The organism is Bradyrhizobium sp. MI1.10 (assembly GCF_055811035.1).
Map to the genome: position 1 here is coordinate 1 of NZ_JBVVPN010000042.1, position 56990 is coordinate 56990.

At 61.9% G+C, this 56990-nt stretch carries 51 protein-coding genes and 1 tRNA gene (1 of these 52 running past the window's edge); 34 read left to right on the forward strand and 18 right to left on the reverse strand.

The genetic code is table 11. The features are described 5' to 3' along the window. Positions 1-598 precede the first annotated feature (598 nt). The 3 genes from AC0L3K_RS32030 to AC0L3K_RS32040 all read left to right on the forward strand — a co-directional run bounded on the left by AC0L3K_RS32030 (position 599) and on the right by AC0L3K_RS32040 (position 2300). Positions 599-775, forward strand: a complete 177-nt coding sequence (locus AC0L3K_RS32030) for a hypothetical protein (RefSeq protein ID WP_219683147.1) — start codon at positions 599-601, stop codon at positions 773-775. Positions 776-956: 181 nt separating this feature from the next. Further along, complete coding sequence (locus AC0L3K_RS32035) at positions 957-1184, forward strand: hypothetical protein (RefSeq protein WP_007601192.1); 228 nt, start codon at positions 957-959, stop codon at positions 1182-1184. Between the two features lie 582 nt (positions 1185-1766). Then, entirely contained in the window at positions 1767-2300 is a 534-nt protein-coding gene (locus AC0L3K_RS32040; protein WP_473367541.1) for an HdeA/HdeB family chaperone, read from the forward strand. A gap of 211 nt (positions 2301-2511) precedes the next feature. Here the strand turns inward: AC0L3K_RS32040 and AC0L3K_RS32045 are convergent, their stop codons facing one another. The 5 genes from AC0L3K_RS32045 to AC0L3K_RS32065 form a co-directional block, all read right to left on the reverse strand. Continuing rightward, entirely contained in the window at positions 2512-3561 is a 1050-nt protein-coding gene (locus AC0L3K_RS32045; protein WP_473367542.1) for a SphA family protein, read from the reverse strand. Positions 3562-3840: 279 nt separating this feature from the next. After that, complete coding sequence (locus AC0L3K_RS32050) at positions 3841-4605, reverse strand: outer membrane protein (protein WP_007601234.1); 765 nt, start codon at positions 4603-4605, stop codon at positions 3841-3843. A 950-nt stretch (positions 4606-5555) separates the two neighbouring features. Then, entirely contained in the window at positions 5556-6608 is a 1053-nt protein-coding gene (locus tag AC0L3K_RS32055; RefSeq protein WP_007601235.1) for an HlyD family secretion protein, read from the reverse strand. Continuing rightward, positions 6605-7870: a glycosyltransferase family 2 protein gene (locus tag AC0L3K_RS32060; protein WP_007601236.1), complete on the reverse strand. Its 1266-nt coding sequence runs from the start codon at positions 7868-7870 to the stop codon at positions 6605-6607. Before AC0L3K_RS32060 ends, AC0L3K_RS32055 begins: the two co-directional genes overlap by 4 nt. 1536 nt (positions 7871-9406) lie before the next feature. Beyond that, positions 9407-9940: a GNAT family N-acetyltransferase gene (locus AC0L3K_RS32065; protein ID WP_473367543.1), complete on the reverse strand. Its 534-nt coding sequence runs from the start codon at positions 9938-9940 to the stop codon at positions 9407-9409. Positions 9941-10206: 266 nt separating this feature from the next. On the opposite strand from AC0L3K_RS32065, the gene AC0L3K_RS32070 reads away from it, so the two are divergent. From AC0L3K_RS32070 to fabI, 4 genes are read left to right on the forward strand one after another with little or no spacing between them, the layout of a single operon-like run. Then, complete coding sequence (locus tag AC0L3K_RS32070; protein WP_007601239.1) at positions 10207-12432, forward strand: DUF3141 domain-containing protein; 2226 nt, start codon at positions 10207-10209, stop codon at positions 12430-12432. A gap of 23 nt (positions 12433-12455) precedes the next feature. After that, positions 12456-13418 carry a phosphate acetyltransferase gene (locus tag AC0L3K_RS32075; RefSeq protein WP_007601240.1) on the forward strand — a complete coding sequence of 321 codons (963 nt, stop codon included), beginning with the start codon at positions 12456-12458 and terminating at the stop codon, positions 13416-13418. 5 nt (positions 13419-13423) lie between these two features. Beyond that, positions 13424-14638 carry an acetate/propionate family kinase gene (locus tag AC0L3K_RS32080; RefSeq protein ID WP_219683120.1) on the forward strand — a complete coding sequence of 405 codons (1215 nt, stop codon included), beginning with the start codon at positions 13424-13426 and terminating at the stop codon, positions 14636-14638. Continuing rightward, complete coding sequence (gene fabI, locus AC0L3K_RS32085) at positions 14635-15423, forward strand: enoyl-ACP reductase FabI (RefSeq protein WP_473367544.1); 789 nt, start codon at positions 14635-14637, stop codon at positions 15421-15423. The genes AC0L3K_RS32080 and fabI overlap by 4 nt, the downstream gene beginning before the upstream one ends. Positions 15424-15440: 17 nt before the next feature. Here the strand turns inward: fabI and AC0L3K_RS32090 are convergent, their stop codons facing one another. The 5 genes from AC0L3K_RS32090 to AC0L3K_RS32110 all read right to left on the reverse strand — a co-directional run bounded on the left by AC0L3K_RS32090 (position 15441) and on the right by AC0L3K_RS32110 (position 18819). Beyond that, complete coding sequence (locus AC0L3K_RS32090; RefSeq protein ID WP_473367545.1) at positions 15441-15899, reverse strand: MaoC family dehydratase; 459 nt, start codon at positions 15897-15899, stop codon at positions 15441-15443. Positions 15900-15910: 11 nt separating this feature from the next. Continuing rightward, positions 15911-16561: a 3-oxoacid CoA-transferase subunit B gene (locus tag AC0L3K_RS32095; protein ID WP_473367546.1), complete on the reverse strand. Its 651-nt coding sequence runs from the start codon at positions 16559-16561 to the stop codon at positions 15911-15913. Between the two features lie 4 nt (positions 16562-16565). Continuing rightward, entirely contained in the window at positions 16566-17213 is a 648-nt protein-coding gene (locus tag AC0L3K_RS32100) for a CoA transferase subunit A (RefSeq protein ID WP_007601245.1), read from the reverse strand. 89 nt (positions 17214-17302) lie between these two features. Next, positions 17303-17896, reverse strand: a complete 594-nt coding sequence (locus tag AC0L3K_RS32105; RefSeq protein WP_007601246.1) for a hypothetical protein — start codon at positions 17894-17896, stop codon at positions 17303-17305. Continuing rightward, entirely contained in the window at positions 17893-18819 is a 927-nt protein-coding gene (locus AC0L3K_RS32110) for an alpha/beta fold hydrolase (RefSeq protein WP_473367567.1), read from the reverse strand. The genes AC0L3K_RS32105 and AC0L3K_RS32110 overlap by 4 nt, the downstream gene beginning before the upstream one ends. Before the next feature lie 133 nt (positions 18820-18952). On the opposite strand from AC0L3K_RS32110, the gene AC0L3K_RS32115 reads away from it, so the two are divergent. From AC0L3K_RS32115 to AC0L3K_RS32130, 4 genes are all read left to right on the forward strand, one after another. Beyond that, positions 18953-21460 carry an alpha/beta hydrolase gene (locus AC0L3K_RS32115; RefSeq protein WP_354201231.1) on the forward strand — a complete coding sequence of 836 codons (2508 nt, stop codon included), beginning with the start codon at positions 18953-18955 and terminating at the stop codon, positions 21458-21460. 9 nt (positions 21461-21469) lie between these two features. Next, entirely contained in the window at positions 21470-22333 is an 864-nt protein-coding gene (locus AC0L3K_RS32120; protein WP_007601249.1) for an alpha/beta fold hydrolase, read from the forward strand. Positions 22334-22350: 17 nt separating this feature from the next. After that, the gene (locus tag AC0L3K_RS32125) at positions 22351-22701 is read left to right on the forward strand and encodes a phasin (protein WP_007601250.1); all 351 of its coding nucleotides are present in this window, start codon (positions 22351-22353) and stop codon (positions 22699-22701) included. Between the two features lie 429 nt (positions 22702-23130). Continuing rightward, positions 23131-23231, forward strand: a tRNA-Lys gene (locus AC0L3K_RS32130). A gap of 215 nt (positions 23232-23446) precedes the next feature. On the opposite strand, the gene AC0L3K_RS32135 is transcribed toward AC0L3K_RS32130, so the two are convergent. Then, positions 23447-24430 (reverse strand): LysR family transcriptional regulator, encoded by a 984-nt coding sequence (locus AC0L3K_RS32135; protein WP_473367547.1) that lies wholly within the window; start codon positions 24428-24430, stop codon positions 23447-23449. Between the two features lie 102 nt (positions 24431-24532). Between AC0L3K_RS32135 and AC0L3K_RS32140 the strand changes: the two genes are divergently transcribed. The 12 genes from AC0L3K_RS32140 (at position 24533) to AC0L3K_RS32195 (ending at position 33854) form a co-directional block, all read left to right on the forward strand. After that, on the forward strand, positions 24533-25477 hold the full coding sequence (locus AC0L3K_RS32140; RefSeq protein WP_354170477.1) for a ketopantoate reductase family protein: 945 nt from the start codon (positions 24533-24535) through the stop codon (positions 25475-25477). A gap of 1 nt (position 25478) precedes the next feature. Then, complete coding sequence (locus AC0L3K_RS32145) at positions 25479-25865, forward strand: VOC family protein (RefSeq protein WP_354170479.1); 387 nt, start codon at positions 25479-25481, stop codon at positions 25863-25865. Positions 25866-25878: 13 nt separating this feature from the next. Continuing rightward, entirely contained in the window at positions 25879-26349 is a 471-nt protein-coding gene (locus AC0L3K_RS32150) for a MaoC family dehydratase (RefSeq protein ID WP_007601256.1), read from the forward strand. Further along, positions 26346-27572 (forward strand): CaiB/BaiF CoA transferase family protein, encoded by a 1227-nt coding sequence (locus AC0L3K_RS32155; RefSeq protein WP_007601258.1) that lies wholly within the window; start codon positions 26346-26348, stop codon positions 27570-27572. The genes AC0L3K_RS32150 and AC0L3K_RS32155 overlap by 4 nt, the downstream gene beginning before the upstream one ends. Positions 27573-27575: 3 nt before the next feature. Continuing rightward, the gene (aroE, locus tag AC0L3K_RS32160) at positions 27576-28403 is read left to right on the forward strand and encodes a shikimate dehydrogenase (protein ID WP_007601259.1); all 828 of its coding nucleotides are present in this window, start codon (positions 27576-27578) and stop codon (positions 28401-28403) included. A 15-nt stretch (positions 28404-28418) separates the two neighbouring features. Next, positions 28419-29273 carry a shikimate dehydrogenase gene (locus AC0L3K_RS32165; RefSeq protein WP_473367548.1) on the forward strand — a complete coding sequence of 285 codons (855 nt, stop codon included), beginning with the start codon at positions 28419-28421 and terminating at the stop codon, positions 29271-29273. A gap of 51 nt (positions 29274-29324) precedes the next feature. After that, entirely contained in the window at positions 29325-29993 is a 669-nt protein-coding gene (locus AC0L3K_RS32170; RefSeq protein WP_007601261.1) for an amino acid ABC transporter permease, read from the forward strand. Between the two features lie 12 nt (positions 29994-30005). Continuing rightward, positions 30006-30662, forward strand: a complete 657-nt coding sequence (locus tag AC0L3K_RS32175; RefSeq protein WP_219683111.1) for an amino acid ABC transporter permease — start codon at positions 30006-30008, stop codon at positions 30660-30662. Positions 30663-30713: 51 nt separating this feature from the next. Then, positions 30714-31541, forward strand: a complete 828-nt coding sequence (locus tag AC0L3K_RS32180) for a transporter substrate-binding domain-containing protein (RefSeq protein WP_219683110.1) — start codon at positions 30714-30716, stop codon at positions 31539-31541. 62 nt (positions 31542-31603) lie between these two features. After that, positions 31604-32350, forward strand: a complete 747-nt coding sequence (locus AC0L3K_RS32185) for an amino acid ABC transporter ATP-binding protein (protein WP_354128980.1) — start codon at positions 31604-31606, stop codon at positions 32348-32350. A 13-nt stretch (positions 32351-32363) separates the two neighbouring features. Continuing rightward, positions 32364-32813 (forward strand): type II 3-dehydroquinate dehydratase, encoded by a 450-nt coding sequence (gene aroQ, locus AC0L3K_RS32190; RefSeq protein WP_007601266.1) that lies wholly within the window; start codon positions 32364-32366, stop codon positions 32811-32813. 6 nt (positions 32814-32819) lie between these two features. Then, the gene (locus AC0L3K_RS32195; protein ID WP_473367549.1) at positions 32820-33854 is read left to right on the forward strand and encodes a Gfo/Idh/MocA family protein; all 1035 of its coding nucleotides are present in this window, start codon (positions 32820-32822) and stop codon (positions 33852-33854) included. A gap of 60 nt (positions 33855-33914) precedes the next feature. On the opposite strand, the gene AC0L3K_RS32200 is transcribed toward AC0L3K_RS32195, so the two are convergent. Both AC0L3K_RS32200 and AC0L3K_RS32205 read right to left on the reverse strand, forming a co-directional pair. Then, the gene (locus AC0L3K_RS32200) at positions 33915-34901 is read right to left on the reverse strand and encodes an alpha/beta hydrolase (RefSeq protein ID WP_473367550.1); all 987 of its coding nucleotides are present in this window, start codon (positions 34899-34901) and stop codon (positions 33915-33917) included. A 15-nt stretch (positions 34902-34916) separates the two neighbouring features. Continuing rightward, a complete protein-coding gene (locus AC0L3K_RS32205; RefSeq protein ID WP_473367551.1) occupies positions 34917-35852 on the reverse strand; it encodes an MBL fold metallo-hydrolase in 936 nt (311 codons plus the stop codon). Positions 35853-36084: 232 nt separating this feature from the next. Here AC0L3K_RS32205 and AC0L3K_RS32210 point away from each other — a divergent pair, with 232 nt between their 5' ends. Further along, a complete protein-coding gene (locus AC0L3K_RS32210) occupies positions 36085-37029 on the forward strand; it encodes a LysR family transcriptional regulator (RefSeq protein ID WP_473367552.1) in 945 nt (314 codons plus the stop codon). A gap of 83 nt (positions 37030-37112) precedes the next feature. On the opposite strand, the gene AC0L3K_RS32215 is transcribed toward AC0L3K_RS32210, so the two are convergent. After that, positions 37113-37463, reverse strand: coding sequence for a RidA family protein (locus tag AC0L3K_RS32215; RefSeq protein ID WP_473367553.1), 351 nt, complete (start codon positions 37461-37463; stop codon positions 37113-37115). A 326-nt stretch (positions 37464-37789) separates the two neighbouring features. Between AC0L3K_RS32215 and AC0L3K_RS32220 the strand changes: the two genes are divergently transcribed. Beyond that, the gene (locus AC0L3K_RS32220) at positions 37790-40111 is read left to right on the forward strand and encodes a molybdopterin guanine dinucleotide-containing S/N-oxide reductase (RefSeq protein ID WP_473367554.1); all 2322 of its coding nucleotides are present in this window, start codon (positions 37790-37792) and stop codon (positions 40109-40111) included. Positions 40112-40194: 83 nt separating this feature from the next. Here AC0L3K_RS32220 and AC0L3K_RS32225 read toward each other — a convergent pair whose 3' ends face one another. After that, positions 40195-41178: a helix-turn-helix domain-containing protein gene (locus AC0L3K_RS32225; RefSeq protein ID WP_219683103.1), complete on the reverse strand. Its 984-nt coding sequence runs from the start codon at positions 41176-41178 to the stop codon at positions 40195-40197. A 353-nt stretch (positions 41179-41531) separates the two neighbouring features. Between AC0L3K_RS32225 and AC0L3K_RS32230 the strand changes: the two genes are divergently transcribed. Beyond that, positions 41532-44414 (forward strand): ATP-binding protein, encoded by a 2883-nt coding sequence (locus AC0L3K_RS32230; RefSeq protein ID WP_473367555.1) that lies wholly within the window; start codon positions 41532-41534, stop codon positions 44412-44414. Positions 44415-44442: 28 nt separating this feature from the next. On the opposite strand, the gene AC0L3K_RS32235 is transcribed toward AC0L3K_RS32230, so the two are convergent. Both AC0L3K_RS32235 and AC0L3K_RS32240 read right to left on the reverse strand, forming a co-directional pair. Continuing rightward, positions 44443-45150, reverse strand: a complete 708-nt coding sequence (locus AC0L3K_RS32235) for a hypothetical protein (RefSeq protein ID WP_219683101.1) — start codon at positions 45148-45150, stop codon at positions 44443-44445. Positions 45151-45268: 118 nt separating this feature from the next. Beyond that, positions 45269-48112, reverse strand: coding sequence for an ATP-binding protein (locus AC0L3K_RS32240; RefSeq protein ID WP_473367556.1), 2844 nt, complete (start codon positions 48110-48112; stop codon positions 45269-45271). 331 nt (positions 48113-48443) lie between these two features. Between AC0L3K_RS32240 and AC0L3K_RS32245 the strand changes: the two genes are divergently transcribed. The 6 genes from AC0L3K_RS32245 to msrA all read left to right on the forward strand — a co-directional run bounded on the left by AC0L3K_RS32245 (position 48444) and on the right by msrA (position 53646). Next, positions 48444-49115, forward strand: coding sequence for a sensor histidine kinase (locus AC0L3K_RS32245; RefSeq protein WP_473367557.1), 672 nt, complete (start codon positions 48444-48446; stop codon positions 49113-49115). Positions 49116-49148: 33 nt separating this feature from the next. Next, the gene (locus AC0L3K_RS32250; RefSeq protein WP_354170506.1) at positions 49149-49874 is read left to right on the forward strand and encodes a VOC family protein; all 726 of its coding nucleotides are present in this window, start codon (positions 49149-49151) and stop codon (positions 49872-49874) included. A 261-nt stretch (positions 49875-50135) separates the two neighbouring features. Continuing rightward, entirely contained in the window at positions 50136-51449 is a 1314-nt protein-coding gene (locus tag AC0L3K_RS32255) for an epoxide hydrolase family protein (protein ID WP_473367558.1), read from the forward strand. A gap of 61 nt (positions 51450-51510) precedes the next feature. Then, entirely contained in the window at positions 51511-52359 is an 849-nt protein-coding gene (locus tag AC0L3K_RS32260) for an enoyl-CoA hydratase/isomerase family protein (protein WP_473367559.1), read from the forward strand. Positions 52360-52555: 196 nt separating this feature from the next. Then, the gene (locus AC0L3K_RS32265; RefSeq protein WP_007601290.1) at positions 52556-52978 is read left to right on the forward strand and encodes an OsmC family protein; all 423 of its coding nucleotides are present in this window, start codon (positions 52556-52558) and stop codon (positions 52976-52978) included. Between the two features lie 152 nt (positions 52979-53130). Further along, complete coding sequence (gene msrA, locus AC0L3K_RS32270) at positions 53131-53646, forward strand: peptide-methionine (S)-S-oxide reductase MsrA (protein WP_473367560.1); 516 nt, start codon at positions 53131-53133, stop codon at positions 53644-53646. 49 nt (positions 53647-53695) lie between these two features. On the opposite strand, the gene AC0L3K_RS32275 is transcribed toward msrA, so the two are convergent. Further along, the gene (locus AC0L3K_RS32275) at positions 53696-54256 is read right to left on the reverse strand and encodes a TetR/AcrR family transcriptional regulator (protein ID WP_473367561.1); all 561 of its coding nucleotides are present in this window, start codon (positions 54254-54256) and stop codon (positions 53696-53698) included. 216 nt (positions 54257-54472) lie between these two features. On the opposite strand from AC0L3K_RS32275, the gene AC0L3K_RS32280 reads away from it, so the two are divergent. Further along, positions 54473-55618 (forward strand): HlyD family secretion protein, encoded by a 1146-nt coding sequence (locus AC0L3K_RS32280; RefSeq protein ID WP_473367562.1) that lies wholly within the window; start codon positions 54473-54475, stop codon positions 55616-55618. Next, positions 55615-56990 carry the 5' portion of an MDR family MFS transporter gene (locus AC0L3K_RS32285; RefSeq protein WP_473367563.1) on the forward strand. It continues 121 nt past the right edge of the window, so the window shows 1376 of its 1497 coding nt (coding positions 1-1376); the start codon lies at positions 55615-55617; the stop codon falls past the right edge of the window. The genes AC0L3K_RS32280 and AC0L3K_RS32285 overlap by 4 nt, the downstream gene beginning before the upstream one ends.

Here is a 56990-nt window from a genome sequence, read left to right on the forward strand (position 1 = left end):
TTGTTTGAGGCTCTACCCGGTCCATCCGGGCAACCCTCGTCGCAACATCGAGGGTGAGTCGCCTCATTTTGTGGGGGACATACAGTCTAGCGGACTTCCCTCCGTTCACCGACTCGACCGGCGGCAACAAAGTGACGGCCGACTCGCGAGAGAACAACGAAAGTTGCTTGGACTGGAAATTCCGCGATCCGAAGCACATATCATCGGCATGGTGACAATTGTGCAATGCACTTGCGGTGCTGAGTACAGACGCACCGAAGAGAAGTTCCTGGTACCGCATACAGGTGACGCGGTCTGCGCAATCTGCGGAGCTGCTCTGGAATCGTGGCAGGAAAGCACCCACGTTCCCAGTTACCAACTTATTGAACGTCCGAAGACGAAGACGGAGTGACAGAATGAAGCGGACTCCAGATGAAACCGATCTCAAGCAGCGATCGGCGTGAGGTCCCTTATTGGCCCGAATCTGAGAAACTCGACACTTACCTGTGGCTTGGCTGACAGGGATAACCGGACCTCGTCCGCGCCGGCCGCCAACTCCGTGTCTGCCCCGCCAAAAAAGGGGTAAAGTGCTCCAGGGTCACATCTGAGGAGTAACAACATGACCCTACTCCCCAAGTTAATTCGTGCGATCGACCGGCGTGCCTTCGCGATCATGGGCAACACGATGCCGCCCCAAGATCCTGATGATGACGAAGAGGAAGACGACGAAGAGGAAGAGGAAGAAGAAGACAAAACCGACGAACCGCCGGTCGTGCGCGAGCCGGATGAAGACTAAGCAGGGTCCTTATACGTAGCCTGAGCTTCGGAGAGCGTGATCCCCAGCCTGCGTGCCGGCGCGCTCGTGCGTCCGGCGGCTTTCAAGGTCGGTCTAATTCCGAGAGAGCAGCGGACAGGCGCTGAATGGACCACGGGTTCTCGGCGCACACTCTCGGCGTTCGCGGGTAGAGGAGGCGAGCATGACCCTCATATGGCTTGGTGTGCTCCTTGTTTTCGGCGGCGTGCTCCAAATGGCGTTTCAGCCCATTTGGCGAGGCCGACTCAGCGGTGGAAGGCGGCTTCGCTCCGGGCGTGATACGCTGGAGCCTGAAAGACCGGGTAGCGGCTTCGGCATCAAATCGAACTGGCCTGGACTTGTGATGGTCGCGCTTGGCGGCGCTTTTTTGCTGGCCGGTGCTGCCATCTGAGTTGAAACGAATGTCTCAGGCGTTGCCCGTTATCTGGCCAGGCCAATGTGCCAGAGCCATGTCTCCTCCTGGCCCGTGGCTGCCTTGATCCCACGCTGCCAAATGTCGGCTGATAGGGACAGACCGGAAATTTGCGGATGAGAATTGGCACTTTTGACGAAGCGGATATTGAAGGCGCCTAGTTCGCGCATCATCCCTCCGGCACGTCGGCTAGGCAGCTCTGCATTTGTTTAGCAAAGCCCCTTGCAAAACCGATCGCCAAGTCAATGTCCGATCGGCAAATATCAATGAGCGACCTGCACATGCCGCGGGGACCCGCTGGCAGGGAGCACACCGAAGCACAGCATTGCAACGTGTTTGGCAAGACGGGATTCCACGTGACATCAGTCACAACGGTGACACGATTTGCAGTTTATCGCGTCCCGCGCAGCGGGCTGACTCTCCTCCTTACCTGGTGGGTTGATCTAGATCAAATCGGGCACTTGCCACTATGGGTGATTACTCTTTGGATCCGCGGGATGCAGGTCCTGTGACAGCAAATCGCGATTAGTCTGTCGGTCACTCGTTACGGGAGTCATCACAATGAGGTGCAGGTTCAGTATCGTTACGTTCGTCCTAATCGCCCCAACGTTCGCCAGTGAGGCGCTTGGCACAACGACGGACATTCGCAGCATCACCTGTAGCGAATATCTCGCCATGCCGGCTACACCGTCGGGCAAATTTTCGGCTTGGATGACCGGCTGGTTTAGTTATGAAAGTCGGAGGACGTTTGTTGATTTTGACCTGCATCGGGCAAATGTCACAAACGTAAGAGGGTGGTGCCAGTCCAACCCGAATGCCAGTGTGATGGTAGGGCTGGAAAAATCGATAGGCGTAACTGCGGTGTCTAACGCTACGCTGGATTTTAACAAGATCACCTGCGGAACTTGGTTGGCATACGGTCCAGCGGATCAAGATTTTGTAAGATACTTCATGAGCGGCTACTACAACGCAGCAGCAAGCAACAGTGTATTGGACTACGAGCGCCTGCAGAGGAACTCCAGTGCGGTCGTCGCATACTGCAAGAAGAACAAATCCCGCACTTTACCAACGGCCATTCAGAATAGAGCTAGTTAGCTGGACCAGTCTCCCGCCGCTTGCGAGCAACAGAGCGCGCCCTGTATTAGTTTGACTCCTGTTGATGGCCGTCAGCCAAGTAGCGGCGCATTTCATCGAGGTTCGCTCAGTGACGCATGTCGGACAAGATTTGCGAAGCTTGGAGTTCTTCGCAGTTTGACTCATTTGAGACCTCGGCCGACCGCAGCCGACCTTCCAGTTCGGAACCGATTTATTTCACAACCAAATGCTTCCTGGCGGCTACGGCGGCGGGAACGGACGGGGAAATAGTGAACGTTAGCCAGGTGTTCCATCCCGACGGACGGTTCGCTGCACCAAATTCGCCGTATCCCCTCAGACCAAGGAAGCCCTGCATGTCTGCGACCGGGAAGCTGTACCCGATTTGCGGACCGACACCGAAAACGCGGGACCTGAAACTACCGAGGATCGGGTTCTGGCCGGAATCGTCGGTGACTTGCTGGTAGGCGTATCCGACAATGCCGACGAAAAGCTGCTTAGTGAGGGAGTGCGATGCGCCCCAGTCGAAGTGGAAATCGATGCCGCTCCGGTACTGGGTGTCGGGATTCCTGAAATTGTAGGTCAGGCCGGCGACGCCCGAGATTTCGTTTCCTGCCGCCGGGTCGAAATAGGTGTAGCCGCCCCCAATGTCGATCGCGCCGTGCCCGAGCCCGATATTGGGAATCCGCGTCGGATCATAGTCGCCGACGGGAACATTGCCCGTGACGTAAGCCATGTAATTGTCGACGCCAAGGTTCCATAGTAGTTGCGCGAAGGGCGCGAGGTCGCCGTAGGAGGTAAGCGAGCCTTCGAGCATTCCGGTACGCGTCACCACAATCGGTCCGGCTATCGCTGTCAGTGTTCCGGCGATACTAGTGGCGGCTCTGCCGTACTGGCCCGATATACCTACGACCAACTGACCGCCAAGCTCCGCCGTAGCGAAAGTATACGATGGCGTAAGGGCGACCAGATCGGCCCGCCCGTTCAGACGCAGATTCAAATTAACGTTGACGTTCGCGGGGATTTTGCCGGCCAGGATCTCTTTGGCCGCAGCAGCACTCCCCGCGGCGGCGACGCTGGAATGGTAATCGATGACACTGAGCGCCCAGCCCGGTGTCTGCTGCACCGCGGAGAGACTTGCAAACTGACCCGGAAACCAGAATGAGCTACCGCCCTGGTCGGCATGCGAAACATCAGCGCAAAGCACGAGAGCGGCCACCGCCAGATAGTCGATGACGCAGCTTCCCTGTTTGTTTGATCCCATTTGCAAATCTCTGGGCAGTACTTGCAGCAAGCGCTGTTACAGCAAAGCGCTCCGCGAACTGCAGGACCCAGGTTACGACGGCCTTCACTACTAGGCACAAGCAACGTCAAAATGCGTCACAGAATGGTAACAGCTCGAGACAATTGTCTTGGGCGATGACGCAGTTGCAGCCCTCAAGGTGCTTGCGCTGGAGATGCTCGGCTTCTCGAGCGCCAAGAATTCATAAGCACAAAAAAAGCCCCGGCATGCCGGGGCTTTGGTTTGTAAAGGTTGGTGCGATCAATATCTTGCCGCGACCGGTGCGCCGTATCCACCGAAGCGGTAGTTCAACCGAAGCGTGACCATATCCACATCTTGGCTGACGCCGCTGCCGGTGAGGACGAACCCTCCGGGAGTGACTACGCCTGCGAAGCCGGCATTATCACGGCCCATCCAGAGATGGTCGTATTCGATACCGAACGACCAATTGGGCGTGAAGCCGTACTCCCAGCCGACGCCAAGGGCGCCGCCCCAGCGCGTGTGGCCCGCCGATGCCAGGCCGACCCCGGTGACGTTGTTGAATATATCGAATCGGTTGCGCGTCACGGCGGCGCCGCCCTTCACGTAAAACAGCGAGGCATTCCACGCCCAGCCGAGCTGCGCCGTGAAGAGCCCGATGGCGTCAATCTTACCGGTTGTCGAAATCAGCGGGTCGATCAGACTGACGCGCGTATTCTTGATTTCTGCCCAATCTCCCTGCGCTTCCAGGCCGAGCACAAACTGATTGGTTTGCCAGCGGTACCCGATCTGTCCGCCAGCGAGGCCGCCGGAGCGATCGGCGCAACCACCTGCGACCGTCCCTGCTGGCGTCACGAAATCCACACAGCCGTGGCTTTGTCCCCAACCGCCGTTGGCGCCGATGTAGAACCCGGTCCAATCATAGATCGGCGCGATCACCGGGGGCGGGGCCTTGACATAAGGTTTAGCAGCCAGATCAGCCGCTGACGCGGGTGCCGCCATGCTCACGGCCAGCAAGGCCATGCCACTCAACCAAATCTTCTTCATTCTTTTTGCTCCATCCACGTTTCACCCTAACGATGCCGGCTCTTTTCTTGGCAGTCCCGCATTCCAGCTCGAAGCTAGCTGAGCCGCCTGGAATTCGGTGTGCTTACGTGGCAACAGTTGGGAAAATTGAGCAACTTGCGCGTTTGAGTTGTGTCAGGAATGTTGACCAGTCAACTGGCCGCCTGGAATTTTCCGCGATGGGGGGCAAGGGCGCTTGGTCTCATCTCCGCACCCTTATGCTGAGATCCTAGGCCCCGCGCAGACGTGCAACACGCCTTCGCGGAAGCCGCCGACGAACTCATCAGATGCGTCCGCTGGCAGAATTTCGCTGAGATCATCAAACGACCCGCTCACCATGGTGGCAAGCTCGTGCGCCGAAGCATGCTCTGCCCAGCGGCGACCCAACTCCAAACCTCGTTGCCGATCTGTCTCTGTGTCCATAGTCCTGGACCATCCCCGCGTCCGTGGCCCCGGCGAAGCTGATGCCGCGCCGGGGCCTGTACGATCTTGCCAATCCTGGAAGCTTGGGGGCTGGAAAGAATCGGCAAGGCGCACTCTAGACAAGCAGATGCGCAGTGGTTGGCCAGTGCACTTTGTGCCAATGGATGAACGCCCCGGCCGGAAATAGCTTTTCGGGCTGCCGGCATACAAGACGGACCGCTGACCCTTACGCGCTAGCCGGCACACTCTGGCGCCATGACCATCTCACCCCGACATCGGGTGCAGCGCGCGCTAGTCCCCACGATCTCGCAAGCTGGATCAGCTGGCACAATGCCCCGGCAGCACTTCGGGCACGTATATCCCGCGATGTTTGGCGTGAAGTCATACTCCGGACCAACATAGGCGCACATCATGTGGTGGAATACTGGAAACAATTCTAGCGTGGAGGAGCCGCAAGCCGGGCAACCCGTTTGGTTCGCTTCGACCTGCATGCTGCACCTCGCTCACTCTCACAGCTCGTCGAGCCCGAATAATCTCACCAGCACTGAAGCGATCCGCGCGCTCAGTTGTGTGTAGTGCATGTGAACGTCGACGGCCGAGTTCAGCGCCGGGCGATGAGCGCCTGGGTTGAACCGAATTCGCGCGATTTGCGAGGCGGTACGCTCGCGCGCCGCCGACGAACCCGCCCCGGGGTACACATCTGACACCGGGAGGATTTCCGCGATCTTGCCCAGAATTCGTCGGTTGCCGAACAGCACAAAGACTTCGTTGCCGACTTTTGGATCGGACAGGCGTTCGTTAGGAACGTACCAGTCGACAAAGACATCCGTGGGGTCGAGAATTTCTGCAATCGGAGTGCCCGCCACCAGGGATTGGCCGGCGCGCGCAGGATTGTTCGCGACTATGCCAGCTATGGGCGCGAAGACTCTCCCGTCTGCAAAGCTGCTTTCAACCTTTTCGAGGCGATCACCGAGTTGCCGGCTGAATTCGTCGAGAGCGGCCAATTGAGTGCTGGCTTCGGCGGCTTCCGCCTCCTGCGAGACCACGGCTTTGTTCGCCAAGGCGCGCTCCCGGGACATGTCTATGCGGTAATTCAGGCTCGCGGCCGATGAGTTTGCGATAAGTTCGACAGCTTCCTCAGCAAGCCGCAGATGTGAGCGCGCCGCGTCGAGAGATTCGCGCGCAACCCGGGCCTTAACACGCAGTTCCGCTTTGCGACCGGCGATGTCCGCGAGCGAGCGCATATAGGTGGCGACAATCTCATCGTGCTGCGGAGACCGAACCCTTCCGATTTCGTCGCCGGCCTTGACCGATGCACCTCTCAGCACGGTGATGCTGTTGATCTGCACGATGTAAGGCAGTGAAACCAAATATCTCGGTGAGGACACGCTGCCCGGGCCGCCGAGATAAAGAATTGGCCTCCCGAAATAGACGACAAAGAATGCGAGTATGCCGAATACGATTGTCGCATAGGCGGCGCGGACGGCCCGTCCGGCCGCACGCCGACGGCTCTCGATGGGATCGGGGATATGGGGATCGAGTCGTGTTAGGGTGACGGTCATTTGGCCACTTCCTTCGTCCGATCGCCGAATAGTGCACGGCGAACGCGCGGCGGCACGAAATCATCGTTCCGCGAAGAGGCAAAGATGATTTCCGAAGAGTAGGAAAAGAACCGCGCGCACTTCAGATAGACACCCTGGTAAAAGGGAAAGATCAGAGCCATCTTCCAGCCAAACGTTCCGACCGACCGATGGAACAGGGCGAACACAAGTGCCATATTGAAGACCGAGATCCAGAGCAACAACAGGTAGACCGCCGACAGAAACAGCACGGCATCCGAGCCGAACAACAGCACAATGTAGGCCAAGTAGAACGGTAGGCTGAGCGTCGGGACGAGATCAAAGACGATGAAGTCAAGCCGTTGGATCGTGTCCGGTAAACGCTCCAGCGGATGGCGAAAACTCAGCTCGCCATACATCATGAAGCGGATGCGCAGAGCATCGCGATCCCAGCGCGCGCGCTGTCGCAATAGACTTACGCCGCTTGCGGGGCCGGCTGTTTCCGCCCAGGCGTCGGACACGAACCGAATGACATAGCCGAGTCTGCGGAGCCGCAAGGTGTACTCCATATCCTCTCCCGGGCCGACGTCGAGCCCGCCCTGCTGCGCGAAAATATCCCGGCGATACATGGAACAGGCTCCGGACAGACACGCGATCGCATCCACCACGTCGAGGATCGACCGCCCCGCGGTGATCGACATCAGGTATTCGACGCTTTGAAGTCCTGTCCATATCGAGTCGCGCTCGTTACTGATCGCGATGTTGCAACTTGCGCCGGCGACGAGCGGATCGTCGAAGGCAGCCGCGAGGCGCTCAACCGCGTTCGGTTCGAAGACAGTGTCGGCATCTACGGTCAAAAGAAGATCGCCGCGGGCAAACCGTGCTGCAGCGTTGATGGCAGCGCTGCGGCCGCAGCGGGTCCCATGGCAGATGACCATGTCAACCAGGCCCTGCGCTTTCGCCCGCTCCGCGACCGCGCGTGTTGCGTCGGTGGAGCCGTCGTCGACGACGATGATTTCGACAGGTCGGAGGGTTTGCCGGCGCAGCGAGCTGATCGAAGGAGCAAGCCCGGAGCCGCCGTTGAATGTCGGGATAATCACGCTTACCGTCGCCTGGCAAACCGTCCCGCCGACGCTTCGCCGCTTCGAGCTGAACAGAGCAAGAGACACCAGCGACAAGGTGTAGCGGGGGATGTCGAATATCAGCAGCGAGAAAGCGAGTAGAAATAAACTCGTTCCGGCGAGCACTTCCATCATTTCGGACATGCCGGCCACCTCCGCCACGACAGGACCATTCCCACCATCCGACCAAACAAGGCGCGCAAGGCAATTATCAGACGGGAAAATGAAGACCATCGCGTTGATGGTCGCGGGGTAAATTGCGTAAACATTTGCTTTTTGTGTCTGCGCTATTCATCTGCATCGTCGGCTTCGTCGGTTGACGATGACCGGCTCTCGAAGGCTGATTGTTGGCGTGCCGGCATCAGCTTTGCGGTTGGAGTTGTTCCCGGTTCGATGAAACCCACAAGGTGACCGGTCCGTCCAACCTTTCAGGCGCAAGACGGCCCCAGTCTGGAAAGACTGAGGCCGGTGGGGGGCGTCGATGTACCGTTGGGGTCGGTACTCCCCAAATCTAATCACGATGAACCACTTTGCGTATTGTCCTTGAGGACAAGCAATCAGCACGTTGTCCCTCTCACACATCTGCGGACCGCCCGACGGGTTTGACGGACGGTCGTCCGTGCGACGCACACGCCATTGATACGTGTCCTACCGACGCCGCAGGCAGCAGCGACTTCCGTAATCAGGCTTTCGGGCTGTGCAATCGGGGCAGGCGTCATCGCCTGAGCCGATACTGCGAAGAAGAAGGCGAATGCGGCGATTCCGAGCGATTTGATCATATCGAGCTCCCTGGAAGCGCCCAACCGTCCGGCCGGCGCGGCGGAACGATGGACGCGACTCCCTCAAACTGAGGCCCGCTGCTGTCAGAGAATTGAGATAGATCAAAGCGCCTTTTTCGACTTCCCATGCGGCAATCGCTGTACATTGCAGGCCAGACGCCGGCGAAGGACTATGACCGCAGGAAGACTGCAGAGTCCAAATAGCAGCGCGCAAATATCGTCTGTAACTGCGCACCGCGAAGGAAGATTGTGTGGGGCGACAGACCACCCCGGCCTGAGATCCAACTCCGAACTGGAGCCGGGTACATCGAATAGATCATCCGTGTAGCTCCTCGATTTGTAACATGGCGTCCACCAGGGCCGAGATCCCAAGCTGCGTGGAAAGCAAGGTTTGCCCTTTCCGTCACGCAAACTCTATCTGTTGGGAGTTTTGCTAGTACGATCGTGCAGGCGGACGCGCAGAGGCCATCGATTACCACGGTTTGGCCAGTCTCATTCAACTCCTCATATCGATCAAGGTAACGTTGAATCAAGCCACCGCGGTCATTGGCAATTCTCACGACTGCGTGGCTATCGTCAGCGCATGCGAACATAGATGCTGAAGCGAGCAGCAGAGTAAAGGGTTTCATAATGTGCCTCTTCGACTGCGACATCAGCAAGGTTCATGACGGCTCGTGCGCGAGAGAACTCGCGGCTTGGCGATGCGCGAGAGCGTGTTCTCTGGTGGTAAGTCCGGCATTCTCGGATCGGCCTTACAGCAACACGTTGCTCGTACGTGCGGCCCACGCTTTCCGTAACGCCGACGGATGCACCTCGCGGCATAATCCTGCTGGAGTTCTTGTGGTCAATGAACCAGCGTTGAGTTTGAGCGCGCGGGCCCGAACCATTTACCGCTCATTGATCACCGCCCCTCATTGTCCAGGCGTAGCGCCAAATGCATCGTGTGGGGGTCGCGGTTCCCGTCCCGCCTGAAGCCAAACTTGCCGAGCACCGCCAGCATTGACTTGTTTTCGGGCAGGACCTCCGCAGTCAGCTCACGCAATCCGTTATTGGAGGCGATCTCGCCAAGGTGGCGCATCAAGATGGAGCCGATGCCTCGGCCCTGCCAAGCGTCGATGACGACGAACGCCAACTCGGCTCGTCCGGGCTCAAACACGACATATCGAGCGCCTCCGACAATCATTGTACGCTCGGATTGCCCGACCTCGCACACCAGCGCGACGTGATTCATGAAGTCGACATCCATGAAGAACGCGCGCTCCTTGTCCGAGAAATGACGCTTGATCCCAAAAAAACGGCGCTGCAACGACTGCTTGCTGGTCTGATCCAGCGCGTCGAGGACGGCCGTCTCGTCGGCCGGCCGCAGCGCTCGGATTTCGGACGTGCTGCCGTCCCGCAAGGGTTCCGTCGCGCTGTATTTAGCGATGTCCGGCATGCGAGGTCTCGGCTCAGGCGGCCGGAAAACACGTCGGCCTGAGGCTCGTCTATGAATGGGGCGGTCGGCTGCCCGTTTGATTTGTATCAAGGGACCTCGCAAAAAAGCGGGCGGCCTGAATCTCGGCAGTCAGCTCGACACATTCCGGCGGGAGGACCGACGTGACACGACTGGGTCGGCGTACTCGCCGTCCAGCATTGACCTATATCAAAGGCCTGCAGTTGCGGCGGGCTTTGGATGCATTCATACGACATTGAGGTCGGAGCATGCAGATGGAAGTGCCTGGAACGCCCGGCGGTTCGATGTCCGGTCTCGTCGCCTCGGCCGTTGAATACATGGTCGATGCGGGGCAACGGAGCATACTCTTTCTCGATGTGATGCGCCGGCGCGGCGACCAATATCGGGAGCACGTCGCCCAAACCGCGCCACACGTTCTGCAATATGCGGCCGAACTGATCATTGATGGCCGCAAGTTGGACGAACCCGTCAATTACGCGCTTGTCCGCATTATCCCGCCAGCCGGCGTCGAGATCGATTCCACACGGCGGCCGTTCATCGTGATTGATCCACGCGCCGGGCACGGTCCAGGGATCGGCGGGTTCAAGGCCGACAGCGAGATCGGCGTCGCGATGAAGGCGGGACATCCCTGCTACTTCATCGGCTTCCTGCCGGAGCCGGTGCCGGGCCAGACGATCGAGCGTATCGCGCGTGCCGAGGCACTGTTCATCGAAAAGGTGATCAGTCTCCATCCGGACGCTGACGGGAAACCCTGCGTCATAGGCAATTGCCAAGCCGGATGGGCGGTCATGATCCTGGCTTCGGTTCGGCCGGATCTGTTCGGTCCACTGATCATCGCCGGAGCCCCGCTCGCGTACTGGGCCGGCGTGCATGGTAAAAATCCGATGCGATATTCGGGCGGCCTGCTGGGCGGAAGCTGGCTAACTGCGCTCGTTAGCGATCTCGGCGGTGGGAAGTTCGATGGTGCCTGGCTGGTCCAGAACTTCGAAGGCCAAAACCCGTCGAACACGCTCTGGACCAAGCAGTACAATGTTTATTCGAAGGTGGATACCGAAGCCGATCGCTACCTCGAGTTCGAGCGCTGGTGGGGTGGGCACGTCAATCTCAACGCCGAGGAGATTCAGTTCATTGTCGACGAACTCTTCGTTGGCAACAACTTGGCCGCTGGCAATATCACCCTATCCGACGGGCAGAAGGTAGACCTGCGCAACATCAGTTCGCCGATCGTGGTGTTCTGCTCCAAGGGCGACAACATCACTCCGCCGCAGCAGGCGCTGGGTTGGATCCTCGAATGCTACGCCGACGTGGATGACATCAGGGCCTATGGGCAAACGATCGTCTATACCGTTCACGAGAGCGTCGGCCATCTCGGCATCTTCGTCTCGGGCGGCGTCGCCAAGAAGGAGCACGCTGAATTTTCCAGCAACATCGATCTGATCGATGTACTACCGCCCGGCCTTTACGAAGCGACGTTCGAAGCCAAGGACGAGGAAACCACCAGTTCCGATCTCGTTGTTGGCCAATGGGTGATGCGCTGCGAGGCCCGAACACTCGAGGATATTCGTGCCATGGGCGGCAATTCGCCTGAGGACGAGCGGCGCTTTGCCGCGGCCAAACGCGTCTCGGAGCTTAATCTTGCCGCCTATCGCAAGTTCGTGCAGCCCTGGATCAAGGGCATGGTGGCGCCGCAGACGGCAGATTTGATGCGTAACCTGCACCCGCTGCGGACGCAGTATGAGGCCTTCAGCAGTCAGAATCCATGGATGACGGCGGTGAAATCGGCAGCGGAAGGGCTAGAAGAGAACCGCAAGCCGGTTTCGAACGACAATCCGTTCCTGGCATTTCAGGAGCAGGTCTCTAAGCAGATCGTTCATGCGCTGGACAGCTGGCGCGATTCGCAGGAAGCGATGAGCGAGGCGATCTTCCTCAACGTCTACGGCTCCCCGGCGCTACAGGCGGCGGTCGGCATAGATCCGAAAGCTGAACCGTCGCGCGGGCGCGAGATGCCGGCCGAACACCGTGCCATGCTCGACAAACGGATCGCCGAGCTCCGATCCAGGATTGGCGAAGGCGGGCTTCGCGAGGCGGCCATCCGTGCCCTGCTTTATATCGGCTCGGCGAGAGGAATGGTGGATGAACGCAGCATCGAGGCGTTGCGTCAGGCTCGTCACGACAACAGCGGAGCGCGATTAGCGCTTGCCGAATTTAAGATGCTGGTTCGCGAGCAGTTCTTCATGCTGCTGCTCGATCGCGAGGCGGCGCTGGCCGTTATCCCGAAGTTGCTTCCCGACGATGTCAATCAGCGCCGCGCGGCTTTCACGACGATGAGCGAGGTGCTGTCGGCCAGCGAGGACATCACAGGCGAGCGCGCCAGCCGCCTGCAGCGTGTCGCGCAGCTGTTCGGTCTCGACGCCGAAACGTCGGGGAGGGCGTCGAACGTTGCCCCTTTCGACCCCAAGGCGAAGGCATCGTAACGCTGTCTGGAAGGAACCGGCTCATGTCAGCCGACACGTCGCAGGCACAGTCCCCGAGCAAGTACGACCGTCTGATAGCGGCCGCGCAGGCCGTGCCGCCGGCCCCAACCATCGTCGTGCATCCCTGCGATGAAAGCTCATTGCGCGGCGCTGTCGATAGTGCACAGGCCGGCATCATCCGGCCGCTCCTGGTCGGACCTGAAAGGAAGATCCGGGATACGGCCGCCAGGCATGGTCTCGACATCGCGGCCTTCGAGCTCGTTGACGCAGCGCATAGCGATGAAGCCGCTGCAAAGGCGGTAGAGCTGATCCACGCCGGCCGAGGTGAGCTGTTGATGAAAGGCAGCTTGCACACCGACGAATTGATGCGCGCGGTCACCGCGAAGGCCGGAGGCCTGCGCACCGACCGCCGTATCAGCCACGTCTTCGTGATGGACGTGCCGGCCTATGCCGAGACCATCTTCGTGACGGACGCGGCCATCAACATCTTCCCTGATCTGGACGCCAAACGCGACATCATCCAGAACGCGATCGATCTTTACGTGGAAGCTGGATTCGGCAAGTCACCGCGCGTGGCAATCCTGTCAGCGGTTGAAACCGTGACCTCGAAAATTCCGTCTACGATCGAGGCGGCAGCACTCTGCAAGATGGCGGATCGCGGGCAGATCACCGGAGGGATCCTCGACGGACCGCTGGCTTTCGACAACGCCATCGACCTGGAGGCGGCGCGCATCAAGGGGATCAAGTCCGAGGTCGCCGGTCGCGCGCAGATCCTCGTCGTTCCCGACCTGGAGGCCGGCAACATGCTGGCAAAGAACCTCGCCTATTTCGCCAAGGCGGACGGCGCGGGCATCGTGCTCGGAGCCCGGGTCCCGGTCGTCCTGACCTCACGCGCGGATTCGGCGCGTGCGCGGATGGCCTCGTGCGCGGTCGCAGCGCTGTATGCCCATGCCCGGCGCCGGCGTGCTCCAACGATTGCCGCGTGAACGCCATGGACACCATCCTTGTGGTCAATGCCGGCTCCTCCAGCGTCAAGTTCCAGGTCTACTCGATCGAGGGGGACGGAATATTGCGGCGACAGCTGAAAGGGCAGATGGATGGGATCGGCAGCCGCCCGCGTTTGCGCGCGAGTGGCTCCACCGGCGATCCGGTTGCGGATCGCGCCTATCCGATCGAGGCGGTGCCGGATGTTCCGGCCGCGATGGACATTGCCGGCGCCTGGTTGCGGGACGAGCAACGCATTCACCCGATCGCGGTCGGTCATCGCGTCGTTCACGGTGGCCCGGACTACGATCGGCCGATCCAGCTCGATCATGGTGTCGTGACCCGGCTGGAGCGGTACATCGCGCTCGCGCCGCTGCATCAACCCCATAATCTGGCGCCGATCCGCTCGATTCTCGGCAATTTCCCGGAGCTTCCGCAGGTCGCCTGTTTCGATACCGCATTTCATCGCACACATAGCGCGGTGGCCGATCATTATGCGATTCCACATCATCTTTATGCCGAGGGCGTGCGCCGCTACGGCTTTCACGGTCTCTCTTACGAGTACATTGCGAAGACCTTGCCAAAGGTCGCGCCGAAAGTTGCGAATGGGCGGATTATCGTCGCTCACCTCGGAAGCGGCGCCTCGATGTGCGCTCTCAGCGTGGGACGAAGCGTCGAAAGCACTATGGGCTTCACCGCTCTCGACGGGCTTCCGATGGGAACCCGCCCTGGTCAGATCGACCCTGGGGTGGTGCTCTATCTCATTTCCGAGAAGGGGATGTCTGCCTCCAACATCCAGAACTTCCTTTACCGCGATTGCGGCTTGAAGGGGTTATCCGGCGTCAGCAACGATATGCGCGTGCTGGAGAGCAGTGACGATCCGAGAGCCAGACTGGCCGTCGAATATTTCTGCTATCGCATAGGCCTCAGTGCCGGCATGCTTGCCGCAGCGCTGCAGGGGCTGGACGCCTTTGTGTTTACGGCTGGTATCGGCGAAAACTCCGCAACAATTCGCGCGCATGTCGCTGGCCAGCTTGCGTGGCTGGGCGTCACCCTCAATCAAGCCGAGAATACGCGCCACTCACAGCTGATCTCGGGTCCCGACAGTCGCATTCCAGTCTATGTGGTGCCGACCGACGAGGAGCTGATGATCGCGCAGCACACTCTCTCAGTGCTGATGAACAGAACATCGACCGATCAAAGACAGGAGAGGGCATCATGATTCCCGTATTTCCGGATACCAAGATTGCCCTGAAGGGGAAAAAAGGCCTCGTCGTGGGCATCGCCAACGACCAGTCGATCGCATGGGGATGCGCCAAGGCCTTTCGTGCGCTTGGTGCCGATCTAGCCGTCACTTACCTGAACGACCGCGCGAAGAAGCACGTCGAGCCTCTTGCCCAGGCACTTGAGGCGTCTATTTTCATGCCACTCGATGTAATGACGGAGGGGCAGACCGAAGAAGTATTTGCCCGGGTCGAGAGGGACTGGGGCCAGCTCGATTTCCTGCTGCACTCGATCGCATTCTCACCGAAGGAAGCCTTGCACGGACGTGTGGTGGACGTCGGTCGCGACGGCTTCCTGAAGACGATGGAGGTCTCCTGCTGGTCCTTCATGCGCATGGCGCATTTGGCCGAGCCGCTGATGAAGAACGGCGGCACCATGTTCACGATGACCTATTACGGCAGCCAGATGGTGGTCGGAAACTACAATGTGATGGGTGTGGCCAAGGCGGCGCTCGAAGCCTCCGTCCGCTACATCGCCGCCGAGCTTGGGCCGAAGGGCATCCGCGTGCACGCGATTTCGCCCGGGCCGCTGGCTACGCGAGCGGCATCAGGCATTCCAGAGTTCGACGAACTGATGGACAAGGCGCAATCCAAGGCCCCGTCGCGCAGCCTGGTCAGCATTGAAGACGTCGGCAACGCCACGGCATTTCTCGCGCTCGACGGCGCCAAGCTCATTACAGGAAGCGTTCTTTATATTGATGGTGGTTATCACATCATCGACTGAAGGGGACGGGATGCGACTCAGCGATAGTGCAGGGCGATTAGCTCGGCCACGCAGGCCGGTCGATTGCCGCCTTCGATCTCGATGACCAGATGATAGTTCACGCGCAGCCCGTCGGGAGGGACATCCTCCGTCTCAGCAACGCTGACGCGGCCACGCAGCTTTGAGCCCGCCGGGACCGGCGAAAGGTACCTGATCCTGTCGGCGCCGTAGTTCAGGGTGTTTCGGAGGCCTTTTAACCCCATCACCGAGCGGATGAACATCGGTGCCAGCGCCAGGGACAGCATGCCATGGGCGATGGTGGTGCCGCCGGGCATTTCTTTCCTCGCGCGCTCCTGGTCGACATGGATCCACTGTTCATCGCAGGTCGCTTCCGCAAACTTGTTGATCCGGTCCTGCGTTACCGCGATCCAGTCGCTAGCGCCGATTTCGGTACCGACCGCAGATCTTATCTCATCAAAATTGCCGAATATCCGCATGCCCTTCACCTTCAGATCATCATCTCCGGGACATGGTCGCCGACGAGAAGGTCGGCTTCAGTCGCAGCCATCACTTCGCCGATCGTGACGCCCGGCGCGGTCTCAAGAAGCGTCGCCGTGCCATCGGCAAAGCCGATCACAGCCATGTCGGTGACGACTAGATTCACTGGCCGCGCCGAGGTGAGCGGCAAGCTGCATTTCGCAACAATCTTCGACCTGCCCTTTGCTGCGTGCTGCATGGCGACGATGACCCGCTTCGCGCCGCTCACGAGATCCATGGCGCCGCCCATGCCGGGAACCATCTTGCCCGGGATCATCCAGTTGGCGAGATGGCCATGGGCATCGACTTGAAGGCCGCCAAGCACCGTGACGTCGACATGGCCGCCGCGGATCAGTCCGAACGACATCGCGCTGTCGAAGGTCGAGGCCCCGGGCAGCGCGCTAATCGGGCGCCCCCCTGCGTCCGTTAGCGTCGGATGCGCCAGGCCTTGCTCGGGGATAGGCCCCGTTCCGATCAGGCCGTTTTCCGACTGGAAGAATACCTTCAGGTCCGTTGGAACGTAGTTCGCGACGAGCGTCGGGATACCGATGCCGAGATTGACGAGGTCGCCGCTCCGAAGCTCCTTGGCGACGCGCCGGGCGATGATGATCTGCGGATCCATGTCGTCACCCGTTTGTAATGAGGTAGTCGACGAGCGGCGCCGGGGTCACGACGTGGTCGGGCGCGATCACGCCGATTGGCACAATGTTCTCCGCGGTGACGATCACGGTGTCGGCGGCCATCGCCATGACTGGATTGAAGTTGCGCGAGGTCAGTGCGTACGCCAAGTTGCCGAGGTAGTCGGCAAGGAAGGCGTGCACTAGCGCAAACTGTGCACGCAAGGCTGTCTCCAGCAGAAAAGGCTTTCCGTCGACTTCGATCTCGCGCTTGCCCTGCGCAACCAGCGTGCCGACGCCGGTTGGCGTCAGAACTCCACCTAGCCCGCATCCACCCGCACGAATGCGCTCGACGAAGGTTCCCTGGGGTACCAGATCGACGGTGATCTGGTTTGCCAGCATCTGCTGCTGTGCCTTCGCATTGAGACCGATATGCGTTGCGGTCAATCGCGCGACCAGCGCAGCATCGAACAGCTTGCCGACGCCCTTGCCGGGGATCGCCGCATCATTGCAGATCAGCGACAGACCGCCCTTCTTCTGCCGCACCACCTCGTCGAGCAGGCGCTCCGGTGTTCCGACACCCATGAATCCGCCGACCATGACACTCGCGCCGACCGGGATCATTGCGACGGCTTCTTCGAGGGAGATGGCCTTCATGAGGGAGAACTCCGGTCGGCGCGTGCAGGGCGTCGATGAATGCTGGAGGGCGGAAATCGCGCTGCTTTGATCTGCGTCAAGGCTCCGCATCATTCGCGGACGATTCCCACGCTCGCGAGCGCGTCGTGCCAGAGCTTGCGCAGTTCGGTGTGTCGGCTTTCCAGGACTGTGCTGACGGTGCCACGGAAGGGTAACAGGTCGGGACCTTTCAGGAACAGGATTTGCGCCTGCAACAGACGTCCGCTCTCGAACTCGATGCGGCGTAGCGCCATCACGAAGGGGTCATTCGGGTTTGCCTCAAGCGGTAGTAACGCCGCTGGCCGGATCCCGGCGTGGACGGCATGCGCGAGCGTGGCGAGGTGGACTGCTTGCCAAAGAATGCGATCGGCAATGCCTTCGTTCGGCGTCGGAAGCCAGGCGGCCTCCCAGGATATGGCCATATAGCCCAGGGCGAGGTCCGGCACCCATGTGGTTGCGCGCATCAGAAGCGACACGATCTCGCTCTCTCGGTAGAACTGAGCGTTCAATTCTGTCTGCCAGCCGGCCTCGAACTTCGCCGGCAGGGCGAGGGCGAATTGCCTTGCGAGAGCGCCATGGGCCGAGATCAGGAAAGCGGCGACGCGAGTCTGCTGGCTGTGCGGCACTCGGCCTTCGGAGTCGAGTGGTCCGAGAAGTCCGCTCATGCCCGGGTCCTCTGGACGGGGATGGCACGCAGATGGTCGTAGCTGGCGGGAAATGGAGTGAGCTCACCACCAGGGTCTTCGGGCGCAATCCAGACCGCTTTGTTACCTTGCCAGCGTCCGGCCAGCACGTCATCGGCGAAGCGCGCGAGCAGGTCGGCTGTGAGCGCACCCTTTTCCAACGTGAAAGCGTGATAGGCGCCCGGGATGATCACGAGCGCGCTGTTGGGGATTCTGACTCGCAGCGTCTCGTGTAGGGCGCGCGGCGTCAGGAAGTCGAACTCTCCGTTCAGGATCATGGTTGGGACGGCGATCGAGGCGAGTTGCGGCGTCAGCGGCTGGAAGTCGAGGAACGACTCCATCAGGTTCTGCAGCGCGTAGAGGTCATTGACCAGCCAGCCCTGCCGCTTGACACCGTCGAGCTTATCCAACAGCGGCTTCAACCATTCATCGGACAGATTCATCGGCAGCAGCAGATCCTGGAGATAGCCGGTTCCACCCAGAATTAGGCCGGTGCGTAGTGCGTTGCCGATCAGGAGAAGTTGAGGCGAAAGCTCGGCAAAGCAACTCATTGGCACCAGACCCGAGAGGCGCCTCCAATGCTCGATCGCGTAGCGCAGCGCGATCAGGCCACCGAAGCTGATTCCACTGAGGAAGACCGGACCTTCACCGAGCATTTCGATCAGGCGATGCAGCGCAAGGACATGGTCGTCCTGATTGATGAAGAGCGTCGGCTTGTCGGAGGCGCCCTGGCCGAGCAGATCGAATGTCGCAACGCGAAATCCCCGTGCGATTAGCGCGTCTCGGTAAGCGGTCCACAGTTCGGAGTATTGAGTCAGTCCATTGACCAGCACGTAGGCTGGCGCCGTCACAGGACCGTCGAGCTCATACCGGATCCGGTAGGAGCCGTGCGTGAGGAAAGGCATCGCGGCGTCCGGCATGTAATTCGGTGCCAAGACACTCGCGCGGTCAGTGCGAATTCCCTTGCGCTAGATCAAGGGTCGCGCCGCGTCCTCTCCTAGCGTTTGGCAAAATCAAAGCCTGCCGGAGGAATTCGCCATGGTCGGGAGACATGTCATGCGGCGATATCTCATCAGCCTGCTGTTGCTGTTGATCGGGACATCGCTCGCGGTTGCGCAGCCCTTCACGCGCCGCTCGTCGCAGATGCAGCATGACGGGCTGAAGAAGACCTACGAGATCGCGAATTTTCGACTTGGGGGCAAGTACGATCTGGCCGATCCCTCGAAGTGGGAGAATGGCGGCGAGGGCGGCGTCACGCTCGAATCTTTGGGCGTCGGGAAATTGCACACCGCCTATATCGCGGTCGGTACGCCGCGGCGCAACGCCGCCGGTGAGATCACCAATGCCGTCGTCATCAACTCATATTATTCCGGCGATGCCACCGACATGTACGAGCAGTGGGTCAAAGGAGCAGCCTTGTCAGGCACCGTGCCAATTATTGGTCCCGGCCGTCCCATCGATACGGATCGTTATTATGTCATCATGGTCGATCCGCTCGGAACCTGGGGCGCCAGCAAACCTTCGGACGGTCTCGGCGTAAAGTTTCCGCAGTACAGCTACTATGACATGGTCCAGGCCAATTATCGCATGCTGCGCGACGGGCTGAAGGTCGCGCGCGTGGCCCTAGTGTCCGGCGTTTCCATGGGCGGCACGCAGACCTATGTCTGGGGCGTGATGCATCCCGAATATATCGGCGCAATGATGCCGATCGGTGGCACCACGCAGTCGGATGGGGAAGATCCTGTCGGCAACTGGACATTCCAGATGATGACCGCGGCGATCGAATCCGATCCGGTGTGGCAGGAAACGAATGGTGATTATTACAAGCTGCCCAAAGAGAAGCATCCGATGCCGGGCGTGGCGTTCGGCTGGTCGATCCTCGGCATGACCGGCTATGACTTTGCGTTCCGTACGACCCAGAATTGGGGCGCCGTCCAGCCCGAAATTTTTTATTGGGACCCCCCGAACGAAAAGGCGGCTTTGAACGTCGTCAACCGTGCCAAGCTTTACGATGCGGTCGACCTGGTCTGGCGCAACCGTGTCGGCGAGACCCACAACATCAATGCTTATCTCGGCCGGATCCAGGCGCGCACGTTGGTGATGCACATTACCAACGACCTGTGGCTGAACTTCAAGTTGGCTCAGAAGGCTGTCGACCGTGTACCCGGTGCGGACCTTATCGCTCAGGAAAGCCCGGTCGCACATTATGGTGTGTTTCCGATCATCAACCAGCGCAAGAACGACCCGAAGTTCGTTGCCTTCATGGATGATGTGGCGAGCCTCGACCGCGCGCAGAAATTCGTTGACAAGAATTATCGCGTGCCCGGCGTCGCCGAGAACATCGACCCCAAAAAGTCGTTCTGGAAAGAGTTCGTGACCTATCCCTATCCGGTCAAATACGCCAATGCCAAAGACAAGGGCGGAAATTCCTGGCAGATCGGCTACATGGATGAATACGCCGGCACGGAGAAGGATCCGAAGATCCTTGTGATCGTCCATGGCAAAGGCGCGTTCGGCGGGCACTACGGCAACATCATGCAGTATGCGCTGCGTAGCGGCTTGCGCGTGATCGTGCCCGACCTGCCGCATTACGGTATGTCCGGACCCGGCAATCTCGACAAGAGTCCGGCGCGCACCATGCAGGACATGCGCGAGGTCATCTACGATCTCGTCGTCAACCAGCTCGGCGTCAAGAAGGCGTATTATCTCGGCCATTCGCTCGGCGGTCAGTTCGTGATGGGTTATGCCCTGACCTGGCCGGATGCAGTGCAAGGTCTCGCGCTGGAGGCGCCATCAGGTCTCGAGGAATATCCTCGCGAGATCACCATCGCCAAGGGCAAAAAGGCGCCGCTGTTCGACCCGGCCTTCGATCATGACTTCGACAAGTGGAGGGCGACCTGGGACCAGACCGGCATTCTGGCCGCCGAGAAGGCGCGTGACGAGCAGAACATCCGCGACTTCTTCTATTTCAAGAAACGCGATCCGGAGACTGGCGCGGTGTCTGCGGCGAAGAGCGGCTATTTCTTCAGCGACAGCGAATATGCCCGCTTCCACACCGAGCAGCGCGTTGGGCTGACTAAAGGCAATCCGAAGGAGCTCGAGCAGTGGTGCAACGTGTTCATCTACGACGTCTACACGATCGGAGCGGAGCTCCAGCAGGATGATCCGAAAAACCTGTACGAGCGGCTCACGCAGATCAAGGCTCCGATCTTTCTCGCCTTCGGCGACAAGGAGCCGTTCATCCCGACGCCGGCGTTCAATGGACTGACGGATCTCGGACGCGATGCCATCACGCCCTTCATGACACGCATGACCAATGCGGGCAACCGGCCGATCCTCAAGATTTATCCGGAGACCGGGCACTTCATCCACACGGACAACCCGGTTGAATACCCGGTAGATGTAGTGGATTTCGTGACGCGCGGAAGCGTCGACACGTCGTCGCCGGTCGGAACCGATCGTATGATCAAGGGCTCGGTGGCTTCTGCTTTGCCGGTGGCACCGACGCCGGCCGGCGCCGCGCCCACCGCCGGCCTGAACAAGTAGGACCGGTCCATGCCGATGGTGCAGGCGGGCGAAGTCCAGCTGGGCTGGCGAGAGTGGGGCAAAGGCGACATTACCGTCGTCTTCATCCACGGCAATCTCGCCAGCAAGGACTGGATCGAACTCGCTGCGCCGCTGTTTCCTTCTGGTCTTCGCGTCATCGGCATTGACTGGCGCGGCTGCGGCGACAGCGACCGGCCGAAACCTGCGGTTGACTACACCAACTACACGATGCAGCAGCACGCAAAGGACATGCTGGCTGCGCTCGATACCCTGGACATCAACTACTGCCATCTTGCAACGCATTCAACCGGCGGCATCATCGCGGCCCGCATGCTCCTGATGCAGCCACGGCGATTCGGGCGGGTATTTGCGCTTGATCCGGTCACGCCGCTCGGCATGGCTTTTAATGCCGACCAGATCGGGCTGTTCCGCGCCATGATGGCGAGCAAGGAGGTGACCCGGTCGGTGATGGCGACCGCGGCCTCATCGCTGTTCGTGCCGGAAAGCATGGCGCCGAATAAGGTCCCGCAATTCCGTCCAGGGGGCGCGGACATCCAGGCGCTGTTCGACCGGATCATCGAACAAACCTTCGGCGTCTCCGAAGGGATCTGGATCGGGACGCCCGTCAATCTCACGCGCGAGCGGGAGAGTCGGGAATTGGAGAGCCGCATGCCGGAGATCGGGCATTCGCACCTGGTATTGTGGGGCGAACGGGACGGCTGGATCCCTCCCGCGGATCTTCATGCGATGGCCGCGGCAATGCCGGACTGCCGCCTCGTCGTCGTGCCCGGTATCGGACATTCGATGAATCTCGAAATGCCCGCGCTCTACGCCGGCTATTTTGGTGCGTGGTTCGGGGGACTTGCGGCATAACAAGGAGGAATGACACCATGGCCGATATCAATCCATCCGCAGCGGATATCCGCACCATGCTCGCCGAGACGCTTCTTCGCCTGCGTAAGGCCAACGCGGAGTATTTCGAGCAGCTGGAAATGGGACTGAACGCCTCGAAGCTGCCGATAGCAAACCACGCCAAGGAGTTCTGCGGCTACATGCAACGCAACGTCACGGCGACGTTCGGCCTCGGCGACAAACTCATGCAGGCCAAGGACATGCAGGACGCGCTCGAGATTCAATCTGATTTTTTCCAGGCGCAAATGCGATTGCTCACCGAGCAAAGCAAAAGCATGAGCGAGTCTGCCATGAAGGCGGCGACCGAAGCGTTTGCACCAAAGAATTGAGCCACGCTCGTCGCGGACGCTGTCGCTTGCAAAGCTGGGAATCGTTTATTGAGCAACTAGGATCAATGAGTGACGTGATGAAACCCCACCAGGCAGCTCTGCATTTGGGGTTTTCCGAGGTTCCGCCGTCTCATGACGGAAGGCCTTGCCCGTGCGCGAGCACCTACCCTGATCTAACCCACCGTTTAGGCGGACGATCGGAGGAAATATCGCAGATTGGCGTCATGTGGGGAAAAGCGGTAGCGGCCTCCTGACTCGAACCCCCGACGCATCGCAACGCCACCGATCTGGCGCGGCGGTAAATCCGCTGGCGCGATTGCGATTCCAGCCGAACCGGATCAGCTCTTAAGTTCGTCAAGGGATCTCGACCGGCTCCAATCCTGTAGGTGGGAGTGGAATGTGGTGTGCGACGAATGCCCATTTGCGGTCGGATAAGCGCAGCAGTGCGATCCATAAGTCATTGATTGTATTTGACCCGTGGCTGACTCTTAATCAGCGGGTCCCAGGTTCGAGCCCTGGCGCGTCCACCAAATAAGAGTTCTTGCTTCCCAATACCTTCGCGAAATGGTGGCCGAGAATAGAACGGGTCTCGCGCGATATCTTTCGTGGCGGGACGGCGCACGGGCAGATCGCTGCGGGTGAAGTTTCCTTTGTCCTGTATCTCACCCCATTCGACATGGTGCGCAGAGCCGGGCGTTAAGCTTCGGTCGTAGGGCAAGTTACCCGAAAGCCGATCTCAACAAGCTCATTGCGACTGCAAATCGCGAGGCACTCGTTTCTTCGGCCGACCGGAACGATGCAGACCGCGTACTTCCTGCTGTTGAAAAAGCTCCGCGCAGAGGCCACGCAGCCATTGGCTTGCCGGGTCGTGATGGAAGCGGGCGTGCCAATATTGCTTCACCGTGAAGCCGGCAATCGGCAGCGGGCAGTTGAGCACGCGCAGTCCGTAATAGTGAGCCAGGGTTTCGCCGATGTGCCTTGGCAGGGTAGCAAGCAGGTCAGTCGTTCCGACGATTGCGGGTAGCCCCAAAAAGCCGGGCAACTCCAGTGCAACGTCGAGGACTATCTTCTGCTCCTGCAGCGCGCCCGCGAGCAACTGATGTCCAGTGCCGGAGCGAATGAGGACGTGAGCCTCACGCCTGAAATCCTTTGCCGTGATGCGGTCGCGGATCCGAGCATGTTTTGCGTTCGCGAGGCAGACCCAATCCTGCGGAAAAAGAGCCTGCTGGAAGTGTCCAGCATCGAGATCCGAGATGTAGCCGAGCGCCACATCGGCTTCACCGGATTGCAGCATGCGTGGGGTGTCGGCGCCGATCTGTGTCGCCTCGATACGAACGCCTGGGGCAACGCGGCGGACGTGGGCGAGAATGGACGGGAGCAGCGTGACGTGGCTTCCGTCCGTCATGCAGATGGCAAAACGGCGCTTTGCGGTTGTCGGATCGAAGTCGGTGCGAAGCTCGGCAAGGCGACGCAGCATTTCCAGCGCCTGCCTCGCGGTGCCGATGAGAGCCTCGGCGCGCGGCGTCGGCAGCATGCCCTTCGCTGACCGGATGAAGAGCGGATCGTCCAGTTCCGCACGCAGGCGGGCCAGCCAGATCGAGATGGTCGGCTGACTTTGGCCGAGCTTTTCGGCTGCCTTGGTGACGCTGCCAGTGGTGAACAATGCATCGAAGAGCCTGAGCAGGCGCGGGTCCAGCAGGTTGGTCTCGGTGCGATCCCGGTGCTTCATTGCGATTCACAATAATGGATATAAGAATCATAACATATATAAATATCGAGCCGCCAGCTACGATGCTTCCAACGCCGAGAATGGCGCGGGAGAAGCGTTCGGATGAGGATCTGCTTTATCGGAGCGGGAGCCTTGGGCTCGACCATCGGCGGTACGTTGGCGCGCGGCGGGGCCGAGGTCTGGCTGATCGATCCGTTCCAGGCTCATGTCGGCGCAATCAATGCCGGTGGCCTGCGAATACTCGAAGATGGCGCCGAGACCGTCGTGAAGGTCACTGCTTGCACCTCCGCGGCTCAGGTCGGCGTAGAAGCGGACCTCGTCATTATCCTCGTCAAATCCTACCACACGCGGGATGCCATCCGTGCCGCGGCGCCGATCATCGGGCCGCGGACGGTCGTGATGTCGCTTCAGAACGGTCTTGGTCACGAGGACATCCTGTCGGAGGAGGTTGGTCGTGACCGGGTCATGGCGGGCAAGACCTACGTCGGCGGTGTGCTGCTCGGCCCTGGTCATGTTCGTTCCGGGGTCATCGGCAAGGAGACCATCATCGGCGAGCTTGATGGGCGCTTGACAGAACGTGCGCAGCGAATCTCCGAGACCTTTAATCGCGCCGGCATTCTCACGCTGCTCAGCGACAACATCTTGGGCACGATGTGGGACAAGTTGTTCATCAACGTCGCCGGAGGAGGAATTACCGCTGTGACCGGGCTGACTTATGGCGGCCTGTATTCGCTGCCGGTTCTGGAAGATTGCGCGCTGGCCGCAATCTCGGAGGGCATCTCGGTCGCGCAAGCTGCTGGCGTGAAGATCTCGATTACCGATCCGCGACGCGCCTGGTCGATGGCGTCCGCTGGACTGCCGCCCGAGTTCAAGACGTCGATGTTGCAGAGTTTGCAGTCCGGCAATCTCACCGAGGTTGACTACATCCACGGCTCCGTCGTGCGCTGGGGCGCCAAGCTCAGCGTGCCGACCCCCGTCAATTCCACCCTCGTCGCGCTGGTCAAGGGCATCGAATACGCCCGCAGCGACTATCCTGGAAAGTCCTGAGATGTCATTGCCCCGCGCTTATGTCGAACACGTCGCGATCCGCGTGCCGGACGTTGATCGTCACGTCGACTTCTTTCGTGAGGTGCTTGGTCTCGCCATTCGCGATGAGCAACCCGCCGATGGTACGCGCCCGCGTCAGGTTTGGGTGCTCGGAAGCGTGCAACTCATCGAAGATCCGAATTTCGTCGGACCAGAGGGGCGCCTCGCCCATCTCGGCATCATGGTCGACGATTACGAGGGTGTGCTCACCCGTGCCGCCGCCTGGGGCGCCAAAGCGTTGCCCGCCGGGCCGAACTGGCTCGAGCTGCCGGGCGGGCTCAACGTCGAAATCTTGCAAGCCAGCGCAGGCGCCGTGGAAGCCGCCCTGGCGATCAATCCCCGTGCCTAGAGGAAGACGCGACATGACAGATGAGCGCTACTGGGACGATGCCAAGGTCGGCGATGAATGCGTAACCCCCTCGGTGACGGTCACCGAAGCAATGGTGAATGCCTATGCCGAACTGACGGGCGATTTCACGCCGGTCCATGTCGACGAGGAGTACGCGAAGACAACGCCGTTCGGCACCCGCGTCGCGCATGGGTTGTTTGGTCTGTCGCTCGCTGACGGATTGAAAACGCGTGCCGCCTACCGGTTCCTCCCGGGAATGTCGCTGGGCTGGACATGGGATTTCAAGCTGCCGATCAAGCTCGGGGACACCGTGCATGTGAAGTTCCGCGTTGGTTCAATGCGCGGCACAAAGAGGGATGGGTGGGGCATCGTTGTGCTGCCTTCGGAACTCATCAATCAGCGCGGCGAGGTCGTTCAGCTAGGTGAGCATCGGCTGATGATCCCGATGCGCCCGAAGACCAGCGCTGCAGGAGAGCAGGCATGACCGCGCAAGATCTGCCGCTCAAAGGCATTCGCGTCATCGACTACAGCCATTTCCTGGCCGGCCCGTTCATGGGCCGTTGCCTCGCCGCGATGGGCGCGGAGGTCATCAAGGTGGAGCGCCCAAAGGGGGGCGACGCAGGCCGGGCCCATGGATATTTCAAGGACGGACAATCCGGCTACTTCCTGCAGCAGAATATGGGGAAGCAGGGACTTTGCATCGACCTGCGCGACGAGCGTGGTCTCGACATGATGATGAAGCTGGTCGACACGGCCGATGTCTTCATCGAGAATTACCGACCCGGCGCACTCGAACGTCTCGGTCTCGGTTACAAAGCACTATCAGCGCGGAATCCGAGGCTGATCTATTGCTCGGTCTCCGCCTATGGCCATACCGGTCCCTATGCCGATCGTCCGGGCTTCGGCCTGATCGCAGAGGCGATGTCGGGTGCGCTGGCGCAACTGGGCAATCCCGGCGAACCGCCGCCGCTGCTGCGGATGCCGCTGGCCGATATGTACACTGGCATTCATGGCGTCGCTGCTATCAATGCGGCGCTGGTTGGCCGTGCGTCGTCCGGGCGCGGCCAACATATCGATCTGGCGCTGTACGATTGCATGGTCTCGATGCACGACTATGCGGTTCAGCGTTACTTCCTCTCGGGCGGCGCTGACCTGCCGAAACAAACCGGCAGCGGACAGCCGGATTCGACCGTTTACGGCGTCTTTCCGGCCAAGGACGGCAATCTTGTCATCGCTGCGCAAGTCGATGATGCGTGGCGACGATTGGCGAGCCTGATTGGAGGAGACACGCTGGCATTGGACGAGCGTTTCGCCAAGCCCGCCGCGCGGAACGCCCATTATGCTGAAGCCATGGAGATTGTGCGCAACTGGACGCTATCGCAGCCGTCTCGAGATGCGTGTCTTGCGGCACTCGAGGAAGCAGGTGTGCCGTCCGCTCCCGTGCAGACCATCGAAGAGGTCGTGAGGGATCCGCAGATCCATGCGCGCGGCATGCTGGTCGAGCAGGAGCATCCGGTGCTCGGCAAGGTAACGCTGCCGAACCTGCCGTTCCGGTTTTCCGATTGCGACACCACGGTGCGCACTCCGGCGCCACTGCTTGGACAGGACAATCGTCGCATTGCTGTCTCGCTGGGACTGTCGGCCGAAGCCGTCGACGCGATGGTGCGCGACGGCGTGCTCTACAACGAAGCTGCAGTGCAGGAGTGAGCGATGAGCGATCGCTATGCGGTGATTGGCAATCCGATCGGCTTCAGCAAGTCACCTTTCATCCATGGCACTTTCGCCAAAATGATGGGACAGGATCTCGTCTATGAGGCGATCGAGGGGCCCATCGATGGCTTCAGCGCACGGGTTGATCAATTCCGGACGGAGGGCGCCAAGGGGCTGAACATCACCGCCCCGTTTAAGCTCGATGCCTTCGCTTATGCAAATGAGCTCTCAGAGAGCGCCCAACGCGCAGGTGCCGCAAACTGCCTGAAGTTCGAGGGCGATCGGATCATTGCCGAGAATTTCGACGGAATCGGCCTGGCGCGTGACATCACTGCCAATCTCGGCGTCAAAATGGTTGGCCGGCGCGTCCTGATGCTCGGCGCTGGGGGAGCGGCACGTGGCGCGTTACTGCCGTTTCTGCGCCAGCAACCGTCCGAGCTGGTTCTCGTCAATCGAACGCTGTCCAAAGCCGTGGCATTGGCCGAAGAGTTTGCCGGCTGTGGTCCCCTGATCGTGAGCGGCTACGCTGAACTGGCCGACCTTGCCGAGGGGTATGACGTCGTGGTCAACGCGACTTCTGCCAGCCTGCGAGGTGAAATGCCGCCGCTTCCGAGCAATGTCTTCCAGGGCGCGGAGCTGGCGTACGAACTTGCCTATGGCAAAGGATTGACTCCCTTTCTGCAAGCGGCCCGCACTGAAGGCGTGGCCAAGTTGGCTGACGGCGTCGGCATGCTGGTCGAGCAGGCGGCGGAAGCCTTTGTCTGGTGGCGTGGCGTCCGACCGAGCACGGCCCAGATCATCGCCGAATTGACTGTCCCATTGAGCTGACGGACGACGCCGACAATGCATCCTAAACCCAGTTTTCTCGTCGGCCTGATCGGCAGCGGCATCTCGGCGTCTCGCACGCCGCCCATGCACGAAGCGGCCGCAGACGCCGCTGGCATCCGCTATCTCTACAAGAAGATCGATCTGGTCGAGTTGAACCTCGGGGTCGAAGCGTTACCGGAATTGCTCACGGCCGCAAGGCGGATGGGCTTTGACGGATTGAACGTGACCCATCCCTGTAAGCAGGCGATCCTTCCACTGTTGGACGAGCTTTCGCCCGACGCGGAGGCGCTTGGCGCTGTGAACACCGTGGTCGTCAGAAAGGGCCGGATGACCGGCCATAACACGGACTGGTTCGGCTTTGCCGAGAATTTTCGCCGCAGCATGCAAGGTGCACCACTCGGTCGTGTCGTGCAATTCGGCGCAGGCGGCGCGGGCGCGGCGGTTGCTTTCGCGCTCATGAAGCTTGGCGTGCAGGAACTGACCATCATAGACGTCGACTTGGCCAAGGCGCAGAGCGTGGTCGACGGCTTGTCCTCTCGATTTGTCAAAGGGCGCTTGAGGGTCGGCCGGGATGTCGCAGCGGCCGTGGCTGCCGCAGACGGAATTGTAAACGCGACGCCCATTGGCATGGACAAGTATCCGGGAACGCCGCTGCCGCTGGCAATCCTCTGTTCCGGTCTCTGGGTCGCTGAGATCATCTACTTCCCGCTGGAGACCGCGCTGCTGCGCGCGGCGCGTACCCTCGGCTGCCGCACGGTCGATGGTGGCGGAATGGCAATCTTCCAGGGCACCGAAGCATTCCGCCTGTTCACGGGCGTCTCGCCTGATCCAGACGTCTTCTTCGCAACTTTCGCATCCCTGGGAGGATGACATCCGGCCGATGGGCGAGCGGTACGCACAACGCCCGAGAGGAAACGCAAGATGGGCTACACGCTCGATTTCTCGGTGGTTTGGCACGCAATGCCCGCGTTGCTGTGGGGTTGCGTGGGGACGTTGGGTTTGGCGCTTGCTGGCATGACGCTCGCAATGATCATCGGCGTCGCGGGCGTCGCAGCCCGCGATGCGAAGGCGGCTTGGTTGCGCGCCATCGTGATCGGCTTCGTCGAAATCGTGCGCAACACGCCGTTCCTGGTGCAGATCTTCTTTCTGTTCTTTGCACTGCCACTCGTCGGGGTAAAGCTCAATCCGACTGCCACCGCCATTATTGCGCTCGGTGTGAACGGAGGGGCATACGCCATCGAGATCATCCGCGGCGGCGTGCAATCGATTCACAAAGGGCAAATCGAGGCCGGCTACGCGCTCGGACTGCACAAAGGGCAGGTATTCCGTTCCATCGTACTCAAGCCCGCGCTTCGCGCGATCTATCCCTCGCTCACGGGACAGTTCATCATGCTGACGCTGACCTCGTCGATCTGTTCGGCTGTGTCCGCCTATGAATTGACGTCGGTTGCGCAGCGCATCGAAAGCGACACATTCCGCAGCTTCGAGGTCTATTTCTTCGTCACTTTCCTCTACCTCGCGATCTCCTGGCTGCTGATGGCGGGCTTCGCAATCATCTCTCACCGCTTCTTCTCATATCCGACGCGCTGAGGAGCACAGATCATGACACCGCATTTCGGCCTTCCCGAGTTCGGCTTCCTCCTGCGTGGTCTGCAATGGACGGTGCTGCTGACGCTGGTTGCATTCGTCGGTGGCTGTACCGCCGGCCTGATCGTCGCACTGTTGCGCACCTGCGGTCGCACGACTGTGGAATGGATAGTCCGGATCTATATCGGAATCTTCCAGGGGACACCGCTGCTGCTGCAACTGTTCGTGGTGTACTACGGCTTGGCGCTCCTCGGATTGAAGCTGTCGGCATTCGTTGCGGTCGCGATCGGGTTCACCGTCAACGCCTCGGCTTTTCTCGGCGAGATCTGGCGCGGCGCAATCCAGGCCGTGCCTCGCGGTCAGACCGAGGCTGCAATGGCGCTCGGTCTGCATTATTCCGCGCGCATGCGCGACATCGTGCTGCCGCAAGCCATTCGCATCGCGCTGCCGGCGACCATCGGCTATCTCGTGCAGCTCATAAAGGGCACCTCGCTCGCTGCCATCGTCGGCTTCATCGAACTCGCCCGCGCCGGTCAAATCGTATCGAACCAGACCTACCAGCCGTTGCTCGTCTTCGGTGTGGTCGGCGCAATGTATTTCATCCTCTGCTGGCCACTCTCATGGTGGGGCAGTCGGGTGGAGGCCAGGCTCGCCCTGGCCGGTCAAAGGTAGGTTCGGCGCACCTACTCAATCAAACACAGCCATCACCAGGAGGAGATACTCATGTTGTTTTCGCTCAATCGTCGCCAGCTCGGCATTGCGCTGCTGACGCTCTCGGCCATCGTTGTCGCAGGCGGCTCGCAGGCGGGCACGCTGGAGGACGTGAAGAAGAAGGGCGTCGTCGTCATCGGCATTCAGGGCGATAATCCGCCCTGGGGCTATGTCGATAGCTCGGGAAAGCAGGATGGGATCGATGCCGACATGGGGCGCGCCTTCGCTGAATATCTCGGCGTGAAGGCCGAGTTCGTCCCGCTGGCGGTGGCCAACCGTATTCCGGCGCTGACCACAGGCCGGGTGGACATTCTGTTCGCGACCATGGCCATGCTGCCCGAGCGCGCGAAGGCGGTACAATATTCCAAACCGTATGTTGCCAATGAGATTACACTGGTCGCTGCCCAGGCAACTCCGATCAACAGTAATGCCGATATGGGGAAGTACGTTATCGGCGTCCCACGCTCCTCCACGCAGGACACCCAAGTCACCAATAATGCTCCTGCGGGCGCCGAAATCCGCAGGTTTGATGATGACGCGGCCACAATCCAGGCGCTGCTCTCGGGTCAGGTGCAGGCGGTCGGCGCAAACAGTTTCTACCCGCAGCGTCTGAACGCTGCAAAGCCGGAACTTGGGTTCGAGCCCAAGCTTCACTTCACCGCCTTGTACAACGGGGCCTGCACGCGCCTGGGAGAGAAGGAGTGGAACGAGACGGCGAACAAATTCATCGACCAGATCAAGTCCAATGGCAAATTGGCCGGTTTCTACGCCAAGTGGATGAAGGCGCCCGTGCCAATCTTCCCCGACTCAGTCCCCGGAGTTCCGTTCACAGTTCAATAGTCACTGCAAGCGGCCGACGCGCTGGGCGCGTTGGCCGTCGTCCGATAACGGAGGTCGAATCCATGCAGGACCAGATCCTGATCGAAATGAAGGGCGTGCAGAAATGGTACGGCGGGTACCAGGCTCTCCGCAACGTTGATCTCACTGTGCGCCGAGGTGAAAAGATCGTGCTCTGCGGTCCTTCCGGTTCGGGCAAGTCGACGCTGATACGCTGTATCAACCGCCTGGAGGCGATCCAGCAGGGCAGTATCGTGGTGAACGGTCATCGGCTGGACGACAGCATCAAGGCCATCGATGTCGTGCGTCAGGATGTCGGCATGGTCTTTCAGAGCTTCAACCTTTTTCCGCATATGACGGTCTTGCAGAACTGCATGCTCGCGCCCATTCGCGCGCGCCGCATCGGCAAGACCGATGCGGAGGCGACCGCGCGAAAATATCTCGAGCGGGTGCGCATTGGTGAGCAGGCCGAGAAGTATCCGGCTCAACTCTCGGGCGGTCAGCAGCAACGTGTTGCGATCGCGCGTGCTCTCTGCATGCAGCCCAAGGTCATGCTGTTTGATGAACCGACCTCGGCTCTCGATCCGGAAATGGTCAAGGAAGTGCTCGACACGATGATCGGTCTCGCCAACGACGGCATGACCATGATTTGCGTCACCCACGAGATGGGTTTTGCCCGCCAGGTCGCCGACCGCGTCATCTTCATGGCTGAAGGGCAGATCATCGAAGAAGGTGTGCCCGACGCTTTCTTCCGCAATCCGCAGCACGCTCGCACCAAGCAGTTCCTTGGCGAGATCCTAGCCCATCACTGAACGGAGTTATTCCATGAGTCGTCTTGTCTACGTCCTCAACGGGCCAAATCTCAATTTGCTCGGCAAGCGTCAGCCCCACATCTATGGCCACGAGACGCTTGCGGATGTGGAGCGAGATTGTCGGGGGCTAGCCACGGAGCTCGCTCTGGAGCTACGCTTTCACCAGTCGAACAGAGAATACGAGTTGATCGATTGGATCCACGAGGCACGCGAGACGGCTGTCGGCGTCGTGATGAATCCCGCGGCTTTCACCCATACGTCAGTCGCCATCCTGGATGCTTTGAACACGTTCGAGGGGACAGTGATCGAGGTGCACATTTCCAATGTGCACAAGCGCGAGGAATTCCGCCACCACTCGTTCGTTTCCAAACGAGCTGATGGCGTTATTGCAGGCTTCGGCACTCAGGGTTATCTGCTCGGCTTGCGTCGCGTGGCCAAGCTGCTCGATGAGAAGAAGGTATAGAATCGCATGAGTGCACCCATCCGCCTGACGGTCATGGGAGCGGGTCTCATCGGCAAGCGACATATTGAACATATTCTCGCGCGGCCGGAGGCGGTGCTGTCGTCGATCGTCGATCCGACGCCGGCGGCACGAGAGTTGGCGGTTTCGCTGAACGTGAACTGGTTTCCGTCCTTTCGGGACATGCTCTCCGAAAGTCGGCCCGACGGGGTGGTCGTCGCCACCCCCAACCAGATGCACGTGGCGAACGGCATGGATTGTATCGCTGCGGGCATCCCGGCGCTGATCGAGAAACCCTTAGCGGATGATGTCGTTGCTGCACAGGCGTTGGTCGAAGCCTCCGACCGGGCGGGCGTGCCGTTGCTAACCGGCCACCACCGCCGCCACAACCCGATGATCCAGCGCGCCAAGGCGGAGATCGATAGTGGCGGGCTCGGTCAGATCGTATCGGTGCATGGCATGTTCTGGTTGATCAAGCCGGACGATTATTTTGAAGTGTCCTGGCGCCGCGAGAAAGGAGCGGGCCCCATTTTCCTGAATCTCATCCACGATATCGACCTGTTGCGGTATCTGTGCGGCGATATCGTCGCGGTACAGGCTGCCCAATCCAATCGGCTGCGCGGAAATGGCGTTGAAGAGACCTCGGTGGTGATCCTGCATTTCGCCTCCGGCGCGCTGGGAACGGTCAATGTCTCCGATACCATCCAGTCGCCTTGGAGCTGGGAATTCACCGCCGGTGAGAACCCAGCCTACAGTCGTACGCAGGAGGCGTGTTACCAGATCGGCGGCACGCGGGCATCGCTGGCTATTCCGCAACTCGATTTATGGCATCATCCGAGCAAGGCCAGTTGGTGGGCGCCGATTGAGCGCGAGCAGCTAAGATATGAGAAGGAAGACCCGCTTGGCCTGCAGATCGCAAATTTCTGTGGTGTTATCTGCGGCACGGCCACGCCTGTGGTGAGTGGGCACGAAGGGCTAAAAACGCTCAGGGTGATCGACGCGGTCAAGCGCGCAGCGGAAACCGGAGATCTCGTGTCCGTTTGATTCGGGCGCCTGTGTTCTCGCGGCGGGATCCGCGCGAAGATCGCGCTAGTCATGCTCATACTATTCCGAGAGAAACTGGTTGATCACGTCGAACGCCTGCAACCGGTTCTTCTCCAACAGAACCATGTGCGTGCCTTCGCCGATCTCGACCCATCGCCGATATCGCGCGTGTTTCAGTGAGAGGAAGAGATCCTGTGCCGAGCTGATGGGCACGTCGCGGTCCCATTCGGCGTGGACCAGAAGCACCGGCAAGCGAATGTCGCTGGGCTCGTAAAGGGCCTTGCCGGCGGCCCAGTACTCGCGGATGTCCAGGATCGGGCCGTTCACGGCACGCATGAGCGGACGAGCTCCTGCGCTGGCCTGTGGGTCTGTTGCGAGCGAGATGTCCGCCCAGAGTTCGAACCCACCTTCCGGGATGAGACTTGATCGCGCTGCTTCCGGTGCTGCCGAAAGCCAGCGCTCCCTGAAGTCCAGAACAGGGACGTGGCGATAGGCCCCGAGGCGGCCGCCCGCATCGATCGGAGCCGGGCCCTTCAGCAACCACAGTGGCGCGACGAGCGCCAGCTTTACGATCTTGTCGTTATTGCTTACCGTGTAGGCACCGGCCACAGAGCCGCCCCAGGACATCGCGACCAGATTGAGCCGCGTGATGTTGCGCTGCTTCAGGATGTATTGGACTGCGCTGGCGAGGTCACGCACGCCGACTTCCGTGCGCACAATCGGCTCAGAATCCTCCGGCGGCGCGTCCATTTGGGGCGGACGCGTCGATCCGCCATAGCCGCGCACGTCGAGTGCAAAGACGTCGTAGCCGTGCCCGGCGAGATAATCCATGAAGGAGATGCCATCGAGCGGCACATCGAACAGGCTTTCCGACGAATAGGTCGCGCCGTGCATCATCAGGATGGTTCGCTCGGCGGAAAACGTCTTGAGCGCCGCTGTTCGCTTGTTGCGCAAGTGAAGCGAGATGCCGGCCGTGTCGCTCGGGATCATGAGATCCTCGACCACGATGTCGGATCCGTCTGCCTGCGCGTAAGTTTGCTGGTCCATGATCGGTCTCCTTTATCAGACGAATTGCCAGGCGAAGCGATCGCCGCGGCAGTCGATGCGCCCGACGGACGATTGTGCGAAATGGGTGGTGAAGACGGTTGCGCCAAGCTCGGCTGCGTCCTCGAGGACGGCGGCGCGAGAGCGCGAGGCGGCCTCAGGGAATTCGCAGAAGCAGGAATTGAGCGAAGGCTCATACACCTGCAGTGGATGGTGCATCACGTCGCCGGCAAAAAGCGCCTGCTCGCCGCGGGATACGAGACGGATCGACGCGTGATCGATGCTGTGGCCGGGAGTCGGGATGAAAGAGATGCCCTCAAGGAGCTCGTCGCCATTCACTGCGATGAGCTTGGCAAGGCCGGCCTCGATCACCGGCCGCACACTGTCGCCATAGACGCGGTCGGCCGGCTTGCGCGCCGCCGGGCCGAGCGCCGGGTCGGGGCGGGCTGCCCCTGTGGGCTCCGTGCCCGCCGCGAGGCTCTCGCCATAGGCCTGCTCGATCCCGGAGAAGACGTAGGTTGCGTTCGGGAATGTCGGAATCCAGCGACCGTTGACCAGGCGCGTGTTCCAGCCGACGTGGTCGGCATGGACGTGCGTGAGCAGAACGTAGTCCACCTGTTCCGGGGTGACGCCCGCCGCCGCCAGCCGCGCCAGGAACGGCTCGTTCAGACGATGCAGCGGCGGGATGTCGGGCCTGTTCTTGTCGTTGCCGGTCGCCGTGTCGATCAGGATCGTGTGGTGCGGGGTTTTGACCAGCCAGCTGTGAATGCTTTGAATGAAGGTGCCGGTTGCAGGATCGAACGAGCCCGCCTCGAGCCGGTCGCGATGGCGCTCAAGCGCATCCGGTTCGGCGTCAGGATAGAGGGCGCCGAACTTGAATGCGGCAAGCCGCAATTCATCGATCCGCGTGACGGCTGCATCGCCAACGCGATAGGTTTTCGTCGCTTGCGTCATCAAGGTCCTCCACTCCAGGTCGTGGCTGAGCCGGCCTGATTGCCAGCGCCGCGGTGACCGGGAAGTACGAAGCGCACCACGCCGCCGGGAGGGCCGTGGGCTCGATAGGTCCCATCGACGACGTCGATATCGAAAGGCGGTCAGCCCAGCTTTTCAGACCGCCATTTTGGCTCTACCTCTCTCATCGCGGCTCGTTCGGCCGCGATCATGTGCTTTGAACGGAGGAAGACCGATGCCGGATGCGGAACACGGTCCAGGTCGGCTGGCCGACGACACCGATCTCGCCGAGATCGACCTCGGCCTATTGCTCGCCCTGGAGGCTCTGCTGCGCGAGCGGAACGTCACGCGCGCGGCGTCGCGCCTGAACATCGGTCAGCCCGCGCTATCGGCTCGATTGAACCGGCTGCGACAGGTCTTTGCCGACCCCTTGTTCGTGCCCGCGGCGGCGGGCCGCGGCGTGGTGCCGACGACGAGAGCGGTGGAGCTGCAGGCGGAGCTGGCAGACGTGCTCGGCAAGCTCCGTCGCATGGTCGAGGGACCGGCCGTATTCGACCCGGTCCACAGCCAGCGCACCTTTGTCGTTGCCATCCACGAGAATCCAGCCGTGACGCTGGCGCCCGGATTCGTCGCGCGGTTGACCTCCACGGCCGCACGGGCGCGGCTAGCCTTCGTCCATCCGACGCGCGACGTTGTCGATCGGCTTGAACGGGGCGAGATCGACATTCTGGTGACGGGGGCTGATGGGGCACACGGCGATCTGATGCAGCGCCCGCTTTTCGAGGACAGCTTCCTCTCCGCGCAGCGCAAAGGTCACCCGCGCGGCCACGGGCCGCTTGATCTCGATGGTTTTTGCGCGCTCGACCATCTGTTGATCTCCGCCGACGGTGGCGGCTTTTCTGGTCTGGTCGACGACGCACTCGCCGGGCTAGGCCGTTCCCGACGCGTCGCCGTCTCGATTCAAACCTATGCGCTGGCGCCGGTCATCCTTGCCCACAGCGACTGCATCTGCACCCTTCCGCGACGTTTTCTGATGCGATTTTCCCACGAGCTCGATCTCACGCCGCCGCCGCTTGATTTGCCGCCGGCGCGCATCGTTGCGCTGTGGCATCCGCGCAATCAGGAGGACGGAGCTCATGCTTGGCTACGTGAGTGCCTGTACCAGGCGGCCGCCTCCTGATTCGACTTGCCTCAACCGCCACCAAGTCACGCATTTAGGATTGATGATCGTCGGGACCTCTCGATCAGCGGGGTCCCGTGCCACTATTGTCGAGCGGCGATGGCCGTGATCTCGAGTTTGACGCCAGGACCGAGATCGGCCACGCCGATTGCCGCGCGCGCCGGCAGATGAGCCTCTGCAAAATGCACCTTCCAGGCCGCATTGAACTCTGCCTTTTCCTTGAGGCTCGCCATGTAGATGGTCACTTGCAAGACGTTGCTCAGATCGGATCCGAGGGTCTTGAGCAACTGCGCCAACTGCCCGAGGACGTCGTTGGCCTGGCCCGACATATCGAGGCTCGTGTCCTCGGGGACGATTCCACCGATGTAAAGCACGCCATTGTGCTCGACCACTTCGTGGAGCAGACCTTCGTAGGGCAATACGCGCTTGATCATGATGGGACCGATGTTGCTGTGTGACGGGCGGCATATCGCACATTTCAATGTCAGTGTCGTTGCAAGAGATCTCGCGCCACGTCTTACCGAAAGACCGACCGCGCGGATCTGAATGCAACCGACTAAAGCGTTGAAAATAAAAGCACAAATTGGTCGAAAAATCGCCGCCGGTCGTCCCTGCGAACGTTCGCCAATCTATCTTTGCACGAGCGCCCGGCATTTTCGCCGGCCCTGACCCGACGACATCGAAGCGCGGATCGCTATACTGCGACCCGGGTTATCGGTGCGGCCGGGACAGTGCCGCGACCGGAACAAGGAATGCGACGATGGACGATACGATTGGCTTCCCCGACCCCGGCCTCGACCTGTCCGACGGCTTCAAGCCGCACACCTCGCATTGGGGCGTGTTCTCGGCACGTCAAGGCGAGGCCGGGCTCGAGGTCAGGGCCTATGCGGGCGATCCCGATCCGAACGGCATCATAGGCAATTTTCCCGGCGCGCTGCGCCATCAGGCGCGCATCACCCAACCTGCGATCCGCCGCGGCTGGCTCGAACGCGGTCCCGGTCCGGACGATCGCCGCGGCCGCGACGAATTCGTCTCCGTCAGCTGGGAGAAGGCGCTCGATCTGCTCGGCGACGAGCTGGCACGCATCCGTGACACGCGCGGCCCCGGCGCGGTGTTCGGCGGCTCCTATGGCTGGTCGAGCGCGGGCCGCTTCCACCACGCCCAGAGCCAGGTGCATCGCTTCCTCAACATCGCCTTGGGCGGATATGTGCGTTCGGTGAACTCCTATTCCTCCGGCGCGTCCTCGGTGCTGCTGCCGCAGATCTTGGCAGGCTACGAGGACATCACCAAGCGCAACGTCACCTGGGAGCAGATCGCGGCCGATACCGACATCGTGCTGGCGTTCGGCGGCATGGCGCTGAAGAACTCGATGGTCGCAGGCGGCTCGATCAGCAAGCATGTCGAGCGCGGCGCGATGGAAGCTGCGCGCCGCCGCGGCTGCGAGTTCGTCCTGGTCAGCCCACTGCGCGAAGACCTGCCCGTCGAGGCCGGCGCCGAATGGATGACGTGCGTGCCCGGCACCGACACCGCGCTGATGCTCGGCATCGTTCATACGCTGGTCGCGGAAAACCTGCACGACCAGGCTTTCCTCGATCGCTACACCGAGGGATGGCCCGTCTTCCTGCGCTATCTCACAGGCGAGAGCGACGGCCAACCCAAGCACGCCGAATGGGCCGCAGCGATCTGCGGCGTCGACGCAAATACGATCCGCACACTTGCGCGCCGGCTCGCCGGCAAGCGTGCGCTCATTACTGTCTCCCATTCGCTCCAGCGCGCCGAGCATGGCGAGCAGCCGGTGTGGATGGGCATGGTGCTGGCGGCAGCGCTCGGCCAGATCGGCCTCTCCGGCGGCGGCTACGCCTATTCGTTGGGGGCGATCGGCTATTACGGCCGCCGCGTCAACGACGTGCCGGGGCCGACATTGGGGCAGGGCCGCAACGCTGTCCGCGATTTCATTCCGGTGGCGCGCATCGCCGACATGCTGCTCAAGCCCTGCGGCACCTATCGCTACAACGGCGAGACGCGCACCTATCCGGATATCCGCCTCGTCTACTGGGCCGGCGGCAATCCCTTCCATCACCACCAGGACATCAATCGCCTGCGCAAGGCGTTTGCGAAAGTCGACACGCTGGTCGTGCACGAACTCGCATGGACTGCTACGGCCCGGCATGCCGACATCGTGCTGCCCTCGACGATGACGCTCGAACGCGAAGACATCGGCTATTCCAGCAACGATCCCCTCATGGTCGCCATGCACCGGATCGCCGAGCCGTTCGGCCTTGCGCGCGACGACTACGAGATCTTTGCCGATCTCGCCGACCGTCTCGGCGCGCGCGAACCCTTCACCGAGGGGCGGACGTCACGGCAGTGGCTGGAACATCTTTATGAGCCGACCCGCGCCTCGCTCGAAGCGCGCGGTTTGGAGGCGCCGAGCTTCGAAGAGTTCTGGCGGCGCGGCAGCCTGGTCGTGCCGCAGCAGCCTGACGACGGCGGCCGGCTGCGCCGCTTCCGCGACGATCCCGTCAATCACGCTTTGCCGACGCCGAGCGGTCGCATCGAGATATTCTCCGCCAAGATCGCAAGTCATGGCGATGCGGATTGTCCGGGCCATCCGGTCTGGCTGGAGAAGTCCGACATGCCCAAGCCGGGGGCGCCGTGTTTTCTGGTCGCCAACCAGCCGGTGACGCGTCTGCATAGCCAGCTCGATTTCGGTGGACATTCGCTCGCCGCCAAGCATCGCGGCCGCGAGGTCGCGCGCATGAACCCAGGGGACGCTGACGCGCGCGGGATCAAGGACGGCGACATCATCCGGCTGTTCAACGCGCGCGGTGCCTGTCTTGCCGCGGTCCACGTCACCGACGGTATCGCGCCCGGCGTGGTCCAGCTCCCGACCGGCGCCTGGTACGACCCGATGGACCCCGAAGACGACGCGCCGCTCTGCGTGCACGGCAATCCGAACGTGCTGACCCGCGACGTCGGCACCTCGTCCTTTGCGCAGGGCTGCACCGGCCAGCTCACGACAGTCGAGGTCGAGAAGTTCACCGGCAATCTGCCGCCGATCCGGGCTTTCGATCCGGTGTAGAAAAAAAGGGGCCGTCCTGTGTGGGGGCAGGGACGGCCCCGAGTGGCTCGCAGGCCCGGGAGGATGAGGGCGCGAGCGGATGCTTACGCGGCTGCGCGGATCCAGTCCCTCTCCGTCAAAGGATGACGCGGCGGGAGTGCTTGCACCTCTCGCCGTTCGCCCTTGCTGGCGAGGCGCCAGCGTGCCGGGGATTGATCGCTGATGCGCTTGAAGACGGTCGAAAAATGCGCCTGCGTGCTGAAGCCGACCGCAAGCGCAATCTCCGCCAGCGGCCGTTCGGTGGTGGCCAGCAGCGTCTTGGCGTGCTCGATCCGGTGATTGAGCAGATATTCTCGGGGCCGGTAACCGGTCGCGGCGCGGAATTGCGCCGCAAAGTGCATTCTGGACAGGCCGGCGACATTGGCGAGTTCGGACAGGCTAATGCAGCGGTGGAAATGATCGGCGACATATTGCTCGACCCGCCGCAGCCGCCATTTCGGCAAGGCATTGACCCTGGCGCGTGGCAATTCCAGACGTGCGAGATGCATCGCAAGGGTCTGGCCGATGCAGCGCGTGAACTCGTGGTCCGCGGCGTCGCCAAGTTCGATCAGCGCCTTGGCAAGCTCGGCTGCGAGCGGATCGCGCAACAGGACGAGGTCATTCAATCCCTCGGTCCCGGAAAATTGTGCCGGAAATTGATCCGCGGAGATGTAAAAGTGCAAGAAGGCGCATGGCGACTGGAATTGCACGGCGAGGGGCTTCGACGGCGCGGTGAGATACAGTGTGCCCGCGGGCATGGTTCCGTCGAAAATGACCTGGCGATCCCGGGTCAGTTTCGCGCGCGTGGTCTTGAGGGCGATGCCGACGAAATAGCGATCCTCAGGGGTCGTCGCTTCGTGCGACGAGGTGCTCCGCGGGTCTTCCCATCGCGAGATCGCGATGTCCTTGGCGGCCACCCCCGCGCGCGGATCGACCTGACGCCATTGACGCTCGCGAATGATCGCTTGTGTTGCCTGAGGTATCTCGCAATCCCCCGAGGCGCCCGGAAATTCAATCCAGGCATCACTTGCCTGCAAATTGGTCAACATCGTTCGTCCTCTCCGGGCGTTCTCCGCTGTTTGCAACCAGCAAACGCGCAAAGCCCTGCTTTCCATGTTGAGAGGATAGGCGTGAGCTGACCTGCAAGCTCGTTAGTGGTGATTAGGATGTGTTAGTTTTTGTGGGAGCGCATCAGGTGCGGCATCCCGTCTCAGGAAGCGTCCTTTTTGTACAATTTATCAGATATTTGCGCATCCCCGGCCCGACATAGGAGAGCGCCGGACATCGCGTGGAGATCGACGCGGCGGCGTGAGTTCCGTGGTTTGCCCTCGCTGGACCTCGCACTGGCGCGGGGTATAGTCGCGCCGCATTTCGATGGAGCGGCCGTCAGGATGAGTCAGAAGTGACCGAGCTCTCGGCAGGACATGGCCCCCGCAGCAGCGACGCCGCGGCGATCCCAGATTTCGATGCCGTCGCGTTCGGGCCATTTTCGCTTCGGTCGCGGCTGCTGGAGAGGGATGGCTTGCCGGTCAGGCTCGGCAGCCGCGCGACGGATATTTTGCGCCTGCTGGTCAGTCGCGCCGGCGAAGTGGTCCCGAAGGACGAAATTCTCGGCTATGCGTGGTCCGGACTTTCCGTCGAGGAGGTCAGCCTGCGCGTCCATGTCGCGGAGCTGCGCAAGGTGCTCGGCGACGGAAAGGATGGTGCCCGCTACATCACCAACATCCCGGGCCGGGGCTATTGCTTTGTCGCCCCCGTGCGGCGTGGCGAACGCGCGGAGCTGGCTGCGCCGCCGTCGCGTGCGCCTGGAAGGACTGCGCCGCCACCTTCGCTGCCGCGCCGATTGGACCGGATGGTCGGGCGGGAGGACGCTGTGGCCGAGTTGGCGGCCCGCTTGCTCCGCGATCGCTTCGTCACGTTGCGAGGGCCGGGCGGCATCGGTAAGACCACTGTTGCGACCGCGCTCGCGCATGAGATGTGCGATAGCTTCGACGGCAATGTCCATTTTCTCGAATTCGGTCCGCTCAAGGACGCGGCCCTGGTCGCGAGCACGGTTGCCGCCGCCTTGGGCCTCGTCGTGCACCATGATGATCCCTCGGCCAGCATCGTCAATTTCCTGCGGGGCCGCCGGCTGCTTCTCGTGCTCGACAGCTGCGAGCACGTCATCGAGGAGGTCGCGCGGCTTGCAGAAAACATCTACCGGGCGGCGCCCGGCATCGTCATCCTCGCAACCAGCCGCGAGTCGCTGCTGGTGGAAGGCGAGCAGATTTTCGAGCTCGTTTCGCTTCCTGGTCCGCCGCAGGGCACCCGCCTCAGCGCCGGCGAGGTGCTGGCTTATCCCGCTGTGCGCCTGTTCGTCGATCGCGCCGTCGCGGCCGGGCATCGCGACGACATCACCGACGAGGATGCCGAAGTCCTGGCCCGGATTTGCGGCAAGCTCGATGGCATCGCGCTGGCGATTGAGCTGGCTGCCGCGCGCGTCGGTCTCTATGGACTGCGCGAGATGGCGGCACTGCTCGACAACCGGTTGCAGCTCGAATGGCGCGGGCGGCGGACGGCGCCGCCGCGGCAGCAGACGCTCGGCGCTACGCTCGACTGGAGTTTCGGTCTGATCGGCGAGAGCGAGCGGATCGTATTTCAGCGCCTCGCCGTCTTCGCAGGTCACTTCACGTTGAGGGGCGCGATAGCGATCGCGGCCGGGGCGGCGATGCCGGAGGACCGCGTAGTCGAGGCGCTGGAGCAGCTCGTGGTGAAGTCGCTGATTTCCACCCAGCCGGACGGCGCATCGCGGCGCTATCGCCTGCTCGACGCAACGCGCGCCTATGCCCTGCAGAAACTGGCCGATGGCGGACAGCTGGCCGAGATCGCGCGCCGTCACGCTCTCTATGTCCAATGCACGCTCGAAGCGGGCATGAAGGATGAGGGCAGCAATCATGCCTCACGTTTGCAGGAACGCGCGAGCCTGCTCGCCGATGCCCGCGCTGCGCTGCAATGGGCTTATGCCAACGACGAGGGCGCCGGCTTGCGCGTGCCGCTCGCCGGCAGCTGCACAAGGCTCTTCGTCGAACTCAATTTGCTCAACGAGGCGCGCATCTGGTCCGATCGCGCCCTCGCAATGCTCGACGAGGCCGACCGGGGCGGCGCATGGGAGCTCGAACTTCAGTCGACGCTCGGTCACGCCTTGATGTTCACCGAGCGCAACAGCGAGCAGGCGGAAGCGGCGCTCAGGCGCGGGCTGGAAATAGCGGAAGCGCTTTCCGATCACGCCAACACATTCAGGTTGTTGTCCCGGCTCAACATGTTCTACCGCCGGACCGGTCGCTATCGGCATCTGGTGCCGACTGCGCTTCACGCCGAGCGGATTGCCCGCGTCATCGGCGATACCGCGGGGATCGCCGGGAGCAAAGCGCTGCTCGGCGTGTCATATCACCTCGCCGGAGACCAGGCCGCGGCGCAAGCCCATCTCGACCAGGGCCTGCGCGACGACGCTGCGCTCCGCGGGACCCAACCCGGGCATTTCGCCTATTCACGCACACCGCAGATTCCGCTTGCGCGCGTGCTATGGCTGCGCGGCTTTCCCGATCGTGCGCTTGAATGCATCCGGCCGCTAGTCGGCGCTTCAGCGCCGCATGACGTGGTCATGCATTGTATCGCATTATGCTGGTCCGCCTCGGTGTTCGGCTGGCTCGGCGACTGGTTGTCAGTTGAGGCCATGACCGATCGCCTGGCCGCGCATGCGAGCATGCACGGACTCGTGCCCTACGAAGCCGTCGCGACGGGTTTTCGGGCACAGAGCATGATCGCTCGGGGCGAGGTGGCCGGCGGCGTCGACCTGATGCGGAGTGCGCTTCCACGCCTGCATGCCGATCGCTACGAACTCTATGCCTCGGCGTTCGCCGCGGATCTGTCTCGGGGCCTGGTCAGCTTGGGACAATTGACGCAAGGCATTCAGGTTCTTCACGAAACCATTCTACGGGTCGAGCACGAAGGCGGCGCCTTCGACATGCCCGAGCTGCTCCGTCTGCGGGGAGAGCTGGAGGCCCATGGCGGCAATCCCGACGCGGCCGAGGCGGATCTTGTCGCCTCGATCTCGCTCGCCGAACAGCAGGGCGCGTTATCCTGGCGGCTGCGAGCCGAGATGTCGCTGGCGAGCCTTCGAATCCGGCAGCGTGTGCAAATTCCGCTCGAACAGCTCGCTCGAACCTATGCCCGGTTCACTGAGGGGTTCGAGACCGCCGATCTCAGGGCAGCGCGGCGCATGTTGAACGAGCCGGCGGCCCGGTGAAGTCGAAGCGAATTTTTTGCGCGGGCCGCTACTCGAAGACGGCGTCAAAGATCTCGACGTCCATCAGTACGGGCTTGGCGACCACTGTTCCGTCGGGCCGCAGCGTCTGCGCGCGTCGGAGCGTCGGCACCACGATGCCGCCGAAGCTGTCATGGGCCCAGGAGTAGTGCGCGACTTTCATCCCGAACAGATCGTGATCGGTCCGACGTTGCAACGCGTTATCGTCGAAATAGAAGATCTGCTCGGGCGCGAGCGTGATCAGGCCCGGAGGGAACTGCGCCCGCAACCGCCGCCATGACTCGTTGTTCTCCTGCCACGGTGGCAGCTCCTCCACCACCACGTCGGGATGGGCGAGCAGGAATGGATTGGTCAGATAATTCCAGATCGCGACGCCGCAGAAGAAGACGAGATGCAGTTCGTCCGCCAGCGTAGGCGAACCGGCCTCGGTGAACGCAACGCTTGGATTGCGCCAGGTCCTGAGGACCTCACCCTCGAGGCTTTCGATCGTGATCGCGTCCGGCTGAAACGAGCCGGAATGTTCCCCTCCGGTGATGCCGGTGAAGCGGACCGACTGCGTGCGGGTCGAGCCCTCCGCCGTCACGTCCTTGAATTCGCTGGCATGTCCGGTGCTGGAGAACAGCGTTCCGGCAACGGAGAGGTGAAGCGTGAACCGGCTCAAGCTATTCCAGCGGGCCATTCCGCCGCTGGCATCAATTACATCGTCAAGAAGCGCCATGTCCCGCCATATCCACCGTGAAGTGCCAGCACCATGGCGGGGCGGATGCGGCTTGGCGTGTTAGAAGTTGTTAGGAGTTGCGAGCGGAAATTCTTGCGGTATCCCGTTGAAGATACACTCAATTCAGCGCCGCAAGGAGCTCCCTGGCTGCGACGAGATCACGGGTCTGGAAGCCCTCCTGGTACCGCGCGACGAGAGGGGCGATCAGGGCGCGCGCGTCTCCGGCTTTTCCGGCCTGGCGCCAGAACCGGCCGAGACTGATTGCCCCCCGCAGTTCCCAGCCGAGCGCACATTGGCGGCGTGACAGATCAAGCGAGTCCCGGAAGCAGCTTTCGGCCTCCGCGGCATTGCCCGATCGGGCGAGGATATCGCCCTTGACCCTCAGCATCTCGGGCATGTCGAAGGATTCGCCATGATCGGGGATCTCTGCGATGGCATCATTAATGGTCTGCAAGGCTTCGTCGGCCTGGTTCTGCGCCACGAGTCCCTCCGCGAGCGCGGTCGCAAACACCGTCGTCACGATCCGGTGTCGCGTTGCGTACAGCGTGGCCTGGCTGCGGCGGAGGTGCTCGATGCTGGCGGTGACGTCGCCGCGGCGAAGCAGCAGCTCACCCTTCTGGCCGATGCCGACCGCATGATAGGGGCCGAGGAAGTGCCGCGCCGAATGATCGATCAGCCGCTCGATCAGGATTTCCGCATTCGCCAGGTCGCCGACCCAGAGGAACACGTAGATGGTCCAGATCAAGGAAATACCGAGAGTGAGCGGTTGCTCGAGCAGCTCGGCTTCGCGAATGGTGTATCGGGACGCCTCGATCGCACGATCGGGCCGGCCGGTGAGCCAAAGCCCGCGCGCGAGCGCCACCAGTGCGACGATGCGGTCGTCATAGCCGAGATGCCCGATATTCAGCCGCTGCGAGCCGGGATTATGCAACATCGCGCTCTCGCAGAGCTGCACCGCCTTGTCCTGGTTGCCGATTAAATGATGGGCGACGCCCAGCATCCATTCGACGTTCAGCGTGCTGGCGGGATCGTTCAGCTTCCGCGCGACGCTCTCGCCCTGTTCGCCGGTTCCGAGTGCTCCGTGAAAATCCCCGACCCTGGTCAGGTAGATGTGTAATCCGCGCAGCAGCCAGAGCTGCCAGTGCAGATCCTGGAGCTCTCGGGCAAGCTGGAGACTGCGCGTGAACGCCGAGCGGACCGCTTCGGTATTGCCCTGCGTGAACATCGCGGAGACGCCGAGCGCGGCGTGCAGGATCATTTCATTGCGGCCATCCACCGCGCTCGCGTCGAGGGACGCCAGCGCCTGCTGGGTCCAGCGGTAGCATTCCGTCAGCAATGTCAGCTCAAGGAAGAACTGGGCTGCCGAAGCCGCGAGATCCACGCCGATCGTTCGGTCCCCGCCGTCCGAAAAGCTCCAGGTCAGCGCGGCCCGAACATTGGGCAGGTGGTCGGCATAGGGAAGAAAGCCGCCGGCACTCTGCATGCCCGTGGATTTGAGCGCAATGTCGCGCAGGAAATCGCGGAAATATTCGGCGTGGGCGCGTGCGACGCGGTCCGCTTCGCCGTTCTCGACGAGCTTGTCCGCGACGAAGGCACGTGTGGTGTCGAGCAGGCGATAGCGCAGCCGCCGCTCCGCAGGCGAGGTCGCGATCAGCGATTTGGAAAGCAGATTGGAGATCGCCTCAGCGGCTTCCGCCTCGCCGATGCCTTGACAGGATGCGACCGCTAGCGCGGCTTCCAGGGTGAACGGCCCGACGAACGTTGATAATCCGCGCAGCGTTGCGCTTTCGTTTGCCGGCAGCAAATCATAGCTCCAGGCGAGCGCCGCACTCAGGGTGTGGTGCCGCGGCACAGCGGTGCGCCGACCGCGCCATAGCAGCGAGAAACGGCTGTCGAGCAGCGAGGCGGTCCCGGCAATGCCGTAGGCGTTCACACGCCCGGCCGCGAGCTCGATCGCGAGCGCGATGCCGTCCAGCCGACGGCAGATCTCGGCGACGAGCGGCGCATCCTCTTCGCTGAGCTCGAATTCGCTCAGGCTCTCTGCAATGCGTTCCACGAAGAGCTGAGTTGCGGGATAGGCAAGGATGTCGGCGATGCCGAGCCCGTCGCGCTGTGGCGGGCAATCCAGTGGAAACAGCCGATGGACACGCTCACCGTCGGCGCGGAAGGATTCGCGGCTGGTGGCGAGAATATGCAGCCCGCCCGCTTCCCGGACGATGCGTTCGGCCAGGGGGGCGAGATCGTCGAGGATGTGCTCGCAACTGTCGAAGACCAGCAGCATCCGCCGGCTGCGCAGGAATGTCAGCAACCCCGGCATCGGGTCGTCGGAATTGACTGTAAGGCCCAGCGCGGCCGCAATCGTTCCCGCAACGAGCCGCGTCTCCCTGAGTGCGCCGAAATCGACAAAACACACCTGGCCGTCGAAGGCCTGGAGTTCGCCATGCGCCACCGCCAGTGCGACCGAAGTCTTGCCGATCCCGCCGGGGCCGACGATCGTGACGAAGCGATGCAAGGCAAGCTCGGCGGAAATTCTCGCGACCGCATCGTCCCGCCCGATCATCTTCGCGAGCGGCGAGGGCAGCGAGCGCGGCGCAGCGACGGGCAGGCTGGTCCGGTTCTCCGATGGGGCAGCCCGGAGCAGCGCGGCCGTGAAGCAATAACCCCGCCCGGGGACGTTGACGACGTAGCGGGAGCCTTCGCCCGGATCGCCCAAGGCCTTGCGCAGTGTCGTGATGTGAAAGCGCAGGCTGCCTTCGTCCACATTCACGTCGGCCCAGACGCGCCGGATCAACTCACGCTTGTCCACGACCTCCCCGGCGCGCTCGGCCAGAAAAACGAGAATATCGAGCGCACGGCCGCCGAGGTGAACCGGGGCGCCGTCCTTCTCGAGCAGCCGCGTCTTTGCGAACAGCCGGAATGGCCCGAAAGCAATGGCCGACTCCTGGTCGTTAGTGTCCGGCACGGGCCAATCATTCCAGTGAGAGCTGAACTCTGCACTTTGATTTAGCAGAAGGGAACCCCGAGTAAACTGGCCGAAAGTGGCGAAATCGCGTGGGGCGCCGGCAATTGGCCGTCGCGCGCGACGATCCGTCGCAAATTGTACTCAAACGCGAGCATCTTGCGAAGCGATAGGGGCAGCCCGGCGGCGTGCTTGACCGCCCAGCTCACGGCTTGGAGTCCCGGTCGTCGCACCCTCATCATAACAAAATCTTGCAACGTCTAACGAGCAATGCACGCGAACTGCATCCAGTATCCGTTCCGAGTTTGACGTTAATTCCAACGGGGAGGCGACGATGTCCGGTATCAACGCTCGGCCGAATGACGACGTCGTTCGATCTCAGCTTGTGGCCAGTTTAGACGATCAGTCGCGTGACTGGCAGCTCGTGCTGCGGGAATCCCACCATCGGATGAAGAACACGCTGACGATACTGGGTGCGTCAGTCCGCCGCGATTTCACCCGGGCAGGCACCAGGGACGTGTCGCTTGCCGCGGACCGGCTCGAGCGGCGCATCGTCGCCTTCGGCAGGCTCTATCAACTCTTGTCCGACAATGACGATCATACGGCGATCCCGGTGGCGGCCTTCTTCGAAAATTTGTGCGGAGCGATTTCCGAGGCCGTGCTGGAGCCCGCGGGCATCCGCTGCGAGGCGGCGATCGAAAACGGGACCCTACCGGCATCGCAATGCCATCGGCTCGCGCTGATGCTGACGGAGCTGGTGACGAATGCGGCCAAGCACGCCTTCCCGAACAGGAATGATGCAATGATCCGCATCGAGATAGCCAATCGTGACGGCGCCTGGTTCTGCACGGTATTAGACAACGGGATCGGCGCGAGCGGGCCGCTTCAGGGCACAGGCAGCCGGATTCTCGAAGGACTCGCACGCAGCATTCGCGCCCGGCTGCAGGGCGAGGCGGGAGAAGACGGCACACGTGTAACGATCGTGATGCCGATCGCAGCTGCTTGAAGTTCGTCTTCGATCCAACCCAGGGAGTTCGACATGGCCACTACCGAAATCGACCGCGACGCCGCGGCCAAGTCTTCCAAGAACCCTTCCAACAAGTCTGCGAGCAAGCCTTCGACATCGCCTAGAATTGATCAGAGGCTCGAGGTGATCGTGATCCCCGTGTCCGATGTCGATCGCGCCAAGGCCTTCTACGCGCGTCTCGGTTGGCGACTTGACGCCGATTTTGCCTCCGGCAATGACTGGCGCGTGATCCAGTTCACGCCGCCAGGCTCGGCCTGCTCGGTGATCTTCGGGAGGAACGTGACCGCGGCAGCGCCGGGCTCGGCGCGAGGCTTGTACCTGATCGTCTCCGATCTGGAGGCGGCGCGAAAGGATCTGCTCGGCCGCGGCATCGAGGTCAGCGCTCCATTCCATGGTGCCGGCGATGTCCACGCCGGAACCGACGAGCCTTATCTCTCCGGCAGCGTTCGGGTTAGCGGTGCTGACCCGAAGCGCGGCAGCTACGGCTCATTTGCCTCGTTCAGCGATCCCGACGGCAATGGCTGGTTGTTCCAGGAGGTCACCACGCGATTGCCGGGACGGATCGCGGGCGACGGCACGACATTCGCTTCGCAGGCTGCGTTGGCCGCAGCACTGCGCCGCGCGGCGGCGGCACATGGCGAGCACGAAAAGCGGACCGGCGGGCACGATGAGAACTGGGCCGATTGGTATGCCGACTATATCGTCCGCGAGCAAGCGGGCCAGCCGCTGCCATCCTGAGCTGGACGGCGGCTTCTCGACTGATGCAAGCCGACGCGGCGCGCGATGACTGAGCTGATCGCGCGCCGTGTTGCTTTGGCGGCGACCATCGTGGATCGCCGCTTGCTCTGCTCGGCGTCGCGCGGCTCGCAACGGCTAACGCGGTCTAACAACCCATAACGAGCAAATTGCCAGGGCCTGCGCCAATCTCTCTGCATGACGAACCGAGGCGTTGATGTCGAATTCGGTCAGCGTCACCGACCAAAGCCAGGGAGATCGAACATGACAACGCAAGCACGTATCGACATTCTCAATCCAGACCGCCGTCAACTGTTGGGCCAGGCCGCGATGACCGCGGTTGCCGCAAGCGTATCGAGCCTGTTGCCGCTGCATTCCGCCAAGGCTGGCGTGAGTGGGGCGGTTCGCCCGTTCCACGTCAGCGTGCCCGAGCAGGATCTGGTCGATCTTCGCCGCCGCCTCGGGGCGACGCGCTGGCCGGATCGTGAGATCGTTGTCGATCAATCGCAGGGCGTGCAACTGACGACGGTGCAGCAACTCGTGAACTACTGGCAGAACGACTACGACTGGCGCAAGATGGAGGCGCGGCTGAATGCCTTGCCGCAATTCGTCACCGAGATCGACGGCGTCGACATCCACTTCATTCACGTTCGCTCGCGTCACGAAAACGCGCTGCCGATGATCGTCACGCATGGCTGGCCCGGTTCGATCATCGAGCAGATGAAAATCGTCGGCCCGCTCACCGACCCCACCGCACACGGCGCGACGGCGGCGGACGCCTTTGATCTCGTGATCCCGTCGCTGCCCGGCCACGGCTTCTCCGGCAAGCCGACGGAGCTGGGCTGGGATCCCCAGCGCGTCGCGCGCGCCTGGATCGTGCTGATGAAGCGGCTCGGCTACAACCGCTATGTCGCGCAAGGCGGCGATTGGGGCAATGCCGTGACGGAGCAGATGGCAGTGATTGCGCCGCCCGAGCTGCTCGGCATCCATACCAACATGCCCGCGACCGTTCCGGACGACATCGCCAAGGCGCTTCAGCCCGGCGGATCGCGGCCGTCGAACCTCTCGGCCGATGAGCGCTACGCTTACGATCAGCTCGATGACTTCTACAAGCACGGTCTCGGCTACGCCATCGAGATGTCGAACCGGCCGCAGACGCTCTATGGCCTGGTGGATTCGCCGGCGGGCCTCGCGTCCTGGATGCTCGACCACGATGCGCGCAGCACCGCGATGATCGCCCGGGTGTTCGACGGCAAGACGGAAGGGCTGTCGCGCGATGACGTGATCGACAACATCACGCTCTATTGGCTCACCAACACCGCGGTGTCCTCGGCGCGGCTGTACTGGGAGAACAAGCTGGTGTTCTTCGAGCCCAAGCACATCAAGATCCCGGTCGCCGTCAGCGTTTTCCCGGACGAGATCTACGCCGCGCCGCGCAGCTGGACCGAGAAGGCCTATCCGAAGCTGATGCACTACAATCGCCTCGACAAGGGCGGCCACTTCGCCGCCTGGGAGCAGCCCGCGCTGTTCTGCGCGGAAATGCGCACCGCCTTCCGACCGCTGCGTCAGTCGATCTGAGACCTGCGAGGACGCGCACTTCCGCGCGTTCTCATTTTTCCCCACAGACAGGAATGCAATCATGAACCGCCCCGAACGCACCTTCACGACCGACCAAATCCGCCTGGAACGTCGGCTGCCGTCGTATTGGCGTGTCACCTTCGACATGCCCCCGGTCAATATCTTCGGCCCCAAGCAGCTTCCGCTGCTCGACGACGTCGTCACGGCGATCGAGACCGATCCTGAGGTGAAGGTCGTGGTGTTCGACAGCGCCGTCGAAGGCTTCTTCATCACGCATTACGACTTCCTCGCGCCGCTGGAGGATTCGCTTCGTATCCCGCCCGGGCCGACCGGCCTGCAGGCACTGCCCGACATGCTGGTGCGTCTCAGCCGCGCGCCGATTGTCTCGATTGCCTCGATCCGGGGCCGCGCGACCGGCGTCGGCAGCGAGCTGGCGCTCGCGAGCGACATGCGCTTTGCCAGCCGCGAAAAGGCGATACTGTCGCAATGGGAAGTCGGTGCGGGCCTGGTGCCCGGCGGCGGGCCGATGGCGCGGTTGCCGCGCCTGATGGGCCGCGGCCGCGCGCTCGAAGTTCTGCTCGGCGCCGATGACATCCACGGTGATCTCGCCGAACGTTACGGCTATGTGAACCGGTCGCTGCCGGATGCCGAGCTCGACGGCTTCGTCGAGGCGCTGGCCATGCGCATCGCGTCCTTCGACAAGGAGGCGATTGCCGAGACCAAGCGCCTCGTCGACGTCGCGAGCCTGCCGCCGGATGTCGAGATCAAGCCGGAATGGGACGCGTTCCTGGCCTCGCTCAGCCGCCCCGCGAGCCAGACCCGCATCAAGGCGCTGATGTCGCGCGGCTTCCACCGCGCCGGTGACGTCGAGAACCGGCTCGGCTTCCACGTCGGACAGATCGGTAACTAGAGCGTTTTCGAGCAAAGTGGATACCGGTTCGCGTGAAGAAAACGCGTCAAAGCAAGAATCAAGTCCCGTTCGGAACGGGACTTGACGGAACCGCTGCGGCGCTCGGCCGGTTGGAATTGGCGACAAGCGGTCGTGCCAATGTCGCTTTCCTTCGGTACCGAGCGCCGGTGCTAAAAAATCAACCAGGAGAATTGAGATGATCCGCAAGGCAACAGCAGTCTGGAAGGGCACCGGTCGGGACGGGACCGGTCAGCTATCGAGCGAATCCGGCGTGCTCGCTGCGACGCCCTATTCCTTCAAGACCCGCTTCGAGAACGAGAAGGGCACCAATCCCGAGGAGTTGATCGCTGCGGCCCATGCCGGTTGCTTTACCATGGCGCTGGCCTTCGGCCTGCAGCTCGCCGGCTTCACGCCGGACGAACTCTCGACGGAAGCCGCGGTCACGCTCGAGCCGGAAGGCAAGGGTTTCAAGATCAGCAAATCGGCGCTGACCTTGCGTGCCAAGGTGCCGAACCTCGACGATGCCGGCTTTGCCCGCATCGCGGGCGAGGCCGAGAAGAACTGCCCGGTGTCGAAAGTGCTCAACGCCGCAATCACGCTCGACGCTAAACTGACGTAGGGCGCGCTCTCATTGTGTCTCCATCCGGTTCTGGAAGCTTGCGTCTCGCGAGAGGAGCTGGATGGACAAATGCCTGGCTTTCGGCTGAGCCGCCAAAAGCATAGGATGCGACGGATTCAGAACGGACAGACGGATCAATTGGGAGTGGAGATATGACAACGGAACGCACAGTTTTAGCCGGAGGCTGCTTCTGGGGCATGCAGGATCTGATCCGCAGGCAGCCGGGCGTGATCTCGACCCGCGTCGGCTACACCGGCGGCGCTGTGAAGAATGCCACCTACCGCAATCATGAAGGTCATGCCGAAGCGATCGAGATCACCTTCGATCCCACCAAGACCAGCTTTCGGACCATGCTGGAGTTCTTCTTCCAGATCCACGATCCGACCACGCTCAACCGCCAGGGCAATGATTTGGGCACGAGCTATCGCTCGGCGATCTTTTATACCAGCGACGAACAGAAGCGCATCGCAAAGGATACGATTGCAGACGTCGAGGCGTCCGGTCTCTGGCCTGGCAAGGTCGTGACCGAGGTCGCGCCCGCAGGCGAGTTCTGGCAAGCCGAGCCGGAGCATCAGGATTATCTCGAACGCTATCCGGACGGGTACACCTGCCACTTCATCCGCCCCGACTGGAAACTGCCGCGGCGCGGGGCTGCAGCGGCAGGCTAGAGCTGGTCGTCGTTATTGTCGGGGAGAGCCATGCCCGAAATCCGCGAGATCACCGCGGGCATCCGCAGAGCACATCGACCGCTTTTCGGGCCATCTCCCTCAGCTCGGAGCGGCGGGCGCCGGCACGGGCGCGAATGGCGATGGTGTGCATCGTGGCTGAAGCGAGAATGGCAAGCGCCGCTGGATCGGCATCGCGCTTCAACTCGCCCTTGTCCTGCGCAAGGCGGAAGCGGGCTTCGAAATCGGCATCTATCATCCGCAGTCCCGCCGCAACGCTACTCCGGATCGCGGCATCTTCAGCGACTTCGGTCACCGCCGTCCCCACCACGAAGCAGCCGCGCGCGGCTCCCTTTCCGGAAAAGTAGATCGACAGCGCCGCGTCATAGGCCAGCATCAGCGCTTCGTCCAAGGGATGGTCCCCGGCGAGAGCCTCACGCGTCGCGGCAAGGCTGATCTCCCAATAACGCGCGAGCGCCTCGAGGTAGAGCGCATGCTTGTTGCCGAACACCGCGTAGAGGCTCGGCGGACTCATCCCGGTCGCGGCAGCGACCTTGTCCAGGGGGGTACCGGAATAGCCCGTCCTCCAGAACGTCTCCGTTGCCCGCTTCAAGGCGGTCTCTGCGTCGTAGGCCGGTGGCCGTCCCCGGCGCGCCGGGCTCGTTTCGCTCTTTTTCCGTGCCATATCGTCAGAACCCCGGTTGCCCTGTTCTACACGTATATTTGTATGGATCGTTATAAAAATCAAGGGTCGCAGCCTTGATCGCCGCGTTGGAGTGCAATATTTGTAACGATCGTTATTAAATAGATTGAACCCGAGGATATTCCGATGCGTTTCGATTTCGCGCCAATCGCCGGCGGGCTCGGCGATGGCAGCAGCTTCCGCCCGAGCAAGGCTGCCGCGCAATGGTTTGGGGCAGGGCTCGGCAAGCGGTTGCGACGGCCGCTGATGCTCGCGCTGCCGATGGCGGTGGCCGTGGTTGGCGCCTTCATCTATCTGGCGCAGGAGCAATATGTCTCGACCGACGACGCCTTCGTGCGTGCCGCCAAGGTGACCATCAACGCACGCGTTTCCGGCCAGGCGGTCGAGATAGCCGTGCGCGACAACGAGCGCGTCCGGCGCGGGCAGGTGCTGTTTCGCATCGACCCGGAGCCTTATCAAATTGCCGTCGACCAGGCCGAGGCGCGCCTCGGAAGTGCGCGGCTCCAGATCGAGTCCCTCAAGGCGACCCATCGTCAGCAGCAGGCGGAGCTGCAGTCGGCCAAAGAGACGGCTACCTTCGACGAGCGCGAGTTCGATCGCAAGAAGATGCTGGTTGCCTCCGACTTCACGCCGCGCGCGGTCTATGAGCGGGCCGAGACGGACATGAAGGTCGCTCGCCACCGCATGGCGTCGATCGAACAGCAGATCGGCAACACGATCGTCGCCCTCGATGGCGATGCAGATATCGACATCGACCGTCATCCGACCGTTCGCGCGGCCAGGGCACAGCTCGACCGTGCGCGGCTGGATCTCTCCTACGCCACCGTGACGGCGCCGGACGACGGCATCGTGACCAAGGTGGACGATCTCCAGATCGGCGGCTTCGTCAATGCTGGGGCAACGACGTTCTCGCTGCAGTCGAGCCGGCACGTCTGGGTCGAGGCGAATTTCCGCGAGACCGGCTTGACCCACATGCGCCCGGGCCAGGAGGCGACGATCGACGTCGATGCCTATCCGGATCGCAAGTTCAAGGCGCACATCGTCAGCATGAGTCCGGGGACCGGCTCTGACTTCTCGCTCCTGCCGCCCGAGAATGCGACGGGAAACTGGGTCAAGGTCGTGCAGCGATTGCCGGTGCGCCTGGAACTCGACGATCTCGATCCGAACCGGCCATTGTTCTCGGGCATCAGCGTGACGGCGCGGGTCGATACAGGCCATCGCCGCAGCTGGCCGCATCTGCTCCAACCGGCGCCTGCAACGGAGGGCAAATGAGTACGCCCCTTCCATCGACCACGGCGCCCGGCGGTCATCACGCGATCGCCGCGGCCGCACTCATGGCGACCTACATGCAGGCCGTCAACATTTCGATACCGAACGCGGCGCTACCCCATATTCAAGCGACGCTCTCGATGGCCAATGACGAGGTCGGCTGGGTGTTTTCCTCCTATATCGCGGCGAGCGCCGTGACCATGTCGATCACGCAATGGCTGGCGGGACGCTACGGCCGGAAAGTGGTCTATCAGGCCGCTGTCACGATCTTCGTCTTGGGTCTCGCCCTCGACACGCTGGCGACGACGTCGATTCAGTTCGTGCTGGCGCGAATCCTCCAGGGCGCGGCGAGCGGACCGCTGGCGCCGCTCTCGCTGGCGATCCTGCTCGAGGCGACACCGCCGGCGCGACATGCGCGCATGAACTTGGCCTGGACCGTCTGCTCCCTGCTCGGCATCAGCAGCGGCCCGGCCATTGGCGGTTGGCTCAGTGAATATTACGGCTGGCCCGCGATCTTCTATTTCAGCCTGCCGATGACGGGTTTCATTTTCCTGACGATGACTCAGCTGCTCGGCGAGAAGCGGGCGGAGCGGAGCCAGCCCTTCGACTTCTTCGGCCTGACGACGTTCTCCGTCGGCATGATTGGGTTGCAGATGTTGCTCGACCGCGGCGAGCGCCTCGAATGGTTTGCCTCGACGGAAATCTGGATCGAGGCGGGCGCCTCCGTGCTCGGCTTCTATCTCTTCGTCGTGCACGTCATGACGACAAAGGAGCACTTTCTCCGCACGGCGCTGTTCAGGGACCGCAATCTCGTGCTCTCGACGGTCATCTCCTTCGCGGTTGGCTTCGTGCTGCTGCCGACCTTGGCCCTGACGTCCCCGATGCTGGAGGAATTGCTCAACTACCCCGTTGACACCACCGGATACATGACCGTTCCGCGCGGCGTCGCGCTGGTGGGAGCGCTGGTGCTGACGAGCCTGGTCCCGGCGCAGATCGACTACCGGCCGTTCCTCGTGGGTGGAATGACGCTGGTGGTCTATGCCAACTGGCTGATGCTTGGCTATTCACCGGCGATGGATTGGCGGCCGGTGGTCGAGGCCGGCCTGCTCCAGGGAGCGGGCCTCGGCATGTTGCTGCCCGCGCTCGCCAGGGCCGCGTTCGGCACGCTCGATCCGAAGCTCCGCCCGGAAGGCAGCGCGCTGATCAACCTGTCGCGCCTCTATGGCAGCACCATCGGCATCGCAGTGGTCCAGCTCTTCTTCTACGCCAACACGCAGGCTGTGCACGTCGCACTCGCAAAGAACCTCACGCCCTACCGAGTCGCTGCATTCGTCGGGGGGCCGATCGCGAAGCCAAGCCTTGCCGCCCTCAACGG

Bases quoted from the DNA above. Each gene is read 5' to 3' on its own strand.
- AC0L3K_RS32095 (WP_473367546.1), bottom strand. From the start codon at position 16,561: ATGGATCCGCAGATCATCATCGCCCGGCGCGTCGCCAAGGAGCTTCGG.
- AC0L3K_RS32040 (WP_473367541.1), top strand. From the start codon at position 1,767: ATGAGGTGCAGGTTCAGTATCGTTACGTTCGTCCTAATCGCCCCAACG.
- AC0L3K_RS32175 (WP_219683111.1), top strand. From the start codon at position 30,006: ATGACACCGCATTTCGGCCTTCCCGAGTTCGGCTTCCTCCTGCGTGGT.
- AC0L3K_RS32150 (WP_007601256.1), top strand. From the start codon at position 25,879: ATGACAGATGAGCGCTACTGGGACGATGCCAAGGTCGGCGATGAATGC.
- fabI (WP_473367544.1), top strand. From the start codon at position 14,635: ATGATTCCCGTATTTCCGGATACCAAGATTGCCCTGAAGGGGAAAAAA.
- aroQ (WP_007601266.1), top strand. From the start codon at position 32,364: ATGAGTCGTCTTGTCTACGTCCTCAACGGGCCAAATCTCAATTTGCTC.
- AC0L3K_RS32185 (WP_354128980.1), top strand. From the start codon at position 31,604: ATGCAGGACCAGATCCTGATCGAAATGAAGGGCGTGCAGAAATGGTAC.
- AC0L3K_RS32125 (WP_007601250.1), top strand. From the start codon at position 22,351: ATGGCCGATATCAATCCATCCGCAGCGGATATCCGCACCATGCTCGCC.
- AC0L3K_RS32050 (WP_007601234.1), bottom strand. From the start codon at position 4,605: ATGAAGAAGATTTGGTTGAGTGGCATGGCCTTGCTGGCCGTGAGCATG.
- AC0L3K_RS32250 (WP_354170506.1), top strand. From the start codon at position 49,149: ATGGCCACTACCGAAATCGACCGCGACGCCGCGGCCAAGTCTTCCAAG.
- AC0L3K_RS32155 (WP_007601258.1), top strand. From the start codon at position 26,346: ATGACCGCGCAAGATCTGCCGCTCAAAGGCATTCGCGTCATCGACTAC.
- AC0L3K_RS32060 (WP_007601236.1), bottom strand. From the start codon at position 7,870: ATGTCCGAAATGATGGAAGTGCTCGCCGGAACGAGTTTATTTCTACTC.
- AC0L3K_RS32255 (WP_473367558.1), top strand. From the start codon at position 50,136: ATGACAACGCAAGCACGTATCGACATTCTCAATCCAGACCGCCGTCAA.
- AC0L3K_RS32120 (WP_007601249.1), top strand. From the start codon at position 21,470: ATGCCGATGGTGCAGGCGGGCGAAGTCCAGCTGGGCTGGCGAGAGTGG.
- AC0L3K_RS32115 (WP_354201231.1), top strand. From the start codon at position 18,953: ATGGTCGGGAGACATGTCATGCGGCGATATCTCATCAGCCTGCTGTTG.
- aroE (WP_007601259.1), top strand. From the start codon at position 27,576: ATGAGCGATCGCTATGCGGTGATTGGCAATCCGATCGGCTTCAGCAAG.
- AC0L3K_RS32195 (WP_473367549.1), top strand. From the start codon at position 32,820: ATGAGTGCACCCATCCGCCTGACGGTCATGGGAGCGGGTCTCATCGGC.
- AC0L3K_RS32135 (WP_473367547.1), bottom strand. From the start codon at position 24,430: ATGAAGCACCGGGATCGCACCGAGACCAACCTGCTGGACCCGCGCCTG.
- AC0L3K_RS32105 (WP_007601246.1), bottom strand. From the start codon at position 17,896: ATGAGCGGACTTCTCGGACCACTCGACTCCGAAGGCCGAGTGCCGCAC.
- AC0L3K_RS32220 (WP_473367554.1), top strand. From the start codon at position 37,790: ATGGACGATACGATTGGCTTCCCCGACCCCGGCCTCGACCTGTCCGAC.
- AC0L3K_RS32200 (WP_473367550.1), bottom strand. From the start codon at position 34,901: ATGGACCAGCAAACTTACGCGCAGGCAGACGGATCCGACATCGTGGTC.
- AC0L3K_RS32110 (WP_473367567.1), bottom strand. From the start codon at position 18,819: ATGCCTTTCCTCACGCACGGCTCCTACCGGATCCGGTATGAGCTCGAC.
- AC0L3K_RS32260 (WP_473367559.1), top strand. From the start codon at position 51,511: ATGAACCGCCCCGAACGCACCTTCACGACCGACCAAATCCGCCTGGAA.
- AC0L3K_RS32070 (WP_007601239.1), top strand. From the start codon at position 10,207: ATGCAGATGGAAGTGCCTGGAACGCCCGGCGGTTCGATGTCCGGTCTC.
- AC0L3K_RS32280 (WP_473367562.1), top strand. From the start codon at position 54,473: ATGCGTTTCGATTTCGCGCCAATCGCCGGCGGGCTCGGCGATGGCAGC.
- AC0L3K_RS32100 (WP_007601245.1), bottom strand. From the start codon at position 17,213: ATGAAGGCCATCTCCCTCGAAGAAGCCGTCGCAATGATCCCGGTCGGC.
- AC0L3K_RS32030 (WP_219683147.1), top strand. From the start codon at position 599: ATGACCCTACTCCCCAAGTTAATTCGTGCGATCGACCGGCGTGCCTTC.
- AC0L3K_RS32075 (WP_007601240.1), top strand. From the start codon at position 12,456: ATGTCAGCCGACACGTCGCAGGCACAGTCCCCGAGCAAGTACGACCGT.
- AC0L3K_RS32065 (WP_473367543.1), bottom strand. From the start codon at position 9,940: ATGCCGGACATCGCTAAATACAGCGCGACGGAACCCTTGCGGGACGGC.
- msrA (WP_473367560.1), top strand. From the start codon at position 53,131: ATGACAACGGAACGCACAGTTTTAGCCGGAGGCTGCTTCTGGGGCATG.
- AC0L3K_RS32245 (WP_473367557.1), top strand. From the start codon at position 48,444: ATGTCCGGTATCAACGCTCGGCCGAATGACGACGTCGTTCGATCTCAG.
- AC0L3K_RS32210 (WP_473367552.1), top strand. From the start codon at position 36,085: ATGCCGGATGCGGAACACGGTCCAGGTCGGCTGGCCGACGACACCGAT.
- AC0L3K_RS32080 (WP_219683120.1), top strand. From the start codon at position 13,424: ATGGACACCATCCTTGTGGTCAATGCCGGCTCCTCCAGCGTCAAGTTC.
- AC0L3K_RS32215 (WP_473367553.1), bottom strand. From the start codon at position 37,463: ATGATCAAGCGCGTATTGCCCTACGAAGGTCTGCTCCACGAAGTGGTC.
- AC0L3K_RS32235 (WP_219683101.1), bottom strand. From the start codon at position 45,150: ATGGCGCTTCTTGACGATGTAATTGATGCCAGCGGCGGAATGGCCCGC.
- AC0L3K_RS32180 (WP_219683110.1), top strand. From the start codon at position 30,714: ATGTTGTTTTCGCTCAATCGTCGCCAGCTCGGCATTGCGCTGCTGACG.
- AC0L3K_RS32035 (WP_007601192.1), top strand. From the start codon at position 957: ATGACCCTCATATGGCTTGGTGTGCTCCTTGTTTTCGGCGGCGTGCTC.
- AC0L3K_RS32170 (WP_007601261.1), top strand. From the start codon at position 29,325: ATGGGCTACACGCTCGATTTCTCGGTGGTTTGGCACGCAATGCCCGCG.
- AC0L3K_RS32055 (WP_007601235.1), bottom strand. From the start codon at position 6,608: ATGACCGTCACCCTAACACGACTCGATCCCCATATCCCCGATCCCATC.
- AC0L3K_RS32165 (WP_473367548.1), top strand. From the start codon at position 28,419: ATGCATCCTAAACCCAGTTTTCTCGTCGGCCTGATCGGCAGCGGCATC.
- AC0L3K_RS32090 (WP_473367545.1), bottom strand. From the start codon at position 15,899: ATGCGGATATTCGGCAATTTTGATGAGATAAGATCTGCGGTCGGTACC.
- AC0L3K_RS32265 (WP_007601290.1), top strand. From the start codon at position 52,556: ATGATCCGCAAGGCAACAGCAGTCTGGAAGGGCACCGGTCGGGACGGG.
- AC0L3K_RS32205 (WP_473367551.1), bottom strand. From the start codon at position 35,852: ATGACGCAAGCGACGAAAACCTATCGCGTTGGCGATGCAGCCGTCACG.
- AC0L3K_RS32140 (WP_354170477.1), top strand. From the start codon at position 24,533: ATGAGGATCTGCTTTATCGGAGCGGGAGCCTTGGGCTCGACCATCGGC.
- AC0L3K_RS32145 (WP_354170479.1), top strand. From the start codon at position 25,479: ATGTCATTGCCCCGCGCTTATGTCGAACACGTCGCGATCCGCGTGCCG.
- AC0L3K_RS32225 (WP_219683103.1), bottom strand. From the start codon at position 41,178: ATGTTGACCAATTTGCAGGCAAGTGATGCCTGGATTGAATTTCCGGGC.
- AC0L3K_RS32045 (WP_473367542.1), bottom strand. From the start codon at position 3,561: ATGGGATCAAACAAACAGGGAAGCTGCGTCATCGACTATCTGGCGGTG.